Here is a 40,675-nt window from a genome sequence, read left to right on the forward strand (position 1 = left end):
TGTATTCGCCGATGCCGATACGAAGATCGTCAACGATGAGGGGCTGCACGTGATCCGCATGCCGGAGCACTATGGCCTGCTGTCGCCGATTCTGCACGTGGTGCCGCTGCAGTTGCTGGCGTATCACACGGCGTGCGCGCGGGGCACGGACGTGGATAAGCCGCGGAACCTGGCGAAGTCGGTTACGGTTGAGTGAGGCGGGCGGTCGTGGCGGAAGCCATGACTAGCACCGACTAACGGGCGTCCGGGCGCCGTACGCTCGCCATCGCGGGCACGCTGCTTGCGGCACAAAAGAGCACCATTTTTCTAGGAGGTGAATGATGGGCTCTATCAATCCGCGAAGCGCCACTCGAGGCGGAGCTGACATTGTCGGTGGCGGAATAGGCGAAGGGCCGGGGCCGGACATCATGGCCGCGTCGACGCTCGACGGCAACAAGGTGATGTCTTCGGATGGCGAAGACGTGGGAAAAATTTCAGACATCATGCTTGACGTTCGCAGCGGACGTATCGCCTACGCTGTGCTGTCGGAGGGAGGTTTCCTCGGCATGGGTTCGACCCTGCACGCGATCCCGTGGAACGCGCTGACTCTGGATACGGATCAGAAGTGCTTCTACGTCGACATAGCAGCGCAGCGGCTCAAGGACGATCCAGGCTTCGACAAGGATCACTGGCCTGCCATGGCGGATGCGAAGTGGGGCATGTCGACCCACAGCTACTACAACCGCGAGCCGTACTGGTCAGCCACCCATGAAGTGGTGGAGAGCGACCCTGCTATCAGGCCTAGCGAGCACTAAAAAAGCACCAAGGTGTAAAGCTGTTTTGGGCTGACTGTCAGTTTGTCGCCCGGCCTCTATGCCACCGCGTTGGACTGCGGCGGCATAGAGGGATTGCATATGTACGCGGCAACTGAAGCAAATTTCCGGTCTACAGTTCGGGGCGCGCCAGATCGCTGATCACGATGTGTTCGCCATACACCTGCGCCGCCGCGATCGCCTCCAGCTTCGTTGCATACGGCCCGAGTTCCGGTGCCCCGTCGAATGGAAACAGCACGCGGCCATCGGTGGTTCGAACCACTTTCAATACGCCGAAGAAACGCCGGTAGCCGGCCAGTTTCGACGTCGCCAATACTTCGAAATCGTCCTCCGACGCTGCGGGGACGCTGGGAATGAATGCCATCTTGTTCATCACTGAAACGGCTCTGGTTCGTCAAAAGGGCGGCATGTGTGCGAACGGCCAAGGCTACACCCGGTTATCGCGGGAATACCTTCGCCGACGGGCACCATTGTCTCAAATCCCGGCGACAGCCGACTGACTGTGCGGCATGGAGCGAATCCAAACCGGTCGGCCCGCACCCTCAGTCACGCTTGACCGCCGCCTCATGCTCGGCCGCCAGCGCCGCATCCCGCTCGCTCACCTTCACGAAGCTCGGCCGTGAGCAAATGCGACCGGCGTACTCGACTAGCACCGGCGTTTCAGGGACGAGCTTGAACATCATCCCCCAATGCAACGCGATGCCCCACAGGATATCCGCCGCCGACATCGTGTCTCCGAGCAGGTAGCGCGACGTTTGCAACCGGCTCGTCACGGTCCCGAGCATCGAATCGAAGTCGCCATAAGGCGACGTGGAGGGCGGCGCGGGGTCGCGCTTCATCGCTTTGTCGACCAGCGCCGGTTCGTAGCACGCCGCGTAATACACGAGCCACCGCAGATACGGCCCGCGCGACGGATCGTCGAGCGCGGGCGCGAGGCCCGCTTCGGGAAAGAGATCAGCCAGATAGATGAAGATGGCGACCTGCTCGGTCACCAACGCATCGCCGTGGAGAATCGCCGGCACCTTGCCGAGCGGATTGATCGCGAGAAAAGGCGCCTTGCGCTGCTCGCCGGCCTTCATGTTCAACACGTTCAATTGATACGGCGCGCCGAGTTCCTCGAGCAGCGTCAGCGCGCTGACGGAGCGGCATTGCGGCGAATGGAACAGCGTGATCGTGCGGTCTGAGGTCATGGTGTCAGCCTTCCGAATGAGTGCGCGTTGGAAAACCGGCAAGCAGGCTTCGCCGGGCGCACCTATCGTAAGCGTCCATACCTGTCAGCGAGTGTCAGGTATGGCTACACTTGCCGACATGAGAGCCAGCCGCCTTCTTTCCATTTTGATGACATTGCAGGCGCGTGGCCGGGTCACCGCCCAGTCGCTCGCCGACGAATGCGCTGTGTCGTTGCGCACCATCTATCGCGACATCGACGCCCTCAGCGCCGCCGGCGTCCCCGTGCATAGCGAGCGTGGCGCGGAAGGCGGCTACCGGCTACTGGACGGCTACAGGACGCGGCTCAACGGCTTGTCGCCGCAGGAAGCGGAGGCGTTGTTTCTCTCCGGCTTGCCCGGCCCGGTGCAGGCGCTCGGGCTCGGCGCGGTGATGGCCGGCGCGCAAACCAAGCTGCTCGCGGCGCTGCCCGTCGAATTGCGCTCCACCGCCGAGCGCATGCGCTCGCGTTTTCATCTCGACGCGCCGGCGTGGTTCGCCGATGCCGATCAGCCCGCGCATCTGCCGTTGATCGCGCGTGCGGTGTGGGAGCAGCATCCGCTGCGGATTCGCTATCAGAGCTGGAAAGCCGAAAAAGTCCGGCGGATAGAACCGCTCGGCGTCGTGCTGAAAGGCGGGGCGTGGTACGTGGTCGGGCGCGTGGACGCGGATATTCGCATCTATCGCATTTCGCGCATTCTCGAATTGACCCTGATCGTCGAAACCTTCGAGCGGCCGCCCGCGTTCGAACTCGCCGAGTACTGGCGGGACAGCACGCAGCGGCTCTCCGCGGAGATGCATGCGAGCGAAGCAACGCTGCGGCTGTCTCCGTGGGGCATGCGGATGCTGGAAGCCTTCACTTCGCCGTTCGCGCGCTCGGCCGCGACAATCGGCGAGCCCGATCCCACCGACGGCTGGCGCACCGTGACGCTGCCGGTCGGCTCGGTGAGGCAGGCGTGCGCGGAATTACTGCGCTTCGGCGCCGAAGCCGAGGTACTGGCGCCGCCCGAATTGCGCGCGCAAATGTGCGAAACGGTGGCAGCGCTGAACCGTCGCTACGCGAAGTAAAGGCGTGGGGTTCATCGGTCGCGGCTGCGATCATCGACTATTATTCCTACGATGAAACTTGTCTGTTCGGTGCCTATTTTTCGGGCAGGGCTATAATGCGCGCTTTCTTTTTCTCCCGTCTTCCGTTATGAGCCGGTTCCTTTGCCTGATCATGCTTTCGTTCGGTCTGATCCAAACCGCCGTCGCCGACGACAACACCGATCGCATGTCCGCGTATCTCACGCAAAAATTCGGTCTCGCAACGGAGAAGGCGCAAAAGATCTCCGACGCGGTGCAATCCGCCGCTTCCAAATACTCTTTGCCGCCGGCGCTTTTGCTGGCGATCATTTCCATCGAGTCCCGCTTCAAGGAAAAAGCCCGGGGCGCCAACGGCGCAACCGGGCTGATGCAAGTAGTGCCGGGCGCTCATCGGGGGCTGCTGAGGAACGTCAAGGACCTCACCGAGCCGACCACGAACATCGAAGTGGGCTCGGCAATCCTGTACGGCTACATGCGCTCCGCCAACGGCGACATGGACGCGGCGCTCAAAAGCTACGGCGGGTCGAAGGCGTATGCGCAAAAGGTGAGCTTGCGGGTTCAGGACTTTGCCGCGCTCGCGCCTGAACCGGGCACCGCCCGGCGTGCAGACGCGCGAGCCGCCAGATGCGACGCTGCACCGGCCGACCGTTGTGCGGCACCGGACAACTGGGCCAACGCCTTTACCGTGCCGGCCGTCGATAGCAGTGGAATTGCCGGCTCGGCGAAACCGTCGACTGGATCGTCCGCCGCGTCGAACTGAGCGACGCTCTTCCCTCTTTTTTGCGTTGCCGTGGCTTGGGCTGCGGTAATCGGCCGTCACGCCAAATAAGGCGCGAAGCGCGCTGCGCGCTTTTTACGCACGGCCGGCAACCCGCTCTACAATGCATTCCCAGTGTGTTTTCGCAGCGCCCCTTCAGATCGACCATGTTGACCTCGTTTTCCAAAGCCACCTTCGCCTCGCTGCTTGGCTTGCTGACCCTTGCCGCTTGCAGCAGCACCCCGCAGCCCAAATTCCAGCAGGAATTGTTTGAGACGGGCGCGAGTCCGTACGCACGCAATTTCAACTCGAACACGACCGATACCTGCGAAGCCGCGCGCCGCGCCCTGTTGAGTCAGGGCTACCTGACGACGATGACGCGCACCGATACCGTCGACGGCACGAAGAACTTCCAGCCGAGCGGCGATACCCACGTCGTAGTCGAATTTCATGTGGTTTGCACGCCGGGGGAAGAGGCGAGCGATACCAGCATCGTCTATGTGAATGCCGTGCAGAACGGTTTCGCGCTGAAGAAAAGCGATACGTCGGCGAGCGTCGGACTGAGCGTGCTGGGTTCGCTCTCACTGCCGATCCGCTCGAACAGCGACGCGATGGTCAAGATTTCAAGCGAGACGATTCCGTCGGGCAAGTTTTACGACCGCTTTTTCGGCCTCGTCGATCACTATCTGCAAACCGTGGTCCGCACGCAGGCGGTACCGACCAACCGTATCGAAAGCCGTTTGTTGCCGGTTCCTGTCGAAGCGCCGGCTCTCGCGCCGGTTGCCGCGATGCCTGACGCAATCGGCAGGGCTGCTTCCGTGGAGCCTGCGAGCGGAACGCGCGTGGTGCCTTGAGGCGACTTCGTCCACTGGATTGCGCTGACCGACCAGCCTTCAAACTACGCACGCCCACGTGACTTATCCTTTTGGTTTATCTCGTGCGTATACGTATGTAGTAATAGTTAACAAGGGCTAAAGCCTTCTGTGGACAACTGTCAAATCCTCCATCGCATCAACGTCATCCGAAATACATAACCCTGCGGACTGCGCCGGTAGAAAAACTACAAGAGCGGGATAACTTTGCCCGCCCTAGCTCGCCGATCCGTTTTATCCAGATTCCGCGCACACACTATCCCGGCGCTGTCCCGAAGTTATTCATAGGCAAATGTGGATAACTTGCATTTTGACCTCATATTTATTCCAGGCGGCGGCGTAGCTTTTTACACGCGTCGAGCGCTCGCGAGCGCACAGACGGCGACGAGGCGGCCGCGCACATTGAACCTGGTCGGTATGAAGATTGCGTGTCTGTTTATGCAAGCGCAACCGTTGCTATTTAGTCAAAACCATTTCAGCGACGCCCGATTCAGGCATAGAGTTAAAGTGTTTTATGAGGTTCTTGGTGCAGTGCGGGGGGTGTGTCATGAAACGCAGAACAGCACGACAACTGGTTCGTCTTCTCTCGGATATCCGGCATGCCGCGCATTGCAGTACGCTGCGCGCGGCTGCCACCAATCGGACGATGGCCCTTGCCGCCGCCGAACGCGACGCGGATGCGGCCAACGACGCGGCAAGCGACGAAAGCGCCGAAACCGCGCGTGACGTCCGCGAGGACAAGCCGGCCCGGAGCGGATCATGAGAGCCGCGAGCGAACAATCGCTGCGTTTTCTGGTTGAGAAATGGCTCGCGCCGGAGCCCTCGGCGCCCGTTCACGTCACCGAATTCAGCCGCACGCGGCTGGGCGGCCGGCGTTATGTGCGCGTCGAAACCTCCGTCGAGGGCGGCTCGCGCGGGTTGTTCTTCTTTCGTCACGACGACGGTTGCTGGTGTGTATTCCCGCCAACCGCGGACACGCCAAGATTTTTCGCGCATCCGCGCGCTGCGTAGCTCGCGGTTTTCTTCGGAAAGCGATTGGCGGCGGCCACGCGAGAGCGACACCGCCGCCGCGACCGCCTGACCGGCGGCCCCTCCACGGCTATCCCTTCACACACACCACCTGCCGCAGCGTGTGCACCACTTCGACGAGGCTGCGCTGCGCGGCCATCACTGCGTCGATGTCCTTGTAGGCCATCGGGATTTCGTCGATCACGCCCGCGTCCTTACGGCATTCGACGTGCGCGGTCGCCTTGATCTGATCGTCGACGGAAAAGCGCCGCTTGGCTTCCGTGCGGCTCATCGAGCGCCCCGCGCCGTGGCTGCACGAGCAGAAGCTTTCGGCGTTGCCGAGGCCGCGCACGATAAAACTTTTCGCGCCCATCGAACCCGGAATGATGCCGAACTGACCCTTCTGCGCCGACACCGCCCCTTTACGCGTGACCAGAATCTCCGACCCGAAGTGACGCTCCTTCTGCACGTAGTTGTGGTGGCAGTTCACCGCGTGCTCATCGAGCGAAAACGGCTTGGCTATCACCGACCGCGCCGCGCGGACCACCGCGTCCATCATCAGTTCGCGATTGCGCCGCGCATAGTCCTGAGCCCAGCCCACCGCTTGCACGTAATCGTCGAAGTGCGCGCTGCCTTCCTCGAAGTAGGCAAGATTGCGGTCCGGCAGGTTGGCGATGTGCTGCCGCATGTCCGCCTGCGCCAGTTCGATGAACAGGTTGCCGATTGCGTTGCCGACGCCGCGCGAGCCGCTGTGCAGCATGAACCACACCGAATCTGCTTCGTCGACGCACACTTCCACGAAGTGATTGCCGGTGCCGAGCGTACCGAGATGCACATAGTTGTTGGTCCGCGCGAGTTTCGGATATTTGTCGACGATGCGTTTGAAGCCTTCGGCGAGCGCTTTCCATGCAACGTCGACCGGCTGCGGCGGCCGATCCCACGCGCCTGGATCGCGCCGGCCCGGCGCACGGCCGTGCGGCACCGCGCGTTCGATCGCGCTGCGCAGACCCGCGAGCGAGTCCGGCAGATCGGCGGCGTTGAGCGTGGTGCGCGCGGCCATCATGCCGCAGCCGATATCCACGCCGACCGCAGCCGGAATGATCGCGCCGAGCGTCGGAATCACGCTGCCGATCGTGGAGCCTTTGCCGGCGTGTACGTCGGGCATGACGGCCAGGTGCCTGAAAATGAACGGTAGTTTCGCGGTGTGGGTGAGTTGGTCGCGCGCGAAGTCGTCGACGGCGACGCCTTCGGTCCACATTTTCACCGGCTTGCCGTCCGCTACTTCCATCAGTTGGTAATCCATTTTGCTTCTCTCTCCAATCGATGCGGCCGCGCTTTCGGCGCGGCCGTCCAGCTATGACGCTTGCGCGCCCTCGGGCGACTGGCGGCGCCCTCACGAAGCTTGACCACGCTACAGACGAAGCATGAAGCGGGCGCGGAGCTTCGCGCTCACGTGCGCGTCACCGCATGGTCCAAGCCGAACGCGGATCGAAACGCGCGCACCGCATCGAGCGACTCGCGCGATAATCGCGCAGCGGCCATGCAACCTCCGACACCACCGACCACCGGGCCGGCCCGACTTCCAGGCACATGCAATGGACGAGAAAGACTGGATCGCCGGCGCCGCGAAGGCGTTGGCGATCATCGAAGCATTCGACGAAGAACATGCGCGCATGACGCCGACCGCCGTGGCCGCTCGCGCGGGTCTGTCGCGCACGGCGGCGCGCCGCTATCTGCTGACCTTGCACGAACTCCGTTACGTCGACACGGACGGCAAGCTGTTCTGGCTCGCGCCGCGTGTCTTGCGGCTCGGCCAGTCGTATCTGGATTCGGCGCGCTTGCCGCGCACGGTGCAGCCGTTTCTTCAGCGCATCACCGCGACGGTTCAGGAAACCGCGCTGGTCGCGATCCTCGATGAACACGATGTGGTCTACGTCGCGCGCAACGGCGTGAACCGGGCGATGGCGGTCGGCTTCGTGCTGGGCTCGCGGGCGCCTGCGCCGTTGTCGTCGGCGGGCCTGGTGCTGCTGGCGTTTCAGGCGCCCGAGAGCATCGAGCAGTGGCTCGCGTCCTATCCCATCAAGGTGTTCACGCCGCATACCTATTCGACCATCGAGCGCTTGCGCGAAGTGCTCGGCGAAATCCGCCGCAATGGCTACGTGGTTACCGATCAGCAACTGGAGTTGGGCGTGCGTGGTGTCGCGGTGCCTTTGCGTGACCGGCATGGTGCGGTGGTGGCGGCCATTAGCGTCAGCATGCCGATCGGCGACGAGTCGGCGAAAGCCGCGCTGCATCGTGTCCTACCGACCTTGCAGGAAACCGCCAGTCTGCTGCGCAACCTGGTTTGACTGGCCAGGTAATTTTCTTGAGATAGGGGCTTAATGAGTGAAAGCATCCCGAAAGCAAGCTGTCTCGCGGAAAATACATATCGGGTATTGCGCATGACAAACCGCCTACAACTGGGTAATACTCTCCCGCGGGGAGCGGCGGGGGTTCTAACCGCAGCCGCTTCACCGTGCAGCTAATCCATTCACATCGACTCAGTCGTCCAGGTTTGGGGAACAACACATGAAAAAAGTTATCGTCTCGCTCGCAGCAGCATCGATCGCACTGGTTTCCGTTCAAGCTTTCGCACAGGCATCGGACGCAGCCGCACCGGCCGCTGCAGCTAGCGCGCCGAAGAAGCACCACGTGAAGAAGCTGAAGTCGCATGGCAAGCGCGCTCCGGTTGCGGCCGCAGCGTCGGCAGCCGGCACGAACGACAAGGGCACGCAGAACTAAGCTGACGCCCGGCGCGCCGCGCGAAGCGCGGTTGCCGGGCGGTTCGGATTAAGGCATCGCCAGCAAAAAGGCCAGAGCGCGTACTCTGGCCTTTTTGCATGACAGCGGTGGTTTTTTGCGGATTTTCCGCAGATCGGTGCTTGCGCGACGCATTCGACGGCGCCTTATCACGGATCGAAAAGCGCGAGCCGGGTGCCTACGCCAGCCAACAAGCGCTGCCTGTCACCGCTCAGCCCGCGAGGCCGCGCTTGATGACTTCGTTCAGCAGTCCGGTCATGCCTTCGGGATGGGTGGCCGCCCGCTCTTTCAGCTCAGCGACCAACTCGCCGTTCAGCTTGCACGCGAATGCAACCAGGCCCTGTGCCTGGTCGAGCTTGCGCTGCTCGCGACGATCGAGCTTCGGCTCGGCGGCAGCGGCCTTGCCGAAGCGATCGGCGGTCGACAACTTCATTGCGTTGTTCAGCTTGAGTGCCTTGTTCTTTTCAAGGTCGGTTTTTTTCATCGCCATACGGAAGGCCTCTGCCAGATAAGTAATCCCGCATTGTACGCACCGCGCGAGGCGTCGAGCGCGCGGCGCCGATTACGCGTCTGGACGGTGCGCAAGACGCGCCCAGCAACCTCACGCGGACGCGTTCCGCGCGCCCGCCACGCTATCCATCAACGCGCGCATTCGTTGCCAGTGCGTGCCTTCCCAGAACACGCGCCGGCACACGTCGCAGGTGACGAACTGGCTGTGCCGTTCCAGCACGCCGTCGGGGGCGCGCGCGCCGACTTCTTCCCTGGCGATGCGCCGCAGCGGCGCGTTGCACATCAGGCACAGACGGAACGGCTGCGCGCTGCCCGCCAGATCGAGCCGCTCGAACACCTCGCGCAACTGCTCGCGAGGCCTCAGTGTACGAACGTAGCAGCCATGCGTGATGCTGCGGCGTTTCAGCAGTTCGCGGTCGCGCGTCAACACGATGCGCTGTTGCGCGACGGCGAGGGTTTCGATATCGGCGTCGGCGTAATGGTTGTCGAACAGCGTATCGAAGCCGGCAAGCCGCAACAGCGGTGCGAGACCGCCGAGATGCGCGTCGGCGATGAAGCGCATCACTCGCAGCGGCCGTTCGCGCACGCGCAGGAGCGGCTGGATGTCGAGCGCTTCGAACTTCGGATAGACGGCGACGCGATCGCCGTCCGACAGCGGATGATCGAAACCGACCGACTCGCCGTTCACGAGAATCAACTCGACCTCGGTATGCGGCACGCCTAGCGCCTCGATCATGTGCTTCGCGCTTGCGCCGCGCGCGCAGGCGTAGCTGAACGCGCGCCGGCGCAGCGGCCGGGCGAGAAAATCGTTCAGCTCCTCATAGAAGCGGAATGTCGCGGTCACCATCGCAGCAGTATCGCACCGTGTTTCGCTGCGCGCTCTCCTGCACGTGTTGCATGGGTGTGCTTTACTTCCAGTTCTTTAGAAGATGGAGCGACAGATGGACATCGGTTTTATCGGCCTGGGCGAGATGGGCGCCGCGATGGTTGCCAACATGTTGAAATCCGGGCACCAGGTGCGCGTGTGGAACCGCTCGCCGGAACGCGCGCAGCCGCTCGCCGACGCCGGCGCGAGGATCGTCGCGACGCCGGCTGAAGCGTTCGCGGGCGACGCGGTATTCTCGATGCTCGCCGACGATGCCGCGTTGCGCGAAGTCGTGACCGCGACGCTGCTCGAACATGCGCCACGCGGCCTGATCCACGTGAACATGGCGACGATTTCGGTGGCGCTGGCCGAGGAACTGGCGACCGCGCACGCGTCGCGCGGCGTCCACTACGTCGCCGCGCCGGTGTTGGGGCGGCCGGATGTCGCGGCGGCGGGCAAGCTGACGATCGTCGCCGGCGGCCCGGCCGAAGCGATCGACCAGGTTCAGCCCATCTTCGACGTGATCGGCCAGAAAACATGGCGCATCGGTTCGCTGCCGCAGCAGGCGAACGTCATGAAGCTCGCCGCTAATTTCATGATCGGCGCGGCCGTCGAGACACTCGGCGAAGCGGGCGCGCTCGTGACCGGCCACGGCCTTGCGATGCAGGATTTCCTCGACATCATCACGAGCGGCCTGTTTACCGGACCGGTCTATTCGGGCTACGGCAAGATGATCGCGGAGCAGCGCTATGAGCCGGCGCTCTTCAAGGCGCGCCTCGGGCTGAAGGACCTGCGTCTCGCGCTCGCCGCAGCCGATGCCGTGACGACGCCGCTCCCGATCGCAAGCGTGGTGCGCGACAGTCTGCTCGAAGCGGTCGCTCACGGCGACGGCGAGAAAGACTTCGCCGTGCTTGGGCAAGTCGCAGCGCGGCGGGCCGGGCGCTAGGCATCCATCGCGCGGTCATTGCGCCTTGCGAGCCTCGCGCGACGTGTTGCATTTTAGCAACGTTGAGGGTCAACCCTTATTTGAATGTTGCGCCGCACCAAACGATTTGCTATAGTTTGCCTTGTCTCCTCCATGTCTCCTCTGATATGGATTCAGCCCGCCAACTTAGGCGGGCTTTTTTTTGCCCCGATTTTCCAGCTCCCCTATAAATGAAAAAGCCGGCTTGGCCTTTGCACAAGACCACCGGCTTTGCCACATACCCGCGCTGAATTCAGAACCTGTACGAGACGGCTAGGAACGAAATAATCGGATCGGCCTTCAGGTCCGCTCGGGAGACGCCCAGTTCAGTACCGTCCGCCGCCTTGATGATGACCGACGACGTCGTCTTGAGCGGAATGTACGTGACCGATGCCACCAAGCCCCAATGTTCCGTGATGTTGTACGCCAGGCCCGCATTGAACACCGGCGCCCACGACGACGACGCCTTCGCCGACACCTGAGTTTTGCCCGGCTTGCCCGCACCGGCGGCGAGCACGGCGCCGAGATTGTTCTGCGTCGACTGCACGAAGTTCTGGCTCAACTGGATATCGGAAAACCAGTTGTACGACACGCCGATGCCGACGAACGGCCGAAACTTCGCCGTCGGTGCATTGAAGTAGTACTGGAACAGCAGCGCCGGACTCCACTGCCGCACGCTTTTCACGATCGGATTGGCTTGCGGGTCGCCCAGGTCCTGCTGGCCGAGCGCGCCCGCCGGTCCGGGCGGCCTGATGGTGCCGTGGCCGTAGATCTTGAACACCGGCGGCACGCCTGCCACGGTCGTTACCGCGATGTGGTCGGTGAGGTAATGGCTGAACACGAGGCCGACGGTGTTCGCGTTATTGGTCGACAAACTCGTGCCGGCCGACGTGAACGAATTTGGCAGGCGCAACGGCGTATTGATCTGCGTCGGCGCGACGTTGGTGGTGAGCGGTGTGCTCGAGTCCTGCGGCATCACGTGGAACCAGCCAAGCGCGGCGACGTTGTCGCCCGCACGCTGGGCGTGTGCGCCGGCGGACAGGCAGGCGGCCAGTATCGTGAGATAGATTTTTTTCATGCTGCTCCTCCTGGGACGCTCGTCGCAGTGATCGCGCGGCGAGCGGCGGCGGTTGTCTACCCGCCGGCGCGCTGAACGCCGGGCGAGCGCGGGCTGCCGCGTTGCAACGCTACGCGTCGGCCGCGGCCCGAACGCCTGATTGCCAATGGGCGGCGCGTGATGCGTCGGTTACTGGACGAACGCGCCGATCGTGAAGTACGGCGAGGCCGCGTTGGTCATATCGAGGTAGCCGAATACTCCGCCCGTGAAGATCATCTTTCCGGTCGGCGTGGCGCCCGTGGATGCGCCCACGTGCGTCGTCGTCACCAGACCGGGGACGGCTTGCGTGAAGTCCAGATCGAGCGCGGTGGCGAGCGATGCCTGCGATGGGTTGAACGGATCCAGCAACGTGGCCTGCTTGCCCTCGAGCGCGGTGGTGCGATAGTCGAACTGGCTATCCACGCCGATGTACTCGCCGTTCGGGGCGTTCACCGCGACCGCGCTTTGCGGTGCCAGGATCGAGATGCCCGATTCGTCGTCCGCGTAGGGTCCGAGTTCGCCGTTCTGCGGCACCGTGACCGACGAGTTCGCCGCGCCGGTTCGCACTAGGATCGGCACCAACTGGTTGCGCAATTTGCCGACGATCATGTAGCCGCGCGCTTTCGGCGTGCTGGCGAGCGTCGGCTTCGCCTGACCGAGAAAGTTGTTGGTCTGGAACGCGCCGCTGCCGTCGGCGGCCTGCGCGAAGTTCGTGCCGGGCTGCTGACACTTGCCGGCGTTGATGCCGGTGTCGTCGCACTCGGTCCACGTGCCGTCCGCGTTGATCGTGATCCTCGAGTCGACCGCGACCGGCGCGAAGTTCTGCGACGGAACCTGGTGATAGCCGAGCTGGTTGTAGGTGCCGGCCACGTTCGCGAGACTCGTTTCAATCGACGAGAAGCCGATGAACGGGTAGTACGGGAACTTGGTGTCGGGCACGGCGCCCACGCCGAGAATCCCGCCGAACGAAATCTCGGCGCCCGGAATCGTGCCGCCCGCCACGCCTTCGCCGACGAAAATCCGCGCCGGACGAGCCGGATCAAGACTCGCGCCGTTCAGCCGGAACGCGCATTGGTTGAGCTTGTTCGTCGGCAGCAGGGTTTCCTGGGTGAGCGTCCCGCTGGCGGTCAGGCCGGCGCGCGTCGGCACGACCGTGCCGGTGCTCGCCGGGACCGGCGATTCGATGTAGCTGACCTGCCAGGTCATCTTGCTGGTGTCGAGTTGCAGCTTGACCAGTTCGCCGTCACCGCCACCGCCTGTAAACACGGTGCCGTAGTCGAGCGATGCGGGGCATAAGCGCACTTCGGTCACTGGGCCATCGCCGCCGCCGCCACCGCCGCACGCTGCCAGCAACGGTGCAGCAAGAGCGAGCACCGAAAGGATTCTCCATGTCATACCGCCTCCTGAATTTTCTCGTTGTATGTGGCCGGCTCCCTGTCCCGCCACCTTTGCTTTAGTGATGTCTCTGAATGCTCCTGGCAAGCCTTCGCCGCTTACTTGCTGATTTGCGCTCCGATGCCGAAGTAGGGCGTGCTCGGCGTATCGGCGTTGGCCGACGTCGACGCGATGCCGCCGTTCTCCGCGCCCTGGATTTCGATGGCGTAAAGGCCGCCGGACGCAATCGCGAAGCCGGTCTTGCCGTTGGTGTCCTGCACGCCGACGAGCCCCGGGCTCTGCAGTCCATAGCCGAGACCGAAACCGCTTTCCGCCGCCGACGTGCTCGGGTTGATGAACGTGCCGACGTTCCCCTGGATCAGCGTCGCGGTGTACTTGAAGTTCGAATCCGCGCCGGCGTAGCCGCCGTCGAAGCCGCCCGATGCGAGCGGCGTGGCCGAGGCGAGCATCGCGATGCCGGATTCGTCGTCGACCTTCGCGTCGAGATGGAATGGCGCGGTGCCGAGGTTGATAAAGCCCGTGCGCACGACGAGCGGCACCGTCGCGCCGTTGATCTGCCCGAGGATCATGTGCGCCGTCGCCGACTTGCCGGTCGCGCCAATGATCGGCAGCTTGAACTGCGGCACGATTTGCGGCGCTTGCTGGCTGTCGAAATAGCCGTTGCCGTTCAGCGTCCACGGGTTGCCGGTGCTGAGGCAGCCGCCGGCATTCGGCGAGTAGTTCGGATTAGCCGTGTTGCTGCTCGTGCAGGTGCCGCTGGCGTCGAACGTTTCGACCGTGTTGGTCGCGACCGTCGCATAGTTGCCCGACGGCGCGAGGTGATACAGCAGGCCGTTATACGTGCCGGGCAGTTTCGTGATGTCGGTGGTGGTGCTGGCGAAGCCGAGGAACGGATAGAAGTCGAAATGGCGGCTGGGCACCGCGCCGATACCCGAGCCGACCAGCGGAATGTCCAGTCCGTCGAACTGCACCGTGGCTCCCGGAATGCCGCCGCCCGCCACGCCGAGTCCGACGAGGATCATCGGCGGATTGGGGTTGTGGGCGAAATCGGGCGTCGTATAAGGCTGGCCGTCGCCTGCGGCGGTGCCGGTGCCCGCGCCGAGTATGAACGCGCAGCGCGTCTGTTCGGCGGTGGGCAGCGTGCCGGTTGGCGGGTGGATCACCGCGCCGGTGATCTGCGTGCCGGCGCGCGTCGGCGTGACGGTGCCGGTGCGCAGCGGAATCGGTGACTCGAGCCACTTCAGCGTGTACGTCATCGCCGTTGCGTCGATGTTCAACTGGACCACTTCGCCGCTACCGGCGCCGCCGAGGAAGGTGTTCTTTGCGATGTCGGCGGTGGCCGGACACAAGCCCGCTGCCTGAGCGCCCGAGGCGGGCGGGCCTTGCACGCCGCAACTCGAACCCGAGCATTGGGGCGTGTCGATAGCGCCTGGATTGTCGGCCTTGCCGCCGCCGCAAGCGATCAGGATTGGGGCCGTGGCAAGGGCCATCGCCAGGCCTCTAATAATGGCGTGCGACATGCTGTTGTCTCCCTTCGTGTAATTGTGCGGAGTAATTTCGCCGGGAGGTTAATGCCTGTCAATTGAATGAGCCGTCTAAAAAGGCCGATTCAAACAGCACGGTTTTTTGCCGGACGCGCACCGTGCGGACGATGGCCATCCTTTTAAACAGAAAAGGAGATTTCGCGTTGGACGCGATACCGTTGCTTCCCCGCATGTCCTTTGCAGGCAAGCCTTTTAGCAAAATGGCTCTATCATCTTCGAACGACCGTTCGGCCAAAAATCCGGCGTTTCCCTACGCGGAAAACTATGCTGCATGGGTCGAAATCAGTAACAATTACCGTCGCATTGATCGGCAGACTATTTATTTCATTTTGAAAGAAATCGGATTGCTGCTGATTAACTGCAGGGGAATGTCGTTTAAACCGAGGTGCTTTTAAAACAAAAAGCCGGTCTTTTAGAGACCGGCTTTCTTTACGAATTGACGGCGAATTGCCGCGCGTATAAGCAAACTTGTTTAGCGGTTCAAACCGGCTTCCTCGTCGGCGCCGATCGCCAGATTCATACATTGAATCGCCGCGCCCGACGCGCCCTTGCCCAGGTTGTCGAGGCGCGCGACAGTCACGAAACGCTCTTCATTGCCGAACACGAACAGGTCGACACGGTTGGTGTCGTTATTCGCCTGCACGTCGAAAAAGCCGCTGTCCAGGTTGGCTTCCGCATCGAACGGCGCGACGCGCACGAAGGCCTCGCCCGAGTAGTACTCGGTGAGCAGCGCTTGCACGTCTTGCGGCGTCGTCTTCTTGGAGAACTGGCTCGGCGAGAAGAAGGTGGTGACCGCGAGACCCTTGTAGAAGTCGCCGACGATCGGCGTGAAGACGGGCGCCGCCTTCAGGCCGGTATGCGCGGCCATTTCGGGCAGGTGCTTGTGCGTGAGACCGAGTGCGTACGGGCGCGGACTCTTGAGCTTCTGGTTGCCGGCCGCTTCATAGTCGGCAATCATTTTCTTGCCGCCGCCGCTGTAGCCGGTGATCGAGTACGCGTGCGCGGCAAACTCCGGCGCCACCACGCCTGCTTCGACGAGCGGGCGCATGGCCAGCACGAAGGCCGACGCGTGGCAGCCCGGCACGGCGATGCGTTTGGCGGTGCGCAGACGCTCGCGCTGCGAGCGCGCCAGTTCCGGCAAGCCGTAGGCCCAGTCGGCGGCCGTGCGAAAGGCGGTGCTGGCATCGATCAGCACCGTGCGCTCGTTTGCCACCAGCGAAGCCGATTCGCGCGAGGCGACGTCGGGCAGGCACAGGAACGTGACGTCCGAAGCATTGATGAGACGGCGGCGCTCCTCGAGGTCCTTGCGCTTCGCTTCCTCGATACGCAGGATCTCCACGTCGGCGCGTTGCGACAGGTATTCGAAAATCTTCAGGCCGGTCGTGCCTTCCTGTCCGTCGACAAAAACTTTCGTGCTCATCTCGATCTCACTGGCTTGCTGGAAACGGGGCGCGACGCCGCGCGGGAACGTTATTTTAAGACTTCATGGCTGCGGGCGTGCAGAAAGGGTGAAAAAACGACGATGCGCGCCGAACGTGACGTCGGCATGACCTGTTGTCGGGTAGATGCGGGCCGATGCCGTCCGGTTCGCGGCGAACCGGGTGCTTGCCTAGCGTGCCGCGCCGATCCAACGCGCCGTCACGCCGGCAATGCGCGCGCCGAACATGCGCGCTGTTTCCAGATCGCCTGCGGGCGGCGCTTCTTCCGGCGAGGCGTCCGCCGGGGACTGCGCGAGCAGGCCGGTGAAGCCGCCGACATAGTTCAGGTCGTTGCGGGTCGCCGCCTTGGTGTTCGACGGCATCATGCCGGTGCCCGCCCAAATCATGCTGTGCTGCATCGCCAGCGTGACGAAGTACTGGATCGTCGAGAACTTGTCGCCGTTCATGGTCGCCGAATTGGTGAAACCGGCCGCGATCTTGTCTTTCCACGTTTGGCCGAACCACGGCTTCGAACTTGCGTCGGCGAATTTCTTGAAGTCGGCGGACGGGCCGCCCATGTACGTCGGCGCACCGAAGATGACGGCGTCGGCTGCGGCGAGTTCGGCCCACGACGCGTCGTCGATCTCGCCGACCGGCAGGAGTTTCGCGTCCGCTCCGGCTTCGAGCGCGCCCGCCAGTACGGCTTCCGCGACTTTCTTCGTATGTCCGTAGCCGCTGTGATACGCGATGACGATCTTCGACATGACAATCTCCGGCAAGTGAAAGAGAACGTGGATTCAGCGACCGCACGCGGATGCTGCGGCGCAGGACATCTGGATGCATGCCGCTTCTAGTCCGGCTGCACACATTAGCTCGCGCGGATGATGGGAAGTTCGCGGCGGGGCAATCTGATCGCAGCAGTCTGCCCGTCCCCGGTCCGCCCTGGGCCTCCTGACGGCCGGGCATCGCTGCGGTCGCCCAGCGGCGCATCCGGTCGACGCACGACGCACTAGCCGAAGCTACCGCCCGTAATTGACGACCATCCGCGCGCTGCCAAGCGTCGCGGTGCCGATCTCGTGATCGAACATCAGCGCGGGACGGCCTTGCGCGAGGCGGAGGTCGGCCGTGTTCAGCGCATAAACGGTGATGACGTAGCGATGCGGTTTGCCGGGCGGCGGGCAAGGGCCGCCATAGCCGTCGATGTCGAAGTCGTTGCGGGCCTCCACCGCGCCGAGTTTCTTCAGGAAGCCGGAGGAACTGGCGTTCTCCGGCAAGCTTCCGACGGTGGCCGGAATGCCCGCCACCGCCCAATGCCACCAGCCGCGGCCCGGCGCATCCTGATCGAACATGGTGACCGCGAAACTGCGGGTGCCGGGCGGCGCGTCGCGCCACGTCAACTGCGGCGAGCGATTGCCGCCCTTGCAGTCGTCCTGATTGAAAACCTGTGCGGCGTCAACGGTACCGCCGGAGCGAAAGCTGGCGCTGGTCAGCGCGAATGCACCCTCGGCGAGCGCATGAGGGCCGTTCGCCGCCACTAACGCGAGACCCAGCATCGCGCAAGTGAACGACGGCATACGGCGAAATGGCGAAGCGAGCGAAACAACCAGGCAACGCGAGCGCATGTGCCGGTTCTCCTGTCAGGGCGCGAGGCGGTGGCCGCGCGATGGTTATTGTCCCTATTCCGTGCCCCAGGGTCGGATCAAGTCTAACATTAGCTCTGCGCATCATTGTTGTGCTTCGGCGCCTTTGCCCACCCGAAATCAGCTATAGTCCGAGGATTATCCGCGTGGAGCGGGGCCGTATAAGCGATCAGTCTAAGTACGAAGAAAAAAGACATGTCAGATGTTCTGGAGAGTGGTTTATTCGTAGAGGGGAGCGCAATGCAAGATCCAGTCAGGGTCGTGGTCGCCGACGACCATCCGGTAATTCTGTTCGGCGCCGAGCAAGCCTTGCTCAAATTCCCCGGATTGCAGGTCGTCGCACGGGCGCGACAATCAACGGAACTGATCAAGGTGCTGCAAACAGTTGCTTGCGACGTGTTGGTCACTGATCTGGCCATGCCTGGCGGCCAGTATGGCGATGGGCTGCCGCTGATCGGCTATCTGCGCCGCAATTTTCCCGATCTGCCAATTGTCGTGCTGACGATGTTGGAGAATGCCGCGTTGCTTAAGCGGCTGAGCGAAATTGGCGTGACCTCGGTCGTCAACAAGTCGGATGATCTGAGTCATATCGGCCTCGCGGTGCAGCATGTGAGCCGCCGCCTCGAATACATGAGTCCGTCCGTCAAGGCGTCGCTTGATGCGCTTCGGATGAACGCCGGTGGTAAGAACGAAGAGGTGATGCTGTCGAGGCGCGAACTCGAAGTCGTGCGCCTGTTCGTGTCGGGCATGACGATCAAGGAAATCTCGGAGCAACTCAATCGCAGCATCAAGACCATCAGCACGCAGAAAAATACGGCGATGCGCAAGCTCGGCATCGATCGCGATTCCGAGTTGTTCCAGTATGCGCAGAGCAACGGCCTGCTGAATCTCTCGTCTCACTCCGTGGAAGACAAGGGCGATCTGCATTAATTTCACGTGCTTTTCGTGAGCAAAAAGAAAAGGCCGCCTGTCGATGAGACAGGCGGCCTTGTCATTCAGGCCGCATAAGCGGCCGCGTTCGTTGCCGGCGTGCTTACTGCGGCGCCGAGGTGGCGCCGCCGTGGGCTGCCGACCATTCGGCCGGCGCATGCAGGAATTTTTCCACTTCGTCGAGCGTGTTCGTGTCGAAGTACCTGTTTTCCTTCGCGACACGCAACACGTCCCACCACGTGGCGAGCGCGTGCAGATCGACGTCGATGTCTTTCAGCACGGACACGCTTTCCTTGAAGATGTTGTAGTGGAACAGCACGAAGCAGTGGTTCACCGTGGCACCCGCGCCGCGCAGCGCATTGATGAAGTTGATCTTGCTGCGGCTGTCCGTGGTCAGGTCTTCGACCAGCAGCACGCGTTGGCCCTCGGTCAGCAGACCTTCGATCTGCGCGTTACGGCCGAAACCCTTCGGCTTCTTGCGCACGTATTGCATCGGCACCATCAGGCGGTCGGAAAGCCATGCGGCGAACGGGATGCCGGCGGTTTCGCCACCGGCGACGGCGTCGATCTGCTCATAGCCGACGTCGCGCAGGAGGGTGGTTTCGGCCATTTCCATCAGGCCGCGGCGCACGCGCGGATACGAAATCAGCTTGCGGCAGTCGATATAAACCGGGCTCGCCCAGCCGGACGTGAAAATGTACGGTTTCTCCGCGTTGAAGTGCACTGCCTGGACTTCCAGCAGCATCTTGGCGGTGGTGTCGGAGATCGTCTGGCGATCGAAGCCTGTCATGGGCGAATCCTTGGGTGTGAGCGGGGAGAAGCGGACGCGGGGCCCGGTGGCGCAGCGAGCGACGTATGCCGCGCCATGCTGGGCGGCGCCTTGATAGGCACGCCTTGATGGGCGAATACGCAACCGGTCAGTGGAGTGCAGGCCGGTTTTTGCTGCGCGCGTAGGCCGACATTTTACTCGAAATGAGCACTTTCGAGGAGGCGATGGTGGGCGCCGGCGGCGAATGGCGGTCGTGGGGAGCGCGCCGGGCGGGCCGCCGGAGCGGTGGCGGGAGCGGCTGTCCGGCGGTTTTGCATAGGCTTTTTGGTCAGCTTGTGAGCAGGCTGGGGCGCCTTTACACTCACGCGAATTTCCTGCGCGCCGGTTTATCGTTGCCGGCCGTCCCACCTACGGAATACCTTCGATGACCGCCGTTTCCCCCGCTGCCGCCGCCGGTGCATCCATCAGGAATGGCTACGCCGGCCGCGCGTTGATCGCCTCGATACTCGGCTATGCAATGGACGGCTTCGATCTGCTGATCCTCGGTTTCATGCTGCCGGCCATTGCCGCCGACCTGCATCTGAGTTCCGCGCAAGCCGGCTCGCTCGTCACGTGGACGCTGATCGGCGCGGTGGCGGGCGGTCTGATCTTCGGCGTATTGAGCGACTATTTCGGACGCGTGCGAATGTTGACGTGGACGATCCTGATCTTCGCCGTCTTCACGGGTTTGTGCGCGCTGGCGCAAGGTTACGCCGATCTATTGACCTACCGGACCATCGCCGGCATCGGACTAGGCGGCGAGTTCGGCATCGGGATGACCTTGGTGGCCGAAGCGTGGCCGGCGTCGCAGCGGGCGCGCGTGTCGTCGTATGTCGGGCTCGGATGGCAGTTCGGCGTGCTCGGCGCCGCTTTGCTGACGCCGCTGCTGTTGCCGGTGATCGGCTGGCGCGGCATGTTCGCGCTTGGCTTGCTGCCCGCCGTGGTGTCTTTCTTTGTACGACGGCGGGTCGAGGAGCCGACGCTGTTTACCGAGCGCGCGGCGCGCGGTATGCGCACGCTGCCGTTGAAATTGCTGGTGGCCGATGGAAGGACCGCGCGCGCGAGCATGGGCGTCGCGATTCTCTGCTCGGTGCAGAACTTCGGCTATTACGGGCTGATGATCTGGCTTCCGAGTTATCTGTCGAAAACCTTCGGCTACTCGCTGACCAAATCCGGCGTGTGGACCGCGGTCACGGTGCTCGGCATGGCGTGCGGCATCTGGCTGTTCGGCATGGCCGCCGACCGCTTCGGCCGCAAGCCGGCCTTTCTGTTTTATCAGGCGGGCGCGGTGGTGATGGTATTCGTCTACGCCCATCTGACGACACCCATGACGCTCCTGATCGGTGGCGCGGCGATGGGCGTGTTCGTCAATGGGATGATCGGCGGTTATGGCGCGTTGATCTCCGAGCTTTATCCGACCGAGGCGCGCGCCACCGCGCAGAACGTGTTGTTCAACATTGGACGGGCGATGGGCGGTTTTGGACCCGTCGCGGTGGGTGCGCTGGCCGCGCGCTATTCGTTCGGCGCCGCGCTCGCCGTGCTCGCGTCGATCTATTTGCTCGATATCTTCGCGACGCTTTTTCTGATTCCCGAACGGCGCGGCGCCGAACTTCAGTAAGCTTGGACGACCGCCAATGACGCCCAAATGCCGATGCATGACAACGCGCCGAATGCCCGCTGGATGCGGCGTTGCAGCATTGTCCGCCGCTGTTTCGCCAATGGCGCGGCGCGTTAACCACCCAGTGCATCGACGCATCCGGGGTGTACACTAACCGACCCGCGCAGCACTTCCGCACCGTCTTGTCCTCCGCCGAGGTTCGACGCCGCGCCCAACCGGCGCATGCGAAAACCGCCTCAGTCGATCATTCATTCGATAGATGCAAGCGACGCCAACGGTGCGGTGTGCCGGGCCCAATTTCTTACGTCTCGCAGGCCAAAAAATGGACGAACAACTGAAGCAAAGCGCTCTCGCCTATCACCAGAACCCGAAACCCGGCAAGATTTCGGTCACGCCCACCAAGCCGCTGTCGAACCAGCTCGACCTGTCGCTTGCGTACTCGCCGGGCGTCGCCGCAGCCTGCATGGCGATCTACGAAGAACCGCTCGACGCGCAGAAGTACACCTCGCGTGGCAACCTCGTCGGCGTGATCACGAACGGCACGGCGGTGCTCGGTCTCGGCAACATCGGTCCGCTCGCCGCCAAGCCGGTGATGGAGGGCAAGGGCTGTCTGTTCAAGAAGTTCGCCGGCATCGACGTGTTCGACATCGAGCTCAGCGAGTCCGATCCGGACAAACTGGTCGAAGCGATCGCGATGCTCGAGCCAACCCTCGGCGGCATCAACCTCGAGGACATCAAGGCGCCGGAATGCTTCTACATCGAGAAGAAGCTGCGCGAGCGCATGAAGATTCCGGTCTTCCACGACGACCAGCACGGCACCGCGATCATCGCTTCAGCGGCGATTCTGAACGGCCTCAAAGTGGTCGGCAAGAAGCTCGACGAAGTGAAGCTGGTGTGTTCGGGCGCGGGCGCGGCGGCGATTGCGTGTCTGGACCTGCTGGTGAATCTCGGTTTGTCGAAGCAGAACATTCTGGTCGCGGACTCGAAGGGCGTGATCTACGAAGGCCGCGGCAATCTCGATCCGTCGAAGGAGCGCTACGCGGCGAACAGCGACGCGCGCACGCTGGCTGACGCGATCCGCGGCGCCGACGTGTTCCTCGGCTGTTCGAGCGCCGGCGTGCTGAAGCCGGAAATGGTCGCCGAAATGGGCACGCAGCCGCTGATTCTCGCGCTCGCCAACCCGGAGCCGGAAATCCGCCCCGAGGAAGCCAAGAAAGTGCGCCCGGACTGCATCATCGCGACGGGCCGTTCGGACTATCCGAACCAGGTCAACAACGTGCTGTGCTTCCCGTTCATCTTCCGCGGCGCGCTGGACGTCGGCGCGACCACGATCACGGAAGAGATGAAGCTCGCGTGCGTGCGCGCCATCGCCGAACTGGCGGAAGAAACCGATCAGGGCGATGAAGTCGCGAAGGCTTACGAAGGTCACTCGCTCGAATTCGGCCCGGAATATCTGATTCCGAAGCCGTTCGATCCGCGCCTGATCATCAAGATCGCGCCGGCCGTCGCGCAAGCAGCGATGGATTCGGGCGTCGCGACCCGTCCGATCAAGAACATGGACGCGTACCGTGAAGAACTCGGCACGACCGTGTATCGCACCGGCATGGTGATGCGCCCGGTGTTCGCCGCGGCGAAGTCGGAGCCGGCGCGCATCGTGTTCGCCGAAGGTGAGGACGAGCGCGTGCTGCGCGCCGCGCAATTCGTGCTGCTGGAAAAGATCGCCAAGCCGATTCTGGTCGGCCGTCCGTCGGTGATCGAGATGCGTCTGAAGAAGGTGGGCTCGAAGCTCAAGTGCGGTGAAGACTTCGAGGTCGTCGATCCCGAAGACGATCCGCGTTATCAGCAATGCTGGCAGGCGTACCACGAACTCGGCGCGCGCGAAGGCGTCACGCCGGACGTCGCCAAGGCCGCGATGCGCAAGTTCAATACGCTGATCGGCGCGATCCTCGTGCGCCTCGGTGAAGCGGACGGCATGATCTGCGGGATGATCGGCCAGTACCACACGCATCTGAACTTTATCGAGCAGGTGTTGGGCAAGGCCGAAAACGCGCAGAATTTCGCCGCTATGAATCTGCTGATGCTGCCGGGCCGCAATCTGTTCATCTGCGATACGTACGTGAACGAAACGCCCACCGCCGAACAACTCGCCGACATGACGATGCTGGCTTCGCGTGAAATCGAGAAGTTCGGTATCACGCCGAAGGTGGCGTTGCTGTCCAATTCGAACTTCGGCAGCGCGCCTTCGTCGTCGTCGCAGCGTATGGCCGCGGCGCGCAAGCTGATTGCGGAGCGCGCGCCGTCGCTCGAAGTCGACGGTGAAATGCACGGCGATGCGGCGTTGTCGGAGGCGGTCCGCAAGGCCGCGTTCCCCGGCACGACACTGACGGGCGAAGCGAATCTGCTGATCATGCCGAATGTGGAAGCGGCGAACATCACGTACAACCTCCTGAAGATGGTCGGCGGCGAAGGCGTGACGGTGGGGCCGTTCCTGCTGGGCGCCGAAAAGCCGGTGCACATCCTCACGCCGGCTGCTACCGTGCGCCGGATCATCAACATGACGGCGGTGGCTTCGGCTAACGCACGCAAGAAGGTCAACGCGCAGTAATGCAGGTAGTTTGATGGTGAAGCGGCGCCGCATCGCGGCGTTCGCGACAAGCTGACGAAAACGCCGCGGGAGTTGATTCCGTGGCGTTTTTTATTTGCAGGTTCGGTCTGTGCGACTTGTCGTCCTAATGCATCTCAATGTGATGAGCGTCTTTTAAGAGTGCTCTTATTCGATTTTCTGTGACACTTTTGTAAAGTTGTTCCCGAAGCGCAGCACACCGCGATGACAACGGAATAGTCGGCAGTTCAATCCGTGGATCGTCCGGCGCGGCGCTTCGTCTTGGTGGTTGGTTGATAGTTGGGTCGTTGGTAGTTGGTAGTTGGTAGTTGATGATGTTGCAGTAGAAGTTCGTAGTTGCAGTAGAAGTTAGCAGTTCCTGTTGTTTGTTTTTGATTGGTTGTTGTGTTGTTGTGTTGTTGTGTTGTTGTGTTGTTGCAAGAGGCAGTACCGCTTGTTCTCGTACACACGCATCATGTGTCGAAACAAGCAAAAAAAAAGGCGGCTATCCGAGAGGACAGCCGCCTTTTCCGTTTCCGGGGCCCATGATGTGGGCCGACGCGGCCAGCCGGATTACGCCGCGTGTTGCGTCTTTCCGGTCTCGGTGGAGCGCCAGCGCGTCAGCAATTCGTTCCACTTGACGCGCACGCCCTTCAGGTTGTTTTCCTTCACGTGACCGTAGCCGCGAATGCCGTCCGGCAGATTCGCGAGTTCCATGGCCAGCTCACGTTTCTGCGCGGTCAGGCCGCCAATCAGTTCACGCACGAGCGCTTCATATTCGCCGATCAGCGCACGTTCGGTACGGCGCTCTTCTGTTTTGCCGAACGGGTCCAACGCAGTGCCGCGCAGGAATTTGAGCTTGGCCAGCACGTGCATCGCGTTGAACACCCACGGTCCATACTTCTTCTTGATCAGATGACCTTGAGCGTCTTTCTTCGAGAACACCGGCGGCGCGAGATGGATATGCAGTTTCCAGTCGCCTTCGAAACTCGCCTTCAGTTTGTCGATGAACGCGGGGTCGCTGTAGAGGCGCGCAACCTCGTACTCATCTTTGTACGCCATCAGCTTGTGCAGATTCTTCGCCACGGCTTCGGTCAACGGCAACTGATCGTCGGCCGAATCGAGCGCCGACTCGGCTGCGCGTACTTGCGCGACCAACGCGCGATAACGCTCGGCGTACGCCGCGTTCTGCCACGCGACAAGGTAGTCGGCACGCTTGTCGATCAGCCTGTCGAGCGCCTTCGGCGTATGTAGCGAGATGATCTTGCCGCTTGCAGTTTCAGTAGCGGCGCCGCGTCCTTGCGACTGCGCGAGCTTGCGCACCGCAGCCAGATCGTGCGCTGCACGACGGCCCCACTCGAAGGCGGCCCGGTTCTTTTCGACCTGAACGTCGTTCAACTCGATCGCGCGCATCAGCGACTGATACGTGAGCGGCACCCAGCCACGCTGCCATGCGTAACCGAGCACGAACGGATTCGTATAGATCGCGTCGCCGAGCAGCGCGACGGCGAAGTGGTTCGCATCGACCGTATCGACGCACTCGTCGCCCGCTCCGGCGCGCACGTCGGCTTCGGTGCTGCTGCCGGGAAAGCGCCAGTTCGGGTTCTTGATCAGTTCCGCTGTCGGCGTGTGCGCGCTGTTCAGCACAACGCGCGTATGGCCTGCCTGCATCCGCGAGACGCATTCGTCGCTTGCCGTGACGATCGCGTCGCAGCCGATCACGAGACTCGCCTCGCCCATTGCAATGCGCGTTGCGTGGATATCGTCCGGTTTCTGCGCGATCTGTACGTGGCTCATCACGGCGCCGCCCTTCTGGGCGAGGCCGGTGACGTCGAGCACGGTGACGCCCTTGTTCTCCAGATGCGCGGCCATGCCGAGCAGCGCGCCGATTGTGACGACGCCCGTGCCGCCGACGCCCGTCACCAGCACGCCGTAAGGGCGGCCGATCGACGGCAATGCGGGTTCCGGCACCGGCGGCATGGCATCGGCGACGATGCCCGACGCGGCTTTCGGCTTACGCAACTGCCCACCTTCGATCGACACGAAACTCGGACAGAATCCGTTCACGCACGAAAAGTCCTTGTTGCACGTCGACTGGTTGATCTGACGTTTGGTGCCGTATTCGGTATCGACCGGTTCGACCGACAGGCAATTCGACTTCACCGAGCAATCTCCGCAGCCTTCGCACACGGCTTCGTTGATGACGACGCGGCGTGCCGGATCCGGATACGTGCCGCGTTTGCGGCGGCGGCGCTTCTCGGTCGCGCAGGTCTGGTCGTAGATCAGGATCGTGGTGCCGGGAACCTCGCGTAGCTGGCGCTGCACTTCGTCGAGCTTGTCGCGATGGTGGATGTCGATACCCGGCGCGAGGCCCACATTCGCGTGGTACTTCTCCGGCTCGTCGGTGACGATGACGATCTTCGTCGCGCCTTCGGCGGCGAGTTGATGCGTGATCTGCGGCACGGTCAGCACGCCGTCGACCGGCTGGCCGCCCGTCATCGCGACCGCGTCGTTATAGAGAATCTTGTAGGTGATGTTCGCCTTCGACGCGATCGCCGCGCGAATCGCGAGCAGGCCCGAGTGGAAGTAAGTGCCGTCGCCCAGATTGGCGAACACATGCTTGTCGTGGGTGAACGGCGCCTGGCCGATCCACGCGACGCCTTCGCCGCCCATCTGGCTGAACGTGCTGGTGCTGCGGTCCATCCACACAGTCATGTAGTGACAGCCGATGCCGGCCATCGCACGCGAGCCTTCCGGGACATTGGTCGACGTGTTGTGCGGGCAGCCGGAGCAGAACCACGGCTTGCGTTCGGCTTCCACGCGCGGCCGCGCGAGCGCCTTTTCCTTCGCCTCGATGACCGCGATGCGCGCGGCGATGCGAGCGCGTACGTCGGACGGTAGATCGAACTTGTCGAGCCGCGTGGCGATCGCCTTGGCGATGATGGCCGGCGAGAGCTCGTAATGCGCCGGCAGCAGCCAGTTGCCCATCGGCACCGACCATTCGCCGCCCGCGCCGTCTTTCTCGTCGAACTTGCCGAACACGCGCGGACGCTGCGCGTCCGGCCAGTTGTACAGTTCTTCCTTGATCGCGTATTCGAGAATCTGGCGCTTTTCCTCGACCACCAGGATTTCATGGAGGCCGCGTGCGAAGGCTTGCGCGCCTTGTGCCTCGAGCGGCCAGACGCAACCCACCTTGTACAAGCGAATGCCGATGCGCGAACAGGTATCGTCGTCGAGACCGAGGTCGGTCAGCGCCTGACGCACATCGAGATAAGCCTTGCCGCCGGTCATGATGCCGAAGCGCGCATCGGCCGAATCGATTTCCACGCGATCCAGTTTGTTCGCGCGCACGTAGGCGAGCGCCGCGTACCACTTGTAGTCGAGCAGACGCGCTTCCTGCACGAGCGGCGGATCCGGCCAACGGATGTTCAAGCCGCCTTCAGGCATCGCGAAGTCGTCCGGCAGGATGATCTTCGTGCGGTGCGGATCGATATCGACCGAAGCCGACGATTCCACGACGTCGGTCACGCACTTCATCGCGACCCACAGGCCGGAATAGCGGCTCATTGCCCAGCCGTGCAGGCCGAAGTCGAGATATTCCTGCACGTTCGAGGGGAACAGCACGGGCAGGCCGCACGCCTTGAAGATATGTTCGGACTGGTGCGCGAGCGTGGAGGATTTGGCCGCGTGATCGTCGCCGGCGAGTACCAGAACGCCGCCATGCCGCGATGAGCCGGCCGAATTGCCGTGCTTGAAGACGTCGCCGGAACGGTCGACGCCCGGACCCTTGCCGTACCACATCGAGAACACGCCATCGTATTTGGCGCTCGGGTACAGATTGACCTGTTGCGAACCCCACACGGCGGTGGCCGCGAGGTCTTCGTTGACGCCGGGCTGGAACACGACCTGATGCGCGGCGAGATGCTGTTTCGCCTTCCACAGAGACAGGTCGAGGGCGCCGAGCGGCGATCCACGGTAACCGGAAATGAAGCCGGCGGTATTGAGCCCGGCGGCCCGGTCGCGTTCCTGTTGCAGCATGGGCAGACGCACCAGCGCCTGGATGCCGCTCATGTACGCGCGGCCGCGTTCGAGGGTGTATTTGTCGTCGAGCGTGACGGACGAGAGCGCAGCTTCTAGCGAGGCTCGCTGACCTGCGTCTAGCGGGGCATTCATTATGTGTACTCCTCCACCCAGTTTGGGATCGCCAAAACTTTTTGGGCCGCGGCATCTTGTGAATGCTTGGGGCCGGGGTCGCCATATTGACGTGTTTTAAGTGATGGTAGCACTGGTGAAAACCCGCCGCAGCATGTCGGCAATCGCGAATGCAGCGGGGTCGATAACGATCGATGGCAGCCTAGCTGACGCTGTTGCGGGGCCTCGGCGCCGGTGCTGTAACAAGCTGTAAATGCGACAAATTCTCGGAACCGACGATGAAATCCCTGTCTAATCCCGCACCTGTGAGCAATGTCGGCGAAACGCTCCGCATTCGGTGGAGGTTCACGACAACAGGGCAGTCAGACAAGGAGTACGCATGAACACTAGAAACATCCAGACATTCCTGATGGTTTCGGCCGCATTCTTCGCCATGAGCGCCCCGATGCGCTCGAATACCGGCAGCGCAGGGACGCTGTCAGCCGCGGTGGCTCGTGTGGCGCAAGTCGCGCCCGCGCGCATTGCGGTAGACCGCGTCACGCGATCCGCCAAAGCCGGCGAGTAGGACAGAATTCGTGATGCGCCGCCGATGCGGCGTGTCGATTGAAAACCGGCCGCCGCACCGGTGCGGGCAACGGCGCAAATGACACATGACAAAGGGCGGGGATCGCAAGATCCTCGCCCTTTCTTATTGACTCGCGAACCTCAGATTCCGCGCGGGACGTTTGCGGTCATGCTTTGTCCTGCACCACCCCACGACGGATCTGGTCGAGTTCGATCGATTCGAACAGCGCCTTGAAATTGCCCTCGCCGAAGCCCTGATTGCCCTTGCGTTGAATGATCTCGAAGAAGATCGGCCCGATCTGGTTTTCGGTGAAGATCTGCAGCAGCAGATCGTCCGGCGCGCCGTCGATCAGAATCTTGCGCTTGCGCAGTTCGTCGAGCGGCTCGCCATGATTCGGCACGCGCCGATCGACCAGTTCGTAGTAGGTGTCGATGGTATCGAGCAGCGAGATGTTCGCCGCGCGCAAACCGTCCACCGTGCGGTAGATATCGTTGCTGCCGAGCGCGATATGCTGGATGCCTTCGCCGTGATAGGCGTCGAGATATTCCTGAATCTGGCCGGCCGTCTCCGAACCTTCTTCATTGATCGGAATCCGGATCTTGCCGCAGGGCGAAGTCATCGCTTTCGATTTCACGCCCGTCACCTTGCCTTCGATGTCGAAGTAACGCACTTCGCGGAAGTTGAACAGACGCTCGTAGAACTCCGCCCATTCCTGCATGCGGCCGCGATGCACGTTGTGCGTCAGGTGGTCGATATAGGTCAGGCCGTGCCCGGCAGGATTGGGATTCGCACCGGGAATCGGCTCGAAGTCGACGTCGTAAATATCGATGTTGCCGATGCTGTTCGGCTCGGCGCCGTTCTTGCCGCGCCAACGGTCGACGAAATAGATCAGCGAGTCGCCGATGCCCTTGATCGCCGGAATGTTCAGTTCCATCGGGCCAGTCTTGTTGTCGAAGCCCCAGGCGCCTTTATCCAGCGCCTGTTTGTAGGCCTTTGCCGCATCTTGCACGCGGAAGGCGATCGCGCAGATCGACGGGCCATGCAGGCGTGCGAACCGCTGCGCGAACGAATCCGGCTCGCCGTTGACGATGAAGTTGATTTCGCCCTGACGATACAGGGTCACGTCTTTATGACGATGCCGCGCTACCGCGGTGAAGCCCATTTGTTCGAACAGTTTGCCGAGCGCTTTCGGATCCGGCGCGGTGTATTCGATGAATTCGAAACCGTCGGTGCCGAGCGGGTTGTCCCAAGTTGAAACTTGCATTGTCTGTCTCCTGATTTGCGCCGGTGCGGGGTGTGCGATTGAGCGCGACCGAGTGAGCCAAGTGTAAAGGTCCGGTCGCAACGAAAACTTGCGAACTTAATCGCGCGTGAATACGCTTGCGCTATCTTCTTGCGCAGCTTCGCTTTTTGAGGGCAGAAAATGACCAAAATAGAGATGGACGCGATCGACCGGCGCATTCTCGCCATCCTTCAGGAGAATGGCCGGCTGTCGAATCAGGAGATCGCGGAACGCGTCAATCTTTCGCCGAGCCCGTGCCTGCGGCGTATCCGTCGACTGGAAGAGAGCGGCGTGATTCGCGGCTACGTGGCGCTGCTCGACCCTCGGCGATTGGGTCTCGATTTGCTCGCTTACGTGAACGTGCGGCTGGAAAAGCGCAGCGGGCCGGCGCTCAGTCCCCGAGGCGGCGACGTAACGCACGCGGATTTGTTTCGCGCGGCGGTTCAGACCTGGCCGGAGGTGGTCGCGTGTTACGCGATGACCGGCGATATGGACTATCTGCTTCGCGTCCAGGTAGCGGATATGGCGCACTTTTCGCGTTTCGTGCAGGAGCAGCTCCTGCACCATCCGTCGGTGATCGACGTCAAGACGAGTTTCTCGCTCGAAACGTTCAAGGAAACGACGGCGTTGCCGATTGTGTAAGCCGTGCCGCGCGAGGCGACTGTCAGCGGTGAAACAAAAAAGGGCAGCTTTGAGGCCGCCCTTTTCTTGAGTCACCGAAGCGCGTGGCTGTCAGGCCGCCTCTGCCGTCGGCAAAAACGATTCGAACAACTGCGTCGTGCGACGTGCCTGGCGTTTGAGAGCGTAGTCGAACACCGCAGCTTGCTCCTGCAACATCTCGGCGATGATGCTGGATTGGTCGGCCGGCGGCAGCGTGAGATAGGCGTCGGCTTCGCCGTATGCGTACTCGATCTTCATGCCGGCTTTCTTCGCGATGTGCATCATGGTCGAATTGCGCGACAGGCAATGCATGTAGAGCATGCTGACGTGCGTATTGCGGCTGCGAATGGCGGCGCGCTCGAAAAGCTTGGAGCCGATGCCCTGCCCACGAGCGCTTTCCAGCACTGATACGCCGAATTCGGCGGTGCGTTTGTCGCCTTCCACCGGCAGATAAGCCAGGTGACCGACGCCGGTCAGTTGCAACTGACTGTTGAATACGCCGAAAACCGTGTCGCGCTTGAAATCGATGGCGCGAACGTAATTTTCGATGACATGGTCGGGCACGATCTGGCCGAAGCGCAGCAGGCGATCATCTTCGTCGAGCGCGAGGAAGTGGGTAAGCAGCCGTTCGCGGTCGGCAGCGGTGAGTTCACGGACCAGAGCGGGTGCACGACCGGCTGGCTGCGACAGCCGATCGTGCGCGATGATCGGCTCGGCTGCGCGGGGTGTAATCGGATTCATGGTCGGGTTCTCCTTTTAATCGAGCGGCGTGGTGCACCGCAAAAACGATTTTAGCGGAAATGCTAACCGCATACTAGGGAAAACCCGTATCTAATTCTGAGTAAGATACCTAAAAAGATCGCATTGTCCTCGCAAACAATTGATTTCAAACAATAAATAAACTGAACGGGCGTTCGTGCCTCGGTGTCGCGGCAAGGCAACTGAAGGTCGGCGTGTATCTCCTGACTATTGTTGCTCTGCGCAATCAATCCGGCGCTGAGCCCAGCCCATGATCGACCATGCCGACCACCTGCTCGGCGAACTCCCGATAGCCCATGCGGCCATCCGGCTTCAGCCAGGTGAACGTCCAGTTGATCATGCCGAACACCATCATCGTGAGGGCGGTTTGATTTTCGCGCCTGGCGCGTTCTGGATAAGCGCGCGCCAGTTGCCGCGAAAAGGCCGCGACCACGTCACGCTGGCGGTTCAGGATGATCTCGCGCTGCGTATCCTCCAGATACTTCACGTCGTTCAGCAACGCGACGTGCCGACTGTGCGACGTCTCGTACTCGGACAGAAATGCGCGAATCAGCTCGGCGAAGGTTTCCCGCTCCGTGAGTCCGCGGCGTTGGCTTGCGCCCTCTACCTCGGCGATGATCAGCATCAGCCGCTTGGTGTAACGGTTCAGCAGGTCGAACAGGATGGCTTCCTTGCTCGCGTAGTAGTGGTACAGGCGCGCTTTCGAGGTGCCGCTGGCGGCGGCGAGATCGGCCATCGAGGTGCTCGGATAGCTGGTCTGGGCGAATTTCGCCGCGGCTAACTCGAGAATTTGCTCGCGCTGGGTTTCGTGGTCGGGGGCTCGGGTGCGGGCCATGGGCGTCTGTTCTTCTATTAGTGTGGACAGTGGGAGAGCGCTGCGCACAACTCCAGCGTGCGCCACGCGCGCGCGTCGCCGCGCAGCTTGATGCGCCGGGTCGCGGCCAGTTCGTGCAAGCGCCATAGCGCGATGCTGTCGCTGACCAGCAAGCCGAGGTCGGCGGTCATCAACTCAGCGGCAACGCGCGCGGCGGGTTGCCAGTCCTCGGTGACGTGGTCGAGGATTTGCGCGTCCAGGTCGGCGAAGTTGCCGCTTGTAAATGAGTTGTCGCGCCAGCGCCGCGTCTCGCCGTTCGCGTGTTTGACTTCCTGCCATTCGAGCGCGAGCCGGCTGATACGCAGCACCGAAATCGGCGCGGCGTCGGACAGGTGCGCTTGCAGCACGGTCGGCGCGAACATGCCGACGGAGGTCGCGCGGTCCTTGCGACTGTGCGCCCAGGCGCCGGGGTCGGTAAGGTCGTGAATCGACAGACGCACTTCGTTCAGGCGCTGCGGGCTGTTGCGCAGGTGATAGCAGACCCGGCGGAGCATCAATTGATCCGATGCGCTTTCACCGTGCCAGGCCACCAGATTTGTATCGCCGCTAGCGATCTTTTCCAGTGTCGCCGCCTGCTCGCGGAACTCGCGCAGGAAATCCCGCTTCGTATCGGCGCTGACCCGATCCCAGAAGCTGGCTCGCACCTCGGGCGCCTCGTCGATGCCGCGCAAGGGGCCGACTGCCAGGTCATCGCGCAGCGCTTGCACGCGATCGTCGCGGCCCGCCTCCTTAAGCGCGGCGCGCAGTGATTCCGCGGCAACATCGCCGTTGGTGAGATGGATCGTGCTCATCGGCAGTGGCTTCGCTCGGGGATAACAAAAAGGGGCCGCTCGCCGAACGGAACGGACGTCCGATCGCGAGCGGCCCCTAGTGTAAGCGGATCGCGGACCTGCTGAAAGCGCTGCGGACGTCGCACGGACCGGCCGCGGCGCGCGGTTCAACGTTCGTCGTAGCTCACCACGACCCGATCGCTGACCGGATGGCATTGGCACGTCAGCACGAAACCGTCGCGGATTTCATGCTCCTCCAGCGTGTAGTTCTTTTCCATCTTCACTTCGCCTTCCAGCACCTTCGCGCGACAGGTGCAGCAGACGCCGCCTTTGCACGCATACGGCAGCGCGAGGCCGGCTCGCAGGCCGACGTCGAGCACGCTCACGCCTTCGTACGGCAGGCGCAGCTTGCGCCTTTTTCCGTCGAGGACGATTTCGAGGTCGGCGGCCGGCATGTCCTCGGTGATGTCGACCGGCGGCACGCCCGCTTGCGGCAGCGGCGAACCGAAGCGCTCCACATGCACCTTTTCCGGCGGCACGCCTGCGGCTTTCAAGGCGGCCTCGGCGGCATCCATCATCGGGGCGGGGCCGCAAATGAACGCTTCGTCGATGGCATCGGCGGGTAGCAGGTTCTCGATGAAGGCCGCGCACTTTTGTTGATCGAGCACGCCGTTGAAGAGTTCGACGTCCTGCAAGTCGTCGGACAGCACGTGGTAGAGCACGAAGCGGTTCATGAAGCGGTTCTTCAGATCCTCCAGTTCTTCCGCGAACATGATCTGGTCGACGCTGCGGTTGCCGTACACCAGCGTGAAGGTGCTGCGCGGTTCCACTTCAAGCGTGGTCTTGATGATCGCGAGCACGGGTGTGATGCCCGAGCCGCCTGAGAAGGCGATGTACTGCTGACCCTGGTCGGCGTTCAGATGGGTGAAGAAGCGGCCGTCGGGCGTCATCACGTCGATCGTGTGACCGGGCTGCAGCGTATCGAAGGCGAAGTTCGAGAAGCGCCCGCCGCGCACGCGCTTGATGCCGATGCGCAGTTCGCCGTCGCGATCGTAGTCCGTCACGCCGACGCAGATCGAATACGAGCGGCGCGTTTCCTCACCGTCGATGTGCGTCTTCAACGTGACGAACTGGCCTTGCGTGAAGCGGTACTGATCGCGCAGTTCGGCGGGGACTTCGAAGGCGACGGAGACCGCGTCGGCGGTTTCGGGCCGCACTTCACGGATACGCAGCGGATGAAATTGCGGGGTGGCCATATCAGTACGGTTTGAAGTAGTCGAAGGGTTCGCGGCAGTCGAGGCAGCGATACAAGGCCTTGCAGGCCGTCGAGCCGAATTGCGCGAGACGCTCGGTGTGCGCGGAGCCGCAACGTGGGCACGGCGGCGCGGGCAGCGCTCGCGGCACGAAGCGCAGCACGTTTTCCCGCGGCGGCGCGGCCGAACCGCAATTGCCCGTGGGCGGCGCGATGCCGTAGGCGCGGAGCTTTTCGCGCGCGTCGGCGGTCATCCAGTCGGTGGTCCAGGCGGGCGCGAGCACGGTGGCGATCCGGTACGGCTTGAGGTTCGCCACGTCAAGCGCATGGGCGACGTCCTCCGCGATCTGCGACATGGCCGGGCAGCCGGAATAGGTTGGCGTGATCACGACTTCGAGCGCGCCGTCGGCGGCGCGGCGCACATCGCGCAGAATGCCGAGTTCGCGGATCGACACCACCGGAATCTCCGGATCAGGCACCGTTTCGAGCACGTCCCACGCGCGTGCGAGCGCGGCATCGGGCGCGTGTGTGGCAGTCGAGGTCGTCATCGTCGGATTACCAGGTGGCGCCGGGGTGCTGGCGTGCGAGGCTCTGCATTTCGGCCAGCACGAAACCCATGTGCTCCGAATGCTCGCCGTGCTTGCCGGTCGTAATGTGCTTGACCGCTTCGGGCAGTTTCAGCGTGGCTTCGTCGAGCGTGGCGCGGACGTCCTCGAGCCACGCAGGTTCGAGGTCAGAAGTCAGCGGCCCGATGCCGGCGGCGGCGATCGTCTCTTCCACGGCGTCCGTGCTGAAAAACTCGCGCGTGTACGGCAGCAGGTAGTCGAGCGCCGCTTGCGCGCGGCGGTGCGATTCGTCGGTGCCGTCGCCGAAACGGATCAGCCATTCGCTTGCATGGTGCAGGTGATAGCTGGTTTCCTTGATCGACTTCGACGCGATCGCAGCCAGTTGCGCGTCGGCGGAGCGGGTGAGCGCCGTCCACAAGTGCGCCATTAGCGCGGAGTAGAGGAAATTGCGCACGATCGTGACCGCGTAGTCCTTGTCGGTTTGCGCGGTGCCGGTCAGCGGGCCGTAGTGCGGCAACTCGGCCAGCGTGTAATTGGCGAACTCGCGTTCGGCGCGGAAGTAGGCGTAGTCGTCTTCGGTGCGGGTTTTGCCGGTGAGCTGCTGTTCGAGCGAGGCGGCATGCGTATACAGCAGCCGCGCCTGGCCGATCAGATCGAGGCTCATGTTCGAGAGCGCGATGTCCTCTTCGAGGACCGGGCCGTGGCCGCACCATTCGGTATTGCGCTGACCGAGGATCAGCGCGGTATCCGCGAGGCGCAGCACGTATTGCAGATGTTCAGGCGTAGTGTGCATGGCCGCGCTTACATGTGATTGACTTCGTCGGGGAGCGTGTAGAACGTCGGATGGCGGTAAATCTTGTCGCCAGCCGGTTCGAACAGTTCCGCCTTGTCTTGCGGCGCGGAGGCCGTGATCGCCGATGACGGCACCACCCAGATGCTCACGCCTTCCTGGCGGCGCGTGTAGACGTCGCGCGCCATGCGCAGCGCCATTGGGGCGTCGGCGGCGTGCAGACTGCCGCAGTGTTTATGGTCGAGTCCCTGCTTGCTGCGCACGAAGACTTCCCAAATCGGCCATTCCTTGTTCATGCTGATCTCCTGATTCCTTGCCTGGCTCTTGCCGCGCTTATCAGGCGGCGTGCTGTTGCGCGCGCTGGCGCTGCTTTTCCGCGTGGGCGAGGGCGGCTTCACGCACCCAGGCGCCGTCGTCGTGGGCTTTGACGCGGGTGGCGAGACGCTCGCGGTTGCACGGGCCGTCACCGTTTACGACGCGCCAGAACTCTTCCCAGTCGATGTCGCCGTAGTCGTAGTGGCCACGCGCCTCGTTCCATTTCAGGTCCGGGTCCGGCAGCGTGACGCCGAGCACTTTGGCCTGGTCGACGGTGGCGTCGACGAATTTCTGGCGCAGATCGTCGTTCGAGATGCGCTTGATGCCCCATTTCGACGACTGATTGCTGTGGATCGAGTCCTTGTCGCTCGGGCCGAACATCATCAGCACCGGCCACCACCAGCGGTTCACGGCCTGCTGGACCAGTTCGCGTTGCGCTTCGGTGCCGGACATCATCGACATCAGCGCGTCGAAACCCTGGCGCTGGTGGAACGACTCTTCCTTGCAGATGCGGATCATCGCCCGCGCATACGGGCCGTACGTGCAGCGGCACAGTGGAATCTGGTTCATGATCGCCGCGCCATCGACCAGCCAGCCGATCACGCCGACGTCGGCCCATGTGGGCGTCGGGTAATTGAAGATGCTGGAATATTTGGCTTTGCCGGAATGCAGCGCCGCGATCAGCTCATCGCGCGACACGCCGAGCGTTTCGGCCGCGCTATATAGATAGAGGCCGTGGCCGGCTTCGTCCTGCACCTTGGCGAGCAGGATCGCCTTGCGCTTGAGGCTGGGCGCGCGCGTGATCCAGTTGCCCTCCGGCAGCATGCCGACGACCTCCGAATGCGCGTGCTGCGAGATTTGCCGGACCAGCGTTTTGCGGTAAGCGTCCGGCATCCAGTCCTGCGGCTCAATTTTGCCGTCGTCGGTCATGACTGCGTCGAATCGCGCCTGTTCAGGCGAATTCGCGCCCGAGTCGAGCGGAGCGACGTTGCCGGGAATATCCAGGGATTGCGTGTACATGGGGACGCTCTCTGCGGAAGTTTCTGTGTTTGCACAGTATAAGCCAACCGACCGGTCGGTTAATAACTTTTTTGCGACGGATCCTTGCCGTCGATAGGTGCTGGCGGACCCTTGGTGGCCGCAGTCACGCGTCGCTGGCGCCCCGCGCCGACGCTTAACCTATAAAATTGCGAATTGGCCGCGATTTGCGGCCTTCCTGTATCCCCGGTACTCATGTTACGTCTTAGCGAAATCAAACTCCCGCTCGATCATCCCGACAGCGCCCTCGAAGCCGCGGTCCGCGCGCGCCTCGCGGAACTCGGGGTGGCGGCGAACGGGCTCATCCGATACACCGTTTTTCGCCGCGCTCACGATGCCCGCAAGCGCGCCGACATCAAACTCACGTACATCATCGATGTCGAGGTAACGGATGAGGCTGCCGCGCTCAAGCGGCTCGCCGAAGTGCCGCATTGCGGCGTGACGCCTGACATGACTTACCGGTTCGTCGCCAAGGCCCCGGCGCAACTCGCCACATTGCGCCCGGTTGTGATCGGCATGGGGCCGTGCGGCCTGTTCGCCGGACTGATCCTCGCGCAGATGGGCTTCCGTCCGATCATCCTCGAGCGCGGCAAAGCCGTGCGCGAGCGCACCAAGGACACATTCGGCCTGTGGCGCAAGTCGGTGCTGAATCCCGAATCGAACGTGCAGTTCGGCGAAGGCGGCGCGGGTACATTCTCGGACGGCAAGCTATACAGCCAGATCAAGGACCCGAAGCACTACGGTCGCAAGGTGCTCGACGAATTCGTCCGCGCGGGGGCTCCGGAAGACATCCTGTATCTGAGCCGGCCCCATATCGGCACCTTCCGTCTCGTCAGCATGGTCGAAAAGATGCGCGCGACCATCTACGAGTTGGGTGGTGAAGTGCGCTTTGAAACTCGCGTCGACGACATCGAAATTGACCACGGCAAAGTTCGCGGCCTGAAGCTTTCGACCGGTGAAACGCTGCGTTGCGAGAATGTCGTGCTGGCGGTCGGCCATAGCGCGCGCGATACGTTCGAGATGCTGCACGAGCGCGGCGTCTATATGGAAGGGAAGCCCTTTTCGCTCGGTTTCCGGATCGAGCACCCGCAGGGTTTGATCGATCGCAGCCGGTTCGGCAAGTTCGCCGGGCACAAGCAATTGGGCGCCGCCGACTATAAGGTGGTGCATCACTGCAGCAACGGGCGTGCGGTGTATAGCTTCTGCATGTGCCCCGGCGGCACGGTGGTGGCGGCGACCTCGGAGCCTGGGCGCGTCGTGACGAACGGCATGAGCCAGTATTCGCGGGCCGAGCGCAATGCCAATGCGGGGATTGTCGTCGGCATCACGCCGGACGATTATCCGGGCGGCCCGCTCGCCGGTATCGCGTTCCAGCGCAAGTGGGAAGAGCGGGCGTTCGAGCTGGGCGGCGGCAACTATATGGCGCCGGGCCAACTGGTCGGCGACTTTATCGCCGGACGGCCGTCCACCTCGCTCGGCTCGGTGGTGCCGTCGTACAAACCCGGCGTGCATCCGACCGATCTCAGCACCGCGCTGCCTGATTACGTGATCGAGGCGATTCGCGAAGCCTTGCCGCAGATGGACAAGAAGATAGCCGGCTTTGCCATGCATGACGCGGTGCTGACGGGCGTTGAGACGAGAACGTCGTCACCGATTCGCGTGCGTCGCCGGGACGATTATCAGAGCATGAATGTGGACGGTCTGTATCCGGCTGGCGAGGGCGCCGGGTATGCAGGCGGAATCTATTCGGCGGCGATCGACGGAATCGAAGTGGCGGAAGCGCTGGCATTGAAGATGACCGGAGCGCGGGCGGCCGCCTGAGTCGGCGACGGGCGCACGCAGCCGCCCGTGACCGCCATTGCGATCGGGCACAATGCACGTTTTCGCCTCGAACCGACCACCGAATGACCATTCGCACTCTGGCTGCCGCATGCGCTGCGGCGTTGCTCACCCAATTTGCCGTTTCCCCGAGCGTTTTTGCCGCCGACGCCTCCGCGCATTGGGTGGCCGCGTGGGCGACGGCGCTGCAGCCGATTCCTCAACGTGCGGATTTGCCTTCGCTGTACCGCGCGCCAGAAGTGGCGGGGCGCACGGTGCGCCAGATCGTCTATCCGACGCTGTCCGGCAAATCGGCGCGGATCCATCTGAGTAATGAGTACGGCAAGACGGCGTTGGTCATCGACGAACTGCGCATCGCGCGCTCGGCCGGCGGTGCCGCGGCTCTGGGCGGCAGCGAAACGCGCGTGACGTTCGGCGGGAAGACAGCGGTGAGTATTCCGCCCGGCGCGGAGCTGGATAGCGATCCCGTCGCAATCGAAGTCGCCAAAGGTGCGCCTTATGCGATCAGCGCGTTCGTGGGGGCGGAGCAACGAATCGTGGCGTGGCACCGTGTATCGAGCCAGGTGAACTATGTTTCGGCACCGGGCAATCACACGGCCGATACTTCGGCCGATTCGTTTCGCAGCCGGTTTACGCAATATGTGTGGCTGACCGGCTTGTCCGTGGACGCCCCTGCGTCGATGGCCGTGGCCGCGATCGGCGACTCCATCACCGACGGCATGCGCTCCAGTCTCAATCAGAACAAGCGTTGGCCGGACGCGCTAGCGCGCCGGTTCGCCGGCAGCGGCGAGCGCTCGATTGCGGTTGTCAATCTCGGCATCAGCGGCAATCGCTTGCTAAGCGATTCGCCGTGCTATGGCGAGGCGCTTGTCCGGCGTTTTGATCGCGACGTGCTCGAGCGTCCTGGCGTCAAGGCGGCGATTCTGCTGATTGGCATCAACGACATCAATTTCGCGGCGATGTCGGCCCGCAATGGTCTCGACTGCGATTTCCCGCATACGCCGGTCACGGCTGCGGATCTGATCGCCGGATATCAACGAGTGATAGCCGCCGCGCGGCAGCGTGGCGTAAAGGTGTTCGGCTCGACGCTGACGCCTGCGTCGTTGCCGGCGCAGCGAGAGAGCATCAGGCTTGCGGTCAATCAATGGATTCGGAGCAGCCGCGGTTTCGACGGGGTGGTGGATTTCGACGCGGCGCTACGCGATCCGGCGCAGCCGGAGCGCTTGCAGCGCGCTTTTGACAGCGGCGATCACATTCATCCTAGCGATGCGGGTTATGCCGCAATGGCGGATGCGGTTCCTATCGTTGCAGTAGTGAATTCGTCCCTAAAGTGAGCCGCCAAAAAAAGAATTTGGTCAAACCCTTGTCACATGGCTGAGGTTGGCCTATGATTCGCCTCCTCGTTGCAAACGAGGGCCGCGGTAGAAACCAGCGGCGCGTAGCGCCAAGAAAGAAGTTTTAAGCGAAAGCGAAAAATGTTCTTGACGAAACGAAAGAGATGTCTCATAATCTCGTTTCTCTGCTGCAGATGCAGCGACGCAGAACGAAGCGGTGCCGGGTGGTTGAAGGTGGCGTCGTGACGGTGGTGAATGCGTAACCGATCTTTAAAAACTAACAGCCGATAAGTGTGGGCGCTTGATGCGCGGCGCGCGGTGGATTCTTCGGGGTCTGCCGGAAGCGAAAGTATCAAGTCTCACACAGTAATGAAAGGAAGGTTTTCCTGTTGAAAGACAGGATGATCATTCGTCAGTACGTTGAGTGAGCGACCGGTTGGTAAAACAACCGAAAAACAGTAACAGGCATTGAACTGAAGAGTTTGATCCTGGCTCAGATTGAACGCTGGCGGCATGCCTTACACATGCAAGTCGAACGGCAGCACGGGG

General features: G+C 62.6%; 39 protein-coding genes, 1 rRNA gene and 1 pseudogene. 18 read left to right on the forward strand and 23 right to left on the reverse strand.

Annotated features, from left to right (window positions below; all coding sequences use genetic code 11):
• Both BUE39_RS29325 and BUE39_RS29330 read left to right on the forward strand, forming a co-directional pair.
• Positions 1 to 196, forward strand: a pseudogene (locus BUE39_RS29325) (glutamine--fructose-6-phosphate transaminase (isomerizing)); the annotation flags it as partial.
• Between the two features lie 124 nt (positions 197 to 320).
• A complete protein-coding gene (locus tag BUE39_RS29330) occupies positions 321 to 794 on the forward strand; it encodes a PRC-barrel domain-containing protein (protein ID WP_073432204.1) in 474 nt (157 codons plus the stop codon).
• A gap of 130 nt (positions 795 to 924) precedes the next feature.
• On the opposite strand, the gene BUE39_RS29335 is transcribed toward BUE39_RS29330, so the two are convergent.
• Together BUE39_RS29335 and BUE39_RS29340 are read right to left on the reverse strand one after the other, a co-directional pair.
• A complete protein-coding gene (locus BUE39_RS29335) occupies positions 925 to 1,185 on the reverse strand; it encodes a DUF6723 family protein (RefSeq protein ID WP_073432169.1) in 261 nt (86 codons plus the stop codon).
• Positions 1,186 to 1,354: 169 nt separating this feature from the next.
• A complete protein-coding gene (locus tag BUE39_RS29340; protein WP_073432170.1) occupies positions 1,355 to 2,002 on the reverse strand; it encodes a glutathione S-transferase family protein in 648 nt (215 codons plus the stop codon).
• A 100-nt stretch (positions 2,003 to 2,102) separates the two neighbouring features.
• On the opposite strand from BUE39_RS29340, the gene BUE39_RS29345 reads away from it, so the two are divergent.
• From BUE39_RS29345 to BUE39_RS29360, 5 genes are all read left to right on the forward strand, one after another.
• Positions 2,103 to 3,086 (forward strand): helix-turn-helix transcriptional regulator, encoded by a 984-nt coding sequence (locus BUE39_RS29345; RefSeq protein WP_227470906.1) that lies wholly within the window; start codon positions 2,103 to 2,105, stop codon positions 3,084 to 3,086.
• Between the two features lie 127 nt (positions 3,087 to 3,213).
• Positions 3,214 to 3,864, forward strand: a complete 651-nt coding sequence (locus BUE39_RS29350; RefSeq protein ID WP_073432172.1) for a lytic transglycosylase domain-containing protein — start codon at positions 3,214 to 3,216, stop codon at positions 3,862 to 3,864.
• A 164-nt stretch (positions 3,865 to 4,028) separates the two neighbouring features.
• Complete coding sequence (locus BUE39_RS29355) at positions 4,029 to 4,715, forward strand: DUF2242 domain-containing protein (protein ID WP_073432173.1); 687 nt, start codon at positions 4,029 to 4,031, stop codon at positions 4,713 to 4,715.
• Positions 4,716 to 5,280: 565 nt separating this feature from the next.
• On the forward strand, positions 5,281 to 5,496 hold the full coding sequence (locus BUE39_RS34525) for a hypothetical protein (RefSeq protein WP_143032017.1): 216 nt from the start codon (positions 5,281 to 5,283) through the stop codon (positions 5,494 to 5,496).
• Positions 5,493 to 5,744: a hypothetical protein gene (locus BUE39_RS29360; RefSeq protein WP_073432174.1), complete on the forward strand. Its 252-nt coding sequence runs from the start codon at positions 5,493 to 5,495 to the stop codon at positions 5,742 to 5,744. The genes BUE39_RS34525 and BUE39_RS29360 overlap by 4 nt, the downstream gene beginning before the upstream one ends.
• 88 nt (positions 5,745 to 5,832) lie before the next feature.
• On the opposite strand, the gene BUE39_RS29365 is transcribed toward BUE39_RS29360, so the two are convergent.
• Positions 5,833 to 7,044 (reverse strand): RtcB family protein, encoded by a 1,212-nt coding sequence (locus tag BUE39_RS29365; RefSeq protein WP_073432175.1) that lies wholly within the window; start codon positions 7,042 to 7,044, stop codon positions 5,833 to 5,835.
• A gap of 292 nt (positions 7,045 to 7,336) precedes the next feature.
• On the opposite strand from BUE39_RS29365, the gene BUE39_RS29370 reads away from it, so the two are divergent.
• On the forward strand, positions 7,337 to 8,089 hold the full coding sequence (locus BUE39_RS29370) for an IclR family transcriptional regulator domain-containing protein (protein WP_073432176.1): 753 nt from the start codon (positions 7,337 to 7,339) through the stop codon (positions 8,087 to 8,089).
• Positions 8,090 to 8,309: 220 nt separating this feature from the next.
• Positions 8,310 to 8,522, forward strand: a complete 213-nt coding sequence (locus BUE39_RS29375) for a hypothetical protein (protein ID WP_006052583.1) — start codon at positions 8,310 to 8,312, stop codon at positions 8,520 to 8,522.
• 229 nt (positions 8,523 to 8,751) lie between these two features.
• On the opposite strand, the gene BUE39_RS29380 is transcribed toward BUE39_RS29375, so the two are convergent.
• A complete protein-coding gene (locus tag BUE39_RS29380) occupies positions 8,752 to 9,030 on the reverse strand; it encodes a hypothetical protein (protein ID WP_073432177.1) in 279 nt (92 codons plus the stop codon).
• Between the two features lie 111 nt (positions 9,031 to 9,141).
• The gene (locus BUE39_RS29385) at positions 9,142 to 9,897 is read right to left on the reverse strand and encodes a Mut7-C RNAse domain-containing protein (RefSeq protein ID WP_073432178.1); all 756 of its coding nucleotides are present in this window, start codon (positions 9,895 to 9,897) and stop codon (positions 9,142 to 9,144) included.
• Positions 9,898 to 9,991: 94 nt separating this feature from the next.
• Here BUE39_RS29385 and BUE39_RS29390 point away from each other — a divergent pair, with 94 nt between their 5' ends.
• On the forward strand, positions 9,992 to 10,861 hold the full coding sequence (locus BUE39_RS29390) for an NAD(P)-dependent oxidoreductase (protein WP_073432179.1): 870 nt from the start codon (positions 9,992 to 9,994) through the stop codon (positions 10,859 to 10,861).
• A 271-nt stretch (positions 10,862 to 11,132) separates the two neighbouring features.
• Here the strand turns inward: BUE39_RS29390 and BUE39_RS29395 are convergent, their stop codons facing one another.
• From BUE39_RS29395 to BUE39_RS29420, 7 genes are all read right to left on the reverse strand, one after another.
• The gene (locus tag BUE39_RS29395) at positions 11,133 to 11,957 is read right to left on the reverse strand and encodes an OmpW/AlkL family protein (protein ID WP_073432180.1); all 825 of its coding nucleotides are present in this window, start codon (positions 11,955 to 11,957) and stop codon (positions 11,133 to 11,135) included.
• A 168-nt stretch (positions 11,958 to 12,125) separates the two neighbouring features.
• Positions 12,126 to 13,370 carry a DUF2957 domain-containing protein gene (locus BUE39_RS29400; RefSeq protein WP_073432181.1) on the reverse strand — a complete coding sequence of 415 codons (1,245 nt, stop codon included), beginning with the start codon at positions 13,368 to 13,370 and terminating at the stop codon, positions 12,126 to 12,128.
• Positions 13,371 to 13,468: 98 nt separating this feature from the next.
• Positions 13,469 to 14,890 carry a DUF2957 domain-containing protein gene (locus tag BUE39_RS29405; protein ID WP_073432182.1) on the reverse strand — a complete coding sequence of 474 codons (1,422 nt, stop codon included), beginning with the start codon at positions 14,888 to 14,890 and terminating at the stop codon, positions 13,469 to 13,471.
• Positions 14,891 to 14,948: 58 nt separating this feature from the next.
• The gene (locus BUE39_RS34530) at positions 14,949 to 15,149 is read right to left on the reverse strand and encodes a hypothetical protein (protein ID WP_143032016.1); all 201 of its coding nucleotides are present in this window, start codon (positions 15,147 to 15,149) and stop codon (positions 14,949 to 14,951) included.
• A gap of 237 nt (positions 15,150 to 15,386) precedes the next feature.
• Entirely contained in the window at positions 15,387 to 16,334 is a 948-nt protein-coding gene (argC, locus tag BUE39_RS29410; RefSeq protein ID WP_073432183.1) for an N-acetyl-gamma-glutamyl-phosphate reductase, read from the reverse strand.
• A gap of 189 nt (positions 16,335 to 16,523) precedes the next feature.
• Complete coding sequence (locus BUE39_RS29415; protein ID WP_073432184.1) at positions 16,524 to 17,096, reverse strand: flavodoxin family protein; 573 nt, start codon at positions 17,094 to 17,096, stop codon at positions 16,524 to 16,526.
• A 255-nt stretch (positions 17,097 to 17,351) separates the two neighbouring features.
• A complete protein-coding gene (locus tag BUE39_RS29420) occupies positions 17,352 to 17,954 on the reverse strand; it encodes a YbhB/YbcL family Raf kinase inhibitor-like protein (protein WP_073432185.1) in 603 nt (200 codons plus the stop codon).
• 258 nt (positions 17,955 to 18,212) lie between these two features.
• Here BUE39_RS29420 and BUE39_RS29425 point away from each other — a divergent pair, with 258 nt between their 5' ends.
• A complete protein-coding gene (locus BUE39_RS29425) occupies positions 18,213 to 18,902 on the forward strand; it encodes a response regulator (protein ID WP_073432186.1) in 690 nt (229 codons plus the stop codon).
• A 103-nt stretch (positions 18,903 to 19,005) separates the two neighbouring features.
• Here BUE39_RS29425 and BUE39_RS29430 read toward each other — a convergent pair whose 3' ends face one another.
• Positions 19,006 to 19,692, reverse strand: a complete 687-nt coding sequence (locus tag BUE39_RS29430; RefSeq protein WP_073432187.1) for an orotate phosphoribosyltransferase — start codon at positions 19,690 to 19,692, stop codon at positions 19,006 to 19,008.
• A gap of 403 nt (positions 19,693 to 20,095) precedes the next feature.
• Here BUE39_RS29430 and BUE39_RS29435 point away from each other — a divergent pair, with 403 nt between their 5' ends.
• Together BUE39_RS29435 and BUE39_RS29440 are read left to right on the forward strand one after the other, a co-directional pair.
• Positions 20,096 to 21,328: an MFS transporter gene (locus BUE39_RS29435; protein ID WP_073432188.1), complete on the forward strand. Its 1,233-nt coding sequence runs from the start codon at positions 20,096 to 20,098 to the stop codon at positions 21,326 to 21,328.
• 322 nt (positions 21,329 to 21,650) lie between these two features.
• Positions 21,651 to 23,933, forward strand: coding sequence for an NADP-dependent malic enzyme (locus tag BUE39_RS29440; protein ID WP_073432189.1), 2,283 nt, complete (start codon positions 21,651 to 21,653; stop codon positions 23,931 to 23,933).
• A gap of 570 nt (positions 23,934 to 24,503) precedes the next feature.
• Here BUE39_RS29440 and BUE39_RS29445 read toward each other — a convergent pair.
• Complete coding sequence (locus BUE39_RS29445) at positions 24,504 to 28,103, reverse strand: indolepyruvate ferredoxin oxidoreductase family protein (protein ID WP_073432190.1); 3,600 nt, start codon at positions 28,101 to 28,103, stop codon at positions 24,504 to 24,506.
• A gap of 358 nt (positions 28,104 to 28,461) precedes the next feature.
• On the opposite strand from BUE39_RS29445, the gene BUE39_RS29450 reads away from it, so the two are divergent.
• Positions 28,462 to 28,647: a hypothetical protein gene (locus tag BUE39_RS29450; protein WP_073432191.1), complete on the forward strand. Its 186-nt coding sequence runs from the start codon at positions 28,462 to 28,464 to the stop codon at positions 28,645 to 28,647.
• A 166-nt stretch (positions 28,648 to 28,813) separates the two neighbouring features.
• Here BUE39_RS29450 and hppD read toward each other — a convergent pair whose 3' ends face one another.
• Entirely contained in the window at positions 28,814 to 29,911 is a 1,098-nt protein-coding gene (hppD, locus tag BUE39_RS29455) for a 4-hydroxyphenylpyruvate dioxygenase (RefSeq protein WP_073432192.1), read from the reverse strand.
• A 159-nt stretch (positions 29,912 to 30,070) separates the two neighbouring features.
• On the opposite strand from hppD, the gene BUE39_RS29460 reads away from it, so the two are divergent.
• Entirely contained in the window at positions 30,071 to 30,571 is a 501-nt protein-coding gene (locus BUE39_RS29460) for an Lrp/AsnC family transcriptional regulator (protein WP_073432193.1), read from the forward strand.
• Positions 30,572 to 30,661: 90 nt separating this feature from the next.
• Here the strand turns inward: BUE39_RS29460 and BUE39_RS29465 are convergent, their stop codons facing one another.
• The 8 genes from BUE39_RS29465 to paaA all read right to left on the reverse strand — a co-directional run bounded on the left by BUE39_RS29465 (position 30,662) and on the right by paaA (position 36,935).
• Positions 30,662 to 31,330: a GNAT family N-acetyltransferase gene (locus BUE39_RS29465; RefSeq protein ID WP_073432194.1), complete on the reverse strand. Its 669-nt coding sequence runs from the start codon at positions 31,328 to 31,330 to the stop codon at positions 30,662 to 30,664.
• A gap of 244 nt (positions 31,331 to 31,574) precedes the next feature.
• A complete protein-coding gene (locus BUE39_RS29470; RefSeq protein ID WP_073432195.1) occupies positions 31,575 to 32,183 on the reverse strand; it encodes a TetR/AcrR family transcriptional regulator in 609 nt (202 codons plus the stop codon).
• Positions 32,184 to 32,200: 17 nt separating this feature from the next.
• Positions 32,201 to 33,013: a DUF1835 domain-containing protein gene (locus tag BUE39_RS29475; RefSeq protein WP_073432196.1), complete on the reverse strand. Its 813-nt coding sequence runs from the start codon at positions 33,011 to 33,013 to the stop codon at positions 32,201 to 32,203.
• A 146-nt stretch (positions 33,014 to 33,159) separates the two neighbouring features.
• Positions 33,160 to 34,248: a 1,2-phenylacetyl-CoA epoxidase subunit PaaE gene (gene paaE, locus BUE39_RS29480; protein ID WP_073432197.1), complete on the reverse strand. Its 1,089-nt coding sequence runs from the start codon at positions 34,246 to 34,248 to the stop codon at positions 33,160 to 33,162.
• Between the two features lies 1 nt (position 34,249).
• On the reverse strand, positions 34,250 to 34,792 hold the full coding sequence (paaD, locus tag BUE39_RS29485; protein ID WP_073432198.1) for a 1,2-phenylacetyl-CoA epoxidase subunit PaaD: 543 nt from the start codon (positions 34,790 to 34,792) through the stop codon (positions 34,250 to 34,252).
• Positions 34,793 to 34,799: 7 nt separating this feature from the next.
• A complete protein-coding gene (paaC, locus tag BUE39_RS29490; RefSeq protein WP_073432199.1) occupies positions 34,800 to 35,603 on the reverse strand; it encodes a 1,2-phenylacetyl-CoA epoxidase subunit PaaC in 804 nt (267 codons plus the stop codon).
• Between the two features lie 8 nt (positions 35,604 to 35,611).
• Positions 35,612 to 35,896, reverse strand: coding sequence for a 1,2-phenylacetyl-CoA epoxidase subunit PaaB (gene paaB, locus BUE39_RS29495; RefSeq protein ID WP_073432200.1), 285 nt, complete (start codon positions 35,894 to 35,896; stop codon positions 35,612 to 35,614).
• Positions 35,897 to 35,936: 40 nt separating this feature from the next.
• Positions 35,937 to 36,935, reverse strand: a complete 999-nt coding sequence (paaA, locus tag BUE39_RS29500; RefSeq protein ID WP_073432201.1) for a 1,2-phenylacetyl-CoA epoxidase subunit PaaA — start codon at positions 36,933 to 36,935, stop codon at positions 35,937 to 35,939.
• 213 nt (positions 36,936 to 37,148) lie between these two features.
• On the opposite strand from paaA, the gene BUE39_RS29505 reads away from it, so the two are divergent.
• The 3 genes from BUE39_RS29505 to BUE39_RS29515 form a co-directional block, all read left to right on the forward strand.
• Entirely contained in the window at positions 37,149 to 38,774 is a 1,626-nt protein-coding gene (locus BUE39_RS29505; RefSeq protein WP_073432202.1) for an NAD(P)/FAD-dependent oxidoreductase, read from the forward strand.
• Positions 38,775 to 38,857: 83 nt separating this feature from the next.
• Positions 38,858 to 40,126, forward strand: coding sequence for an SGNH/GDSL hydrolase family protein (locus BUE39_RS29510; protein ID WP_073432203.1), 1,269 nt, complete (start codon positions 38,858 to 38,860; stop codon positions 40,124 to 40,126).
• A 470-nt stretch (positions 40,127 to 40,596) separates the two neighbouring features.
• Positions 40,597 to 40,675, forward strand: a 16S ribosomal RNA gene (locus BUE39_RS29515); the annotation flags it as partial.

This window comes from Paraburkholderia terricola (genome assembly GCF_900142195.1).
Taxonomy (GTDB): domain Bacteria; phylum Pseudomonadota; class Gammaproteobacteria; order Burkholderiales; family Burkholderiaceae; genus Paraburkholderia; species Paraburkholderia terricola.

Bases quoted from the DNA above. Each gene is read 5' to 3' on its own strand.
- BUE39_RS29440 (WP_073432189.1), top strand. From the start codon at position 21,651: ATGGACGAACAACTGAAGCAAAGCGCTCTCGCCTATCACCAGAACCCG.
- BUE39_RS29355 (WP_073432173.1), top strand. From the start codon at position 4,029: ATGTTGACCTCGTTTTCCAAAGCCACCTTCGCCTCGCTGCTTGGCTTG.
- BUE39_RS29510 (WP_073432203.1), top strand. From the start codon at position 38,858: ATGACCATTCGCACTCTGGCTGCCGCATGCGCTGCGGCGTTGCTCACC.
- BUE39_RS29430 (WP_073432187.1), bottom strand. From the start codon at position 19,692: ATGACAGGCTTCGATCGCCAGACGATCTCCGACACCACCGCCAAGATG.
- BUE39_RS29465 (WP_073432194.1), bottom strand. From the start codon at position 31,330: ATGAATCCGATTACACCCCGCGCAGCCGAGCCGATCATCGCGCACGAT.
- BUE39_RS29415 (WP_073432184.1), bottom strand. From the start codon at position 17,096: ATGTCGAAGATCGTCATCGCGTATCACAGCGGCTACGGACATACGAAG.
- paaE (WP_073432197.1), bottom strand. From the start codon at position 34,248: ATGGCCACCCCGCAATTTCATCCGCTGCGTATCCGTGAAGTGCGGCCC.
- BUE39_RS29385 (WP_073432178.1), bottom strand. From the start codon at position 9,897: ATGGTGACCGCGACATTCCGCTTCTATGAGGAGCTGAACGATTTTCTC.
- BUE39_RS29390 (WP_073432179.1), top strand. From the start codon at position 9,992: ATGGACATCGGTTTTATCGGCCTGGGCGAGATGGGCGCCGCGATGGTT.
- BUE39_RS29400 (WP_073432181.1), bottom strand. From the start codon at position 13,370: ATGACATGGAGAATCCTTTCGGTGCTCGCTCTTGCTGCACCGTTGCTG.
- BUE39_RS29380 (WP_073432177.1), bottom strand. From the start codon at position 9,030: ATGGCGATGAAAAAAACCGACCTTGAAAAGAACAAGGCACTCAAGCTG.
- BUE39_RS29420 (WP_073432185.1), bottom strand. From the start codon at position 17,954: ATGCGCTCGCGTTGCCTGGTTGTTTCGCTCGCTTCGCCATTTCGCCGT.
- BUE39_RS29445 (WP_073432190.1), bottom strand. From the start codon at position 28,103: ATGAATGCCCCGCTAGACGCAGGTCAGCGAGCCTCGCTAGAAGCTGCG.
- BUE39_RS29470 (WP_073432195.1), bottom strand. From the start codon at position 32,183: ATGGCCCGCACCCGAGCCCCCGACCACGAAACCCAGCGCGAGCAAATT.
- BUE39_RS29475 (WP_073432196.1), bottom strand. From the start codon at position 33,013: ATGAGCACGATCCATCTCACCAACGGCGATGTTGCCGCGGAATCACTG.
- BUE39_RS29340 (WP_073432170.1), bottom strand. From the start codon at position 2,002: ATGACCTCAGACCGCACGATCACGCTGTTCCATTCGCCGCAATGCCGC.
- BUE39_RS34525 (WP_143032017.1), top strand. From the start codon at position 5,281: ATGAAACGCAGAACAGCACGACAACTGGTTCGTCTTCTCTCGGATATC.
- BUE39_RS29405 (WP_073432182.1), bottom strand. From the start codon at position 14,890: ATGTCGCACGCCATTATTAGAGGCCTGGCGATGGCCCTTGCCACGGCC.
- paaA (WP_073432201.1), bottom strand. From the start codon at position 36,935: ATGTACACGCAATCCCTGGATATTCCCGGCAACGTCGCTCCGCTCGAC.
- paaC (WP_073432199.1), bottom strand. From the start codon at position 35,603: ATGCACACTACGCCTGAACATCTGCAATACGTGCTGCGCCTCGCGGAT.
- BUE39_RS29370 (WP_073432176.1), top strand. From the start codon at position 7,337: ATGGACGAGAAAGACTGGATCGCCGGCGCCGCGAAGGCGTTGGCGATC.
- BUE39_RS29505 (WP_073432202.1), top strand. From the start codon at position 37,149: ATGTTACGTCTTAGCGAAATCAAACTCCCGCTCGATCATCCCGACAGC.
- BUE39_RS29330 (WP_073432204.1), top strand. From the start codon at position 321: ATGGGCTCTATCAATCCGCGAAGCGCCACTCGAGGCGGAGCTGACATT.
- argC (WP_073432183.1), bottom strand. From the start codon at position 16,334: ATGAGCACGAAAGTTTTTGTCGACGGACAGGAAGGCACGACCGGCCTG.
- paaB (WP_073432200.1), bottom strand. From the start codon at position 35,896: ATGAACAAGGAATGGCCGATTTGGGAAGTCTTCGTGCGCAGCAAGCAG.
- BUE39_RS29450 (WP_073432191.1), top strand. From the start codon at position 28,462: ATGAACACTAGAAACATCCAGACATTCCTGATGGTTTCGGCCGCATTC.
- BUE39_RS29435 (WP_073432188.1), top strand. From the start codon at position 20,096: ATGACCGCCGTTTCCCCCGCTGCCGCCGCCGGTGCATCCATCAGGAAT.
- BUE39_RS29350 (WP_073432172.1), top strand. From the start codon at position 3,214: ATGAGCCGGTTCCTTTGCCTGATCATGCTTTCGTTCGGTCTGATCCAA.
- hppD (WP_073432192.1), bottom strand. From the start codon at position 29,911: ATGCAAGTTTCAACTTGGGACAACCCGCTCGGCACCGACGGTTTCGAA.
- paaD (WP_073432198.1), bottom strand. From the start codon at position 34,792: ATGACGACCTCGACTGCCACACACGCGCCCGATGCCGCGCTCGCACGC.
- BUE39_RS29345 (WP_227470906.1), top strand. From the start codon at position 2,103: ATGGCTACACTTGCCGACATGAGAGCCAGCCGCCTTCTTTCCATTTTG.
- BUE39_RS29365 (WP_073432175.1), bottom strand. From the start codon at position 7,044: ATGGATTACCAACTGATGGAAGTAGCGGACGGCAAGCCGGTGAAAATG.
- BUE39_RS29375 (WP_006052583.1), top strand. From the start codon at position 8,310: ATGAAAAAAGTTATCGTCTCGCTCGCAGCAGCATCGATCGCACTGGTT.
- BUE39_RS29460 (WP_073432193.1), top strand. From the start codon at position 30,071: ATGACCAAAATAGAGATGGACGCGATCGACCGGCGCATTCTCGCCATC.
- BUE39_RS29360 (WP_073432174.1), top strand. From the start codon at position 5,493: ATGAGAGCCGCGAGCGAACAATCGCTGCGTTTTCTGGTTGAGAAATGG.
- BUE39_RS29395 (WP_073432180.1), bottom strand. From the start codon at position 11,957: ATGAAAAAAATCTATCTCACGATACTGGCCGCCTGCCTGTCCGCCGGC.
- BUE39_RS29425 (WP_073432186.1), top strand. From the start codon at position 18,213: ATGCAAGATCCAGTCAGGGTCGTGGTCGCCGACGACCATCCGGTAATT.
- BUE39_RS29335 (WP_073432169.1), bottom strand. From the start codon at position 1,185: ATGAACAAGATGGCATTCATTCCCAGCGTCCCCGCAGCGTCGGAGGAC.